At 54.7% G+C, this 57,671-nt stretch carries 53 protein-coding genes and 2 pseudogenes (1 of these 55 running past the window's edge); 17 read left to right on the plus strand and 38 right to left on the minus strand.

Features of this window, described 5'->3' with window-relative positions:
- A pseudogene (locus C3708_RS18360) lies at positions 1-220 on the plus strand (IS481 family transposase); the annotation flags it as partial.
- An 81-nt stretch (positions 221-301) separates the two neighbouring features.
- Here C3708_RS18360 and proY read toward each other — a convergent pair.
- From proY to phoB, 4 genes are all read right to left on the minus strand, one after another.
- Complete coding sequence (gene proY / locus C3708_RS18365; protein WP_103949933.1) at positions 302-1,675, minus strand: proline-specific permease ProY; 1,374 nt, start codon at positions 1,673-1,675, stop codon at positions 302-304.
- Between the two features lie 78 nt (positions 1,676-1,753).
- Positions 1,754-3,073, minus strand: a complete 1,320-nt coding sequence (gene brnQ / locus C3708_RS18370) for a branched-chain amino acid transporter carrier protein BrnQ (RefSeq protein ID WP_095280964.1) — start codon at positions 3,071-3,073, stop codon at positions 1,754-1,756.
- Positions 3,074-3,482: 409 nt separating this feature from the next.
- Positions 3,483-4,778: a phosphate regulon sensor histidine kinase PhoR gene (gene phoR, locus C3708_RS18375; protein ID WP_095280963.1), complete on the minus strand. Its 1,296-nt coding sequence runs from the start codon at positions 4,776-4,778 to the stop codon at positions 3,483-3,485.
- Between the two features lie 21 nt (positions 4,779-4,799).
- Positions 4,800-5,489: a phosphate response regulator transcription factor PhoB gene (gene phoB, locus C3708_RS18380; protein ID WP_095280962.1), complete on the minus strand. Its 690-nt coding sequence runs from the start codon at positions 5,487-5,489 to the stop codon at positions 4,800-4,802.
- 258 nt (positions 5,490-5,747) lie between these two features.
- Here phoB and sbcD point away from each other — a divergent pair, with 258 nt between their 5' ends.
- The 3 genes from sbcD (at position 5,748) to C3708_RS18400 (ending at position 10,703) form a co-directional block, all read left to right on the plus strand.
- The gene (sbcD, locus tag C3708_RS18390) at positions 5,748-6,953 is read left to right on the plus strand and encodes an exonuclease subunit SbcD (protein ID WP_103949934.1); all 1,206 of its coding nucleotides are present in this window, start codon (positions 5,748-5,750) and stop codon (positions 6,951-6,953) included.
- Positions 6,950-10,081, plus strand: coding sequence for an exonuclease subunit SbcC (sbcC, locus tag C3708_RS18395; protein WP_103949935.1), 3,132 nt, complete (start codon positions 6,950-6,952; stop codon positions 10,079-10,081). Before sbcD ends, sbcC begins: the two co-directional genes overlap by 4 nt.
- A 256-nt stretch (positions 10,082-10,337) precedes the next feature.
- Positions 10,338-10,703 carry a hypothetical protein gene (locus C3708_RS18400; RefSeq protein ID WP_103949936.1) on the plus strand — a complete coding sequence of 122 codons (366 nt, stop codon included), beginning with the start codon at positions 10,338-10,340 and terminating at the stop codon, positions 10,701-10,703.
- Positions 10,704-10,975: 272 nt separating this feature from the next.
- On the opposite strand, the gene mak is transcribed toward C3708_RS18400, so the two are convergent.
- Positions 10,976-11,881 carry a fructokinase gene (mak, locus tag C3708_RS18405; RefSeq protein WP_103949937.1) on the minus strand — a complete coding sequence of 302 codons (906 nt, stop codon included), beginning with the start codon at positions 11,879-11,881 and terminating at the stop codon, positions 10,976-10,978.
- Positions 11,882-12,004: 123 nt separating this feature from the next.
- Here mak and rdgC point away from each other — a divergent pair, with 123 nt between their 5' ends.
- Positions 12,005-12,919: a recombination-associated protein RdgC gene (gene rdgC / locus C3708_RS18410; RefSeq protein WP_095280956.1), complete on the plus strand. Its 915-nt coding sequence runs from the start codon at positions 12,005-12,007 to the stop codon at positions 12,917-12,919.
- Positions 12,920-12,968: 49 nt separating this feature from the next.
- Here rdgC and ppnP read toward each other — a convergent pair whose 3' ends face one another.
- From ppnP to C3708_RS18435, 5 genes are all read right to left on the minus strand, one after another.
- Positions 12,969-13,253, minus strand: coding sequence for a pyrimidine/purine nucleoside phosphorylase (gene ppnP / locus C3708_RS18415; protein WP_095280955.1), 285 nt, complete (start codon positions 13,251-13,253; stop codon positions 12,969-12,971).
- Between the two features lie 70 nt (positions 13,254-13,323).
- Complete coding sequence (locus C3708_RS18420) at positions 13,324-14,001, minus strand: AroM family protein (RefSeq protein WP_095280954.1); 678 nt, start codon at positions 13,999-14,001, stop codon at positions 13,324-13,326.
- A gap of 238 nt (positions 14,002-14,239) precedes the next feature.
- The gene (locus C3708_RS18425) at positions 14,240-14,431 is read right to left on the minus strand and encodes a YaiA family protein (protein WP_103949938.1); all 192 of its coding nucleotides are present in this window, start codon (positions 14,429-14,431) and stop codon (positions 14,240-14,242) included.
- A 45-nt stretch (positions 14,432-14,476) separates the two neighbouring features.
- Positions 14,477-15,001 (minus strand): shikimate kinase AroL, encoded by a 525-nt coding sequence (aroL, locus tag C3708_RS18430; RefSeq protein WP_095280952.1) that lies wholly within the window; start codon positions 14,999-15,001, stop codon positions 14,477-14,479.
- A 131-nt stretch (positions 15,002-15,132) separates the two neighbouring features.
- Positions 15,133-15,591, minus strand: coding sequence for a YaiI/YqxD family protein (locus C3708_RS18435; RefSeq protein ID WP_103947639.1), 459 nt, complete (start codon positions 15,589-15,591; stop codon positions 15,133-15,135).
- 163 nt (positions 15,592-15,754) lie between these two features.
- On the opposite strand from C3708_RS18435, the gene proC reads away from it, so the two are divergent.
- The gene (gene proC, locus C3708_RS18440) at positions 15,755-16,564 is read left to right on the plus strand and encodes a pyrroline-5-carboxylate reductase (protein ID WP_103947640.1); all 810 of its coding nucleotides are present in this window, start codon (positions 15,755-15,757) and stop codon (positions 16,562-16,564) included.
- A gap of 16 nt (positions 16,565-16,580) precedes the next feature.
- Here the strand turns inward: proC and adrA are convergent, their stop codons facing one another.
- The 6 genes from adrA to C3708_RS18470 all read right to left on the minus strand — a co-directional run bounded on the left by adrA (position 16,581) and on the right by C3708_RS18470 (position 22,283).
- Complete coding sequence (gene adrA, locus C3708_RS18445; RefSeq protein ID WP_103949939.1) at positions 16,581-17,696, minus strand: diguanylate cyclase AdrA; 1,116 nt, start codon at positions 17,694-17,696, stop codon at positions 16,581-16,583.
- Between the two features lie 89 nt (positions 17,697-17,785).
- Positions 17,786-18,106, minus strand: a complete 321-nt coding sequence (psiF, locus tag C3708_RS18450) for a phosphate starvation-inducible protein PsiF (RefSeq protein ID WP_095280948.1) — start codon at positions 18,104-18,106, stop codon at positions 17,786-17,788.
- 91 nt (positions 18,107-18,197) lie between these two features.
- Positions 18,198-19,613 (minus strand): alkaline phosphatase, encoded by a 1,416-nt coding sequence (gene phoA / locus C3708_RS18455; protein WP_095280947.1) that lies wholly within the window; start codon positions 19,611-19,613, stop codon positions 18,198-18,200.
- A 98-nt stretch (positions 19,614-19,711) separates the two neighbouring features.
- Entirely contained in the window at positions 19,712-19,972 is a 261-nt protein-coding gene (gene iraP / locus C3708_RS18460; RefSeq protein WP_095280946.1) for an anti-adapter protein IraP, read from the minus strand.
- A 246-nt stretch (positions 19,973-20,218) separates the two neighbouring features.
- A complete protein-coding gene (locus C3708_RS18465; protein ID WP_095280945.1) occupies positions 20,219-21,430 on the minus strand; it encodes a multidrug efflux MFS transporter in 1,212 nt (403 codons plus the stop codon).
- Between the two features lie 169 nt (positions 21,431-21,599).
- A complete protein-coding gene (locus C3708_RS18470) occupies positions 21,600-22,283 on the minus strand; it encodes an extensin family protein (RefSeq protein WP_174348715.1) in 684 nt (227 codons plus the stop codon).
- Between the two features lie 108 nt (positions 22,284-22,391).
- Between C3708_RS18470 and ddlA the strand changes: the two genes are divergently transcribed.
- Complete coding sequence (gene ddlA, locus C3708_RS18475) at positions 22,392-23,492, plus strand: D-alanine--D-alanine ligase (RefSeq protein ID WP_103949980.1); 1,101 nt, start codon at positions 22,392-22,394, stop codon at positions 23,490-23,492.
- On the opposite strand, the gene C3708_RS18480 is transcribed toward ddlA, so the two are convergent.
- Positions 23,489-23,725: a DUF2754 domain-containing protein gene (locus C3708_RS18480; RefSeq protein ID WP_095284187.1), complete on the minus strand. Its 237-nt coding sequence runs from the start codon at positions 23,723-23,725 to the stop codon at positions 23,489-23,491. The two genes, ddlA and C3708_RS18480, sit on opposite strands and share 4 nt — an antisense overlap.
- A gap of 249 nt (positions 23,726-23,974) precedes the next feature.
- Here C3708_RS18480 and C3708_RS18485 point away from each other — a divergent pair, with 249 nt between their 5' ends.
- Positions 23,975-24,277: a DUF2755 family protein gene (locus C3708_RS18485; RefSeq protein ID WP_095280943.1), complete on the plus strand. Its 303-nt coding sequence runs from the start codon at positions 23,975-23,977 to the stop codon at positions 24,275-24,277.
- Positions 24,278-24,280: 3 nt separating this feature from the next.
- Here C3708_RS18485 and C3708_RS18490 read toward each other — a convergent pair whose 3' ends face one another.
- The 3 genes from C3708_RS18490 to C3708_RS18500 form a co-directional block, all read right to left on the minus strand.
- Positions 24,281-25,381 carry a DUF1615 domain-containing protein gene (locus C3708_RS18490; protein WP_103949940.1) on the minus strand — a complete coding sequence of 367 codons (1,101 nt, stop codon included), beginning with the start codon at positions 25,379-25,381 and terminating at the stop codon, positions 24,281-24,283.
- 14 nt (positions 25,382-25,395) lie between these two features.
- On the minus strand, positions 25,396-26,616 hold the full coding sequence (sbmA, locus tag C3708_RS18495) for a peptide antibiotic transporter SbmA (RefSeq protein WP_095280941.1): 1,221 nt from the start codon (positions 26,614-26,616) through the stop codon (positions 25,396-25,398).
- 113 nt (positions 26,617-26,729) lie between these two features.
- The gene (locus C3708_RS18500) at positions 26,730-27,263 is read right to left on the minus strand and encodes an isochorismatase family protein (protein ID WP_103949941.1); all 534 of its coding nucleotides are present in this window, start codon (positions 27,261-27,263) and stop codon (positions 26,730-26,732) included.
- A 200-nt stretch (positions 27,264-27,463) separates the two neighbouring features.
- On the opposite strand from C3708_RS18500, the gene ampH reads away from it, so the two are divergent.
- Positions 27,464-28,621 (plus strand): D-alanyl-D-alanine-carboxypeptidase/endopeptidase AmpH, encoded by a 1,158-nt coding sequence (ampH, locus tag C3708_RS18505; protein ID WP_095280939.1) that lies wholly within the window; start codon positions 27,464-27,466, stop codon positions 28,619-28,621.
- Between the two features lie 5 nt (positions 28,622-28,626).
- Here ampH and C3708_RS18510 read toward each other — a convergent pair whose 3' ends face one another.
- Positions 28,627-29,253, minus strand: a complete 627-nt coding sequence (locus C3708_RS18510) for a helix-turn-helix domain-containing protein (RefSeq protein ID WP_095280938.1) — start codon at positions 29,251-29,253, stop codon at positions 28,627-28,629.
- A gap of 95 nt (positions 29,254-29,348) precedes the next feature.
- Complete coding sequence (locus C3708_RS18515; RefSeq protein ID WP_103949942.1) at positions 29,349-32,123, minus strand: autotransporter outer membrane beta-barrel domain-containing protein; 2,775 nt, start codon at positions 32,121-32,123, stop codon at positions 29,349-29,351.
- Positions 32,124-32,599: 476 nt separating this feature from the next.
- On the opposite strand from C3708_RS18515, the gene hemB reads away from it, so the two are divergent.
- Positions 32,600-33,574, plus strand: coding sequence for a porphobilinogen synthase (gene hemB / locus C3708_RS18520; protein ID WP_103947649.1), 975 nt, complete (start codon positions 32,600-32,602; stop codon positions 33,572-33,574).
- 131 nt (positions 33,575-33,705) lie between these two features.
- Positions 33,706-35,409, plus strand: a complete 1,704-nt coding sequence (locus C3708_RS18525; RefSeq protein WP_103949943.1) for a lysophospholipid acyltransferase family protein — start codon at positions 33,706-33,708, stop codon at positions 35,407-35,409.
- Positions 35,410-35,510: 101 nt separating this feature from the next.
- Here the strand turns inward: C3708_RS18525 and tauD are convergent, their stop codons facing one another.
- The 15 genes and pseudogenes from tauD to C3708_RS18600 form a co-directional block, all read right to left on the minus strand.
- Positions 35,511-36,362 carry a taurine dioxygenase gene (gene tauD / locus C3708_RS18530; protein ID WP_103949944.1) on the minus strand — a complete coding sequence of 284 codons (852 nt, stop codon included), beginning with the start codon at positions 36,360-36,362 and terminating at the stop codon, positions 35,511-35,513.
- Entirely contained in the window at positions 36,359-37,186 is an 828-nt protein-coding gene (gene tauC, locus C3708_RS18535) for a taurine ABC transporter permease TauC (protein WP_095280934.1), read from the minus strand. The genes tauD and tauC overlap by 4 nt, the downstream gene beginning before the upstream one ends.
- Positions 37,183-37,950, minus strand: a complete 768-nt coding sequence (tauB, locus tag C3708_RS18540) for a taurine ABC transporter ATP-binding subunit (RefSeq protein WP_095280933.1) — start codon at positions 37,948-37,950, stop codon at positions 37,183-37,185. The genes tauC and tauB overlap by 4 nt, the downstream gene beginning before the upstream one ends.
- Before the next feature lie 12 nt (positions 37,951-37,962).
- Positions 37,963-38,925 (minus strand): taurine ABC transporter substrate-binding protein, encoded by a 963-nt coding sequence (gene tauA / locus C3708_RS18545; RefSeq protein WP_095280932.1) that lies wholly within the window; start codon positions 38,923-38,925, stop codon positions 37,963-37,965.
- 141 nt (positions 38,926-39,066) lie between these two features.
- On the minus strand, positions 39,067-39,657 hold the full coding sequence (locus tag C3708_RS18550; protein WP_103949945.1) for a hypothetical protein: 591 nt from the start codon (positions 39,655-39,657) through the stop codon (positions 39,067-39,069).
- A gap of 113 nt (positions 39,658-39,770) precedes the next feature.
- On the minus strand, positions 39,771-40,226 hold the full coding sequence (locus C3708_RS18555; protein WP_233210434.1) for a hypothetical protein: 456 nt from the start codon (positions 40,224-40,226) through the stop codon (positions 39,771-39,773).
- Positions 40,219-40,956, minus strand: a complete 738-nt coding sequence (locus C3708_RS18560; RefSeq protein ID WP_103949947.1) for a winged helix-turn-helix domain-containing protein — start codon at positions 40,954-40,956, stop codon at positions 40,219-40,221. Before C3708_RS18560 ends, C3708_RS18555 begins: the two co-directional genes overlap by 8 nt.
- A 145-nt stretch (positions 40,957-41,101) precedes the next feature.
- Positions 41,102-41,875 (minus strand): EAL domain-containing protein, encoded by a 774-nt coding sequence (locus tag C3708_RS18565; protein WP_103949948.1) that lies wholly within the window; start codon positions 41,873-41,875, stop codon positions 41,102-41,104.
- On the minus strand, positions 41,875-42,741 hold the full coding sequence (locus tag C3708_RS18570) for a hypothetical protein (protein ID WP_103949949.1): 867 nt from the start codon (positions 42,739-42,741) through the stop codon (positions 41,875-41,877). The genes C3708_RS18565 and C3708_RS18570 overlap by 1 nt, the downstream gene beginning before the upstream one ends.
- 13 nt (positions 42,742-42,754) lie before the next feature.
- Positions 42,755-43,237 carry a fimbrial protein gene (locus tag C3708_RS18575; protein WP_103949950.1) on the minus strand — a complete coding sequence of 161 codons (483 nt, stop codon included), beginning with the start codon at positions 43,235-43,237 and terminating at the stop codon, positions 42,755-42,757.
- The gene (locus tag C3708_RS18580; protein WP_103947657.1) at positions 43,230-43,814 is read right to left on the minus strand and encodes a fimbrial protein; all 585 of its coding nucleotides are present in this window, start codon (positions 43,812-43,814) and stop codon (positions 43,230-43,232) included. The genes C3708_RS18575 and C3708_RS18580 overlap by 8 nt, the downstream gene beginning before the upstream one ends.
- A gap of 19 nt (positions 43,815-43,833) precedes the next feature.
- Positions 43,834-44,589, minus strand: coding sequence for a fimbria/pilus periplasmic chaperone (locus C3708_RS18585; RefSeq protein ID WP_103949981.1), 756 nt, complete (start codon positions 44,587-44,589; stop codon positions 43,834-43,836).
- 29 nt (positions 44,590-44,618) lie between these two features.
- Positions 44,619-47,105 (minus strand): annotated as a pseudogene (locus tag C3708_RS18590) (outer membrane usher protein).
- Between the two features lies 1 nt (position 47,106).
- The gene (locus C3708_RS18595; protein WP_103949951.1) at positions 47,107-47,661 is read right to left on the minus strand and encodes a fimbrial protein; all 555 of its coding nucleotides are present in this window, start codon (positions 47,659-47,661) and stop codon (positions 47,107-47,109) included.
- 89 nt (positions 47,662-47,750) lie between these two features.
- Entirely contained in the window at positions 47,751-48,266 is a 516-nt protein-coding gene (locus C3708_RS18600) for a fimbrial protein (RefSeq protein ID WP_103949952.1), read from the minus strand.
- Between the two features lie 662 nt (positions 48,267-48,928).
- On the opposite strand from C3708_RS18600, the gene C3708_RS18605 reads away from it, so the two are divergent.
- The 6 genes from C3708_RS18605 to fbpC all read left to right on the plus strand — a co-directional run bounded on the left by C3708_RS18605 (position 48,929) and on the right by fbpC (position 56,737).
- Positions 48,929-49,558, plus strand: a complete 630-nt coding sequence (locus C3708_RS18605; RefSeq protein ID WP_095280921.1) for a response regulator transcription factor — start codon at positions 48,929-48,931, stop codon at positions 49,556-49,558.
- Positions 49,558-51,099, plus strand: a complete 1,542-nt coding sequence (locus tag C3708_RS18610) for an MASE1 domain-containing protein (RefSeq protein ID WP_095280920.1) — start codon at positions 49,558-49,560, stop codon at positions 51,097-51,099. The genes C3708_RS18605 and C3708_RS18610 overlap by 1 nt, the downstream gene beginning before the upstream one ends.
- Positions 51,100-51,142: 43 nt before the next feature.
- Positions 51,143-52,486 carry an MFS transporter family glucose-6-phosphate receptor UhpC gene (gene uhpC, locus C3708_RS18615; RefSeq protein ID WP_255411607.1) on the plus strand — a complete coding sequence of 448 codons (1,344 nt, stop codon included), beginning with the start codon at positions 51,143-51,145 and terminating at the stop codon, positions 52,484-52,486.
- A gap of 12 nt (positions 52,487-52,498) precedes the next feature.
- Positions 52,499-53,530 (plus strand): ABC transporter substrate-binding protein, encoded by a 1,032-nt coding sequence (locus C3708_RS18620; protein WP_103949953.1) that lies wholly within the window; start codon positions 52,499-52,501, stop codon positions 53,528-53,530.
- Positions 53,531-53,607: 77 nt separating this feature from the next.
- The gene (locus C3708_RS18625; protein ID WP_103949954.1) at positions 53,608-55,686 is read left to right on the plus strand and encodes an iron ABC transporter permease; all 2,079 of its coding nucleotides are present in this window, start codon (positions 53,608-53,610) and stop codon (positions 55,684-55,686) included.
- A gap of 4 nt (positions 55,687-55,690) precedes the next feature.
- The gene (fbpC, locus tag C3708_RS18630; RefSeq protein WP_095280917.1) at positions 55,691-56,737 is read left to right on the plus strand and encodes a ferric ABC transporter ATP-binding protein; all 1,047 of its coding nucleotides are present in this window, start codon (positions 55,691-55,693) and stop codon (positions 56,735-56,737) included.
- 187 nt (positions 56,738-56,924) lie between these two features.
- Here the strand turns inward: fbpC and mmuM are convergent, their stop codons facing one another.
- Positions 56,925-57,671, minus strand: the 3' portion of a protein-coding gene (gene mmuM / locus C3708_RS18635) for a homocysteine S-methyltransferase (RefSeq protein ID WP_103949955.1). 186 nt of this gene lie beyond the right edge of the window; the window shows 747 of its 933 coding nt (coding positions 187-933); its start codon lies beyond the right edge, outside the window — the gene reads right to left on this strand; its stop codon occupies positions 56,925-56,927.

Below are 57,671 nucleotides of genomic sequence, written 5' to 3' on the forward strand. Positions count from 1 at the left end.
CCCGGAATACGACGAGGGCGTGATGGTCAGGAAAGTGGATATCAGCGGAAAACTGAGCCTGAGAGGGGTAACGCTGAAGGCAGGAAAAGCGTTCAGGGGCGAATATGTGGGACTGAAGGAAGGGGCTGAAGATGGCTGTTATGAGGTGTGGTGGTACAGCACGAAAGTGGGGGTGATCGACCTGAAGAAAAAGTCGATCACCATGGGTAAAGGATGTTAAATAGTGTTCACCATGTCCCCGAACACCTGTCTACCATGTCCCCGGACCGTACACTCCCACAGGGAGAGGGAAAAGAAGGGATTACTGCGCTTCAGCCAGCTGACGCTCGCGGCGGCGCTTAAACGCCCAGCCGATCAGCAACAGGACGATCCACGCAAAGCCCACGTACAGGGAGATGCGCGTGTCTGGATGATAGCCAATCAGACCGATAATAAAGACCAGGAAGATCAGGCCGACGACCGTGGTCGGGACACCGCCCGGCACTTTAAACTTCAGCGCTTTCACCTCTTCCGGCGGCAAACGACGACGGAACGCAATCTGCGACACCAGAATCATGATCCACACCCAGACGGTCGCAAAAGTCGCCAGTGACGCAATCACCAGGAAGACGTTTTCCGGCATGATGTAGTTCAGATACACCGAGAGCAGCAGCGCGACAGTCATCACCATCACCGTCACCCACGGCGTGCCGCGACGCGAGGTTTTGGCGAACACTTTCGGCGCGTTGCCCTGCTCTACCATGCCGTGCAGCATACGGCCCACGCCGAACACATCGCTGTTAATGGCGGAGAACGAGGCGGTCAACACCACAAAGTTGAGGATACTGGCAGCAAAGGCAATGCCCAGATGCTGGAAAGTCAGCACGAACGGGCTGCCGCTGGTCCCCACCTGGTTCCACGGATAGATGGACATAATCACAAACAGGGTGCCCACATAGAACACCAGAATACGCATCGGTACGGAGTTGATGGCGCGCGGAATGGATCTCTCCGGGTCTTTCGCTTCACCCGCCGTGATGCCGATGATTTCGATTCCGCCGTAGGCAAACATCACCATCTGCAGCGACATTACCATCCCGAGCCAGCCATTACTGAAGAACCCACCGTTGCTCCACAGGTTATGGATCCCGGTCGGTTGCCCGCCGTTGCCAATCCCCCAGATGATGATGCCAAAACCGGCCACAATCATGATGATGATGGTTGCGACTTTGAAGAAGGAGAACCAGAACTCCAGTTCACCGAACACCTTGACGCTCATCAGGTTGACGGCGCAGATGATCAGCACCACGCTCAGCACCCATATCCAGTGCGGCACCAGCGGGAACCAGACGCCCATGTAGATGCCAAACGCCGTCACGTCGGCTATCGCCACGATCAGGATTTCAAAGCAGTAGGTCCAGCCAGTGATGTAGCCCGCCAGCGGGCCGAGGTTTTCCTGAGCATAGCGCGAGAAAGAGCTGGCTGACGGATTGTGTACCGACATTTCGCCCAGCGCGCGCATGATGATATAGGCCGCGACGCCGCCGATGATGTAGGCCAGCAGGACGCTGGGTCCGGCCATTTTAATGGCATCTGCCGAGCCATAAAAAAGGCCTGTCCCGATTGCCGAGCCAAGCGCCATAAAGCGAATGTGGCGGGTGCTTAGCCCACGTTTCAGTTTGTTCGTGCTTTCCATTTAAATCTTGCCATTCAACTCGAAAAAAACAAAAAACCACGGGGCCATAAGCCCCGTGGTTAAACAATTTGTCGTTGATTAATGCGCGCTGGAAGTGACCTGACGCCCTGCTGCACGGTCCCAGATAATCGCCAGAACCATCGCAACAACGGTTGGCATTAACCAGGCCAGGCCTTGCTCTGACAGCGGCAGACGCTGTGTCCAGTCAGGCAGGATCCCACTGAAGGCGGATGCTTTAATCCCGTCAAGGATACCAAAAAGCAGGCTGATAAACATCGTTGGGGCAATAATTCGCGAGGAATTATTCCACCACGGACGGGTAAAGCTCAGCACCACCAGCACAATACACGGCGGATAAATCGCGGTCAGCACCGGGATAGAGACCTGAATCAGGTGGCTCAGACCGAGGTTAGAGACCGCCATCGAGAAGCCGCCGAGGATGAACACCAGCGTGCGGTAGGACAGCGGAACATACTGAGCGAAGAACTCAGCACAGGCGCAGGTCAGGCCAACCGCGGTCACCAGACAGGCCAGGAAAATCAGCACTGCCAGCAGGAAGCTACCCGCACCGCCAAAGGTGTGCTGAACGTAAGCATGCAGAATGGCCGCACCGTTCGCGTTTTGGTCGACCAGCGTCGCGCTATCAGAACCCAGGCGGAACAGCGCCAGATACAGCAGCGTCAGTCCGACACCGGCCATCAGGCCAGCCCAGATGGTGTAGCGGGTCAGCAGGCGCGCTTCGGTCACACCGCGAGAACGCGCGGCGTTAACGATGACGATACCAAAGACCATCGCGCCCATAGTGTCCATAGTCAGATAGCCATTCACGAAACCGTTGGAGAATGCCGCCGTTTTGTAGGCGTCCAGCGATTCGCTGATAGGACCCGCCGGCCACATGATGGCCGCCACGGCCAGCACGATCAGCGCCAGAATTTTCATCGGTGCCAGGAAGTTGCCCACGGTATCCAGCAGTTTGCCCGGATAGAGGGAGACCAGAATCACCAGCGCGAAGTAAACCAGGCTATAAATCAGCAGCGGCAGCGCGCCGTCGCCGGTCAGCGGAGCAATCCCGACTTCAAAAGAGACGGTTGCAGTACGCGGGGTCGCAAACAGCGGGCCGACCGCCAGATAGCAGACCGTCGCCAGCAGAATACCCGCCACTTTACCGATCGGGGTGCTGAGACTATCGACGCCGCCACCGACTTTCGCCAGCGCCACGACGGTCAGAACCGGTAGACCGACCGCAGTAATCAGGAAGCCAATAGCTGCCGTCCAGACGTGTTCACCCGCCTGCAAGCCAACCATAGGAGGAAAAATGATGTTACCTGCGCCGACGAACAGCGCAAAAGTCATAAAGCCCAGCGCGATGATGTCACGCGATTTTAAATGATGGGTCATAGAACCTTACTGCCTGTGGATGTGGTGTTGAAAACGTTGAGATTTTCGCCATCCCAAATGGGATGATACAGCGGAAAATTGACTCAATTTCAGCGGGATATGCTCCCGTCATGCCGTGGCGAAGAATAGTTTTTCGATTTACCACGCAAATACAGTCGGTATGACAGTATATGGGGCGCAATTTAAACGCTTATAACGTTTAAAGGCAAGGAGGGATCTGAAAACCAGAACAATATGCCAGCATGAAAATGCAGACCAGAACAATCCGCTAAGGTTAAGAAAAACTCATGGCTAATCATGCGAACAAAAAAACAACAACCGTATAATATTCATTCGCGTTTCGCTTGACTGCAAAGCAAACAGGCCAGCAAACGCTGGCCTGTGGAAAGGAAGGCTGACACACGCGCAATCAGGCAGTTTTTTTGGCAATCAAACGTTCCGGGATAACAAAACTAAACCGCGTGCCTTTGCCCGGCGTGCTCTGAATATCGAGGCGGCTGTCATGATGATTCACTGCATGTTTCACAATCGCCAGCCCAAGACCGCTGCCCCCCGTTTGCCGCGAGCGTGCTTTATCCACGCGATAAAACCGCTCGGTCAAACGCGGAATATGCTCCGGACCAATCCCCGGCCCATCATCTTCCACGCTGAACTCCGCGCCCGTCGGGACATGCTGCCAGCGCACCACAATATGTGTGCCCTCCGGTGTATGGTTCACCGCGTTATACACCAGGTTTGATATCGCACTGCGCAGCTGGTCTTCACTGCCGAGCACCTTCAGACTGTTATCCAGTTCAAAGGTAAACTGATGTTTTTTATGGCTCAGCGTCTGCGCTTCACGTTCCACCACTCGCAGCATCATCGGCACGTCGATCGTTTCATTCAACGCCAGCGTCGGCGCAGCTTCAATTTTCGACAGCGTTAGCAGCTGTTTCACCAGCCCTTCCATACGATGGGTCTGCTCGCGCATGGTGTGCAGCGCTTTCTCGCGCGGCGCACCTTCGAGCGTCTGCTCCTGCATCATCTCGAGATAGCCTTGCAGCACCGTCAGCGGCGTGCGCAGCTCATGGCTGACGTTGGCGAAGAAGTTCCGCCTCGCGCCTTCAAGCTGGTGCATCTGGGTCACATCGCGCGCCACCATCAACCACTGCTGATCGCTATAGGGCATCACGCGGATCTCAAGATGTCGGCCATTGTTCAGCACCAGATTGTGCGGGCGCGTAAAGTCGCGTTTTTTCAGGTAATGGGTGAATTCGGGGTAACGCAGGAGGTTCAGGATGTTTTGGCCGTTATCGTCCGGCCAGCGCAGTCCAAGCAGCTGTTGCGCCAGGCCGTTACACCAAAAAATGGTCCCTTCTTCGGTGGTCAGAATGACGGCATCTGGCAGCGACTCCGCCCCGCTGCGAAAGCGTTTGATCAGGCTTCCCAGCTCGCGACGGCGCTTTTTATTACGCATTTGCATCTGGTGCAGGCCGTACAACAGCGGTTCCCAGCTGCCGCTTCCCGGCGGTGGCGTCATGCTACGATCGACCCACAGCCACCAGGAAAGACGCAGTAAATTCCAAAAATGCCAGACCAATAGCCCGGTTACTGCCGCCAGTAAAAACCACGGCAGATGACCAAAAATCGCCCCCAAAATGGCGGCGGGGATACAGCATAAGATCAGTTCAAAAACGAGCCTTTTCCATGACAGACGTTCCAGCACGCGTCACACTCCTGTCATTGTTCAGAAACGGGTCGAAAAACGATAACCCGTACCGCGGACCGTCTGCACCATACGATCGTGGCCGCTGTGTTCCAGCGCTTTACGCAAGCGGCGAATATGCACATCTACCGTTCTGTCTTCGACATAGACGTTAGTCCCCCAGACGTTATTCAGCAACTGTTCGCGGCTGTAAACGCGTTCCGGATGAGTCATGAAGAAGTGCAAAAGTTTGAATTCTGTCGGGCCCATGTCCAGCGGGTTTTCGCCAGTCATGACACGATGTGAGGTTGGGTCGAGGCTCAAGCCCTGCATTTCGATCACCTCTTCCACCGCCATCGGTGAAATACGGCGCATCACGGCTTTAATACGTGCCACCAGCTCTTTCGGTGAGAACGGCTTGGTGATGTAATCATCCGCGCCAGTTTCCAGACCGCGCACGCGATCCTCTTCTTCACCACGCGCCGTCAGCATGACCACCGGGATATCGCGGGTCATCGCTTCGCGTTTAATGTGCTTGATAAATTGCAGGCCAGAACCGCCGGGCAACATCCAGTCAAGCAGAATCAAATCGGGCCAGGGTTCGTTCAGTTGATTCACCGCGCTGTCATAATCTTCCGCCTCAACCGGCTGGAAGCCATTTTGTTCGAGCACGAAGCACACCATTTCGCGAATCGGAGCTTCATCTTCTACGACCAGAATACGTCTCGCCATACTTTGCCCTGTCTTATTAATGTATTAGTTTGGAATGCGGCGCCATTATGCGTCAGATTTGTGACAGATTTATGAAAAACATTTCCACTATGAATGGCAAACCGTTGTTTTATTACAGCGGTTATTTTCCAGCCACAGGAACCTTAGATACACAAAATCATTCAAGTTGCATCAAGGTGAGCAGATGTAGCCAACGCAGAGGCAGCCTGAAGGATGAAGTGTATAATCCCGTTCACTCTTTTTTGCCACGGAACTGTTATGCGCATACTTCACACCTCGGACTGGCATCTGGGTCAAAATTTTTACAGTAAAAGTCGTGCCGCCGAACATGAGGCTTTCCTGAACTGGCTGCTGGAGACAGCGCAGTCGCAGGAGGTGGACGCCATCATCGTCGCCGGAGACATTTTTGACACCGGGCAGCCGCCGAGCTATGCGCGAGAACTCTACAACCGCTTCGTGGTGAATTTGCAGCAGACGGGCTGCCATCTGGTGATCGTCGCGGGCAACCACGATTCCGTCGCCACGCTCAACGAATCCCGCGACATTCTCGCGTTTCTGAATACCACTGTAGTGGCAAACGCAGGACATGCCCCACAAATCCTGAAAAAACGCGATGGCACCCCGGGCGCCGTGCTTTGCCCTATTCCTTTTTTGCGCCCGCGCGATATTGTCCAGAGCCAGGCCGGGCTATCCGGCGGCGAAAAGCAGCAGCATCTGTTACAGGCGATCACCGACTATTATCAGCAACAATACATTGATGCCTGCGCGCTGCGCGGCGACGCGGCGCTGCCCGTCATCGCTACCGGGCATCTGACCACCGTCGGCGCCAGCAAAAGTGACGCGGTGCGCGAGATTTACATCGGTACGCTGGACGCCTTCCCGGCGCAAAACTTCCCCCCTGCCGATTACATCGCTCTTGGACACATTCACCGCGCACAGGTCATTGGTGGCTGCGAACACATCCGCTACTGCGGCTCGCCGATCTCCCTCAGCTTTGATGAAACCGGAAAAGGCAAAAGCGTCCATCTGGTGAGCTTTAGCGACGGCAAACTGAGCGCCGTCGAGACTCTGGTCGTTCCAGTCACGCAACCGCTGGCGATGCTTAAGGGCGATTTGAACGCCATCGCCGCGCAGCTTGAGCAGTGGCGCGGCGTAGAGCAGTCCCCGCCCGTGTGGCTGGATATCGAAATCAGCACCGATGAATATCTGCATGACATGCAGCGCAAAATCCAGACACTGACCGAAGACCTGCCCGTAGAAGTGTTGCTGGTGCGCCGCAGCCGCGAACAGCGCGAGAAAATTCTGTTAAGCGCCCAGCGCGAAACACTCAGCGAGTTAAAAGTCGAGGAGGTGTTCGAACGTCGCCTGGCACAGGAAGATATTGATGATGCGCAGCGCAAACGCCTCAATGAACTGTTCACCCATACCCTGCACGCGCTGCATGACGAGGAAAATAACGCATGAAAATTCTCAGCCTGCGTCTTAAAAACCTCAACTCCCTGAAGGGTGAATGGAAAATCGACTTCACCGCCGAGCCGTTCGCCAGCAACGGGCTGTTCGCCATTACCGGTGCGACCGGTGCGGGAAAAACCACCCTGCTCGATGCCATCTGCCTGGCGCTTTATCACGAGACGCCGCGCCTGAACACGGTCTCGCAGTCGCAAAACGATCTAATGACACGCGACACGGCGGAGTGTCTCGCCGAAGTGGAGTTCGAAGTGAAAGGCGTGGCCTATCGCGCATTCTGGAGCCAGAATCGCGCCCGCAACCAGCCGGACGGGAACTTACAGGCACCGCGTGTGGAACTGGCCCAGTGCGAAGACGGCAAAATTCTCGCCGATAAGGTAAAAGATAAACTCGATCTCACGGCCTCGCTGACCGGGCTGGACTATGGGCGGTTTACCCGTTCGATGCTGCTGTCGCAAGGGCAGTTCGCGGCGTTTCTGAACGCGAAACCCAAAGAGCGTGCAGAGCTTTTAGAAGAGCTGACTGGCACGGAGATCTACGGCCAAATCTCCGCAATGGTGTTTGAAAAGCACAAAACGGCGCGAACCGAGCTGGAAATGCGTGAAGCGCAGGCGGCAGGCGTCGTACTTCTAAGCGAAGAGCAGCAACAGCAGCTGCAACAGGGTTTGCAGGTACTTACTGACGAAGAGAAAACCCTGCTCAGCGAACAGCACTACCGTTCGCAGGATTTTCAGTGGCTGACGCGCCATGACGAACTGCTCCGCGAGCAGCAGCGTGCAACCGCAGCCCTGGAGCAGGCACAAACGGCGCTGAACCAGGCCGCGCCAGAGCTGGCAAAGTTACAGCTAGCACAACCTGCCGCGCTACTCCGCCCCCTCTGGGAACGCCAGCAGGAGCAGACCACGCGTCTGGCGCAGACCAGGCAGCAAATTACAGAAGTAAACACTCGCTTACTCACCCGAATCGCGTTGCGCTCACGCATTCGTCATACCGCACTACACACTCGCGAGCAGCTACAGGCTGAACATCACGCCCTGATGCAATGGCTGGCAGAACACGATCGTTTTCGCCAGTGGGGCCAGGAGATCGCCGGCTGGCGTGCGCACTTTGCTCAGTTGAATCGTGATAAAAACCAGCGCGCTGCGCTCGCTGTTCGTATCGCGGAATTACGTCAAAAGCAGGGAAGCTTGCCGGAGAGCACGCTGACGCTGACGGCGGAAGATGTCGGCGCAGCGATGGAGAAACAATCGCAGACTCGTGCCACACGCCAGCGTCTCACTGCGCTGCAAGCCCGCTATCAGCCGCTACAAAAGCGACTTAAACAGAACAGCGAAAGCGTATTAAAAGCGCAGGCCGATCAGGCCGCACTCAATACCATGCTGGAGCAGCGTCGCCAGCAATACAAAGAAAAAAAGCAGCACTACCAGGACATTGAAACGCTCTGCAAGCAGGAAGAGAAAATCAAAAGTCTGGAAGCGGAGCGCGCGCTGCTGCAGGCCGGGCTGCCTTGTCCACTGTGTGGTTCTGTCACCCATCCGGCGGTCACGGATTATCAGGCGCTGGAGCTGAGCGCCAACCAGCAGCGTCGCGATCGGCTGGCAAAAGAGGTCGCCGATCTGAAAGACGAGGGTCTGCTCATTGTGGGCCAGGTCAATGCCCTGACTCAGCAGATCCAGAGAGAAAATGCAGAGAGCCAGTCGCTGTCTCAGGAAGAGCAAGCGCTCACTAAAGAGTGGCAGGAGGTGTGTGCGGCCCTGAATATCACCCTGAATATTCAGGAAGATATTGCCCCGTGGTTGAGCGAACAGGAACATTATGAGCGCCAGCTGTATCAGTTGAGTCAGCGCCTGGCGCTGCAAAGCCAGCTTAACGAACAAGAAGAGCAGGATCGCCAGTATCAGCAACAGCAGGCGGCAGCCCGAACGGCGCTGGAAAAGGCTCTGCTGGCGCTGTCTCTGACGGTTCCTGAGGAAGGCGCAGAAGCGGCATGGCTGGCCGCACGTGAAACCGAATCCGCCCAGTGGCAGGAAAAACAGACACAAAGGCAGGCTATTCAGGAACGAATAAACGCCCTGACCCCGCTGCTCGACACCCTTCCTGCAACTGACACGGCAGAAATGGAACCGGCTATTCCTGATAACTGGCGCGAAATCCACGACCAGTGTGTTTCTCTGCAAAGCCAGCTCGCCACTTTACAGCAGCAGGAAGGGCTGGAAAGCGAACGGTTGCTGGAGTCGCAAAAGCAGTTTTCCGCCGCGCTGTCAGCCAGCATCTTCGTCGACAGAGAGGCTTTCCTCGCCGCCCTGCTGGATAACGACACGCTCCAGCATCTGGAAAAACTGAAACAAACGCTGGAAAGCCAGATCCAGCAGGCGACAGCGCTCTCCGCAGAGGCCAGCCAAAGAGTGCAAACTCACCAGGTACTACGCCCGGAAGGACTGGAAAGCGATGCGCAGACGCTACAGGCACAGCTGCAAAGTCTGGCCCAACAGCTACGCGAAAACACCACCCGACAGGGCGAAATCCGCCAGCAGCTCAAGCAGGACAGCGATAACCGTCTTCATCAGCAAGGATTGATGCAGCAGATTGAAGAAGCCGCGCGTCTGGCGGATGACTGGGGATATCTGAATTCGCTCATCGGCTCCAGTACCGGCGATCGTTTCCGTAAATTTGCCCAGGGGCTGACGCTCGACAATCTGGTGTGGCTGGCAAATCAGCAGCTCAACCGCCTGCACGGACGCTATCTGTTGCAACGCAAGGCCAGCGATGCGCTGGAGCTGGAAGTGGTCGATACCTGGCAGGCCGATGCGGTGCGTGATACACGCACGCTCTCCGGTGGTGAAAGCTTCCTGGTGAGTCTTGCGCTGGCGCTGGCGCTGTCTGACCTGGTAAGCCATAAAACGCGTATCGATTCGCTATTCCTCGATGAAGGGTTTGGCACACTCGACAGCGAAACGCTTGATACGGCGCTGGACGCGCTGGATGCCCTTAACGCGACGGGAAAAACCATTGGCGTCATCAGCCACGTCGAAGCAATGAAAGAGCGCATTCCGGTACAAATTAAAGTGAAGAAAATTAACGGGCTGGGGTATAGCAAGCTAGACCGGGAGTTTGCGGTGGAGTGAGGTTAAAGATTGGGGCTGCATCCCAGCCCCAGATTTATGTCTGATTATTACAAATCGCAAAAAATGTGACGACGATCAAAAAGCCGTTTTTAATATTATTTAACCTATGGCGACTTAATTCGCTCCTGTAAGACATTCCTTGCTCGCATATTACCCACCGTTCCTTCGTGGTTGATTTCTTGTTTCTTATTGTCTGGCTTTCACAGGCCTCTGGATATTATTCCACTTATTGGGAGCAACCATTATTGAGGATCGTATGCGCTATTTACTTCCTGTTCTATTACCGATTGCTCTGGCTGGATGTGCAACGGTATCCACCACTAAAACTATTCAGGTGACGCCACAGCCTGGTGCTGACCATATCGTCGTGGATACAAATGCGACCGCACGCTGCAAAGATATTTTCTTTATCATTACATGCAAAGTGAATCTTGAGATGACGCCGGTTGGCGGGATGGAAAATACGCCTGCAACGGCATCACTGGTCACGCCTGCCCCGACACCCGTTGTTAGCGCAACTGTGACGAGCCGAATGGAAGAACTGGATAAGTTAAAATCTCAAAAACTTATTAACGCCAAAGAATATCAGACAAAACGTACCGAGATTTTGAGAGGCTTATAATGAAAAAAATATGTTATATTTCTTTAGCAATTGCGGCCTTATTATTACAAGGCTGTGTCAATATTGGCACCTCAAAGTCCGTATCTATTCCAGTTAATCCGTCGCAAAAAAGTGTAATGGTGACCAGTACGGCGACGGTTCACTGCAAAGACTATCTCATCGTGTTTAAATGCAATATAGATGTTAACACGCAGTCAATGTAAACATATTACTGTCCGGAGCGATTGCTTTGCCAAATAAAAAGCCTGAAGTTTTCCTTCAGGCTTGTCATATTAATTAGGCCATAACCACGCCGCACCGCGCACACCACTTGAATCACCGTGTACCGCTTTGCGGATCGGGGTTTCGCATTCCCCGCCAAAGACCCACTGTTTCACCAGATTAGGGACCGTGGTGTATATCCGGTCGACGTTGCTCATGCCACCGCCCAGCACGATCACATCCGGGTCAAGAATATTGACGACGTGCGCCAGCGATTTCGCCAGACGCATTTCGTAGCGGCTCAACGCCAGCTCGGCAACAGCGTCGTGCTCTTCCACCAGACGCATAATCTCGCTGCCTTTCAGCGGCTGTCCGCTCAGGCGGCGATAATCGGTAGCAAAGCCGGTCCCGGAGATAAAGGTCTCGATACAGCCCTGTTTGCCGCAGTAGCACGGCACTTCGGCACGGTATTTGAGTTCATCCTCGTCCATCCACGGTAAGGGGTTATGCCCCCACTCGCCCGCCGTGCCGTTGCCGCCGATGTGCGCGCGACCATTAAACGCCACGCCCGCGCCGCAGCCGGTGCCAATAATCACGGCAAAGACGGTCTGGGCCCCGGCCGCCGCGCCGTCAATGGCCTCCGACACTGCCAGACAGTTAGCGTCATTCGCCAGCCGCACTTCGCGGTTCAGGCGTGCACTCAAATCTTTATCAAACGGCTGCCCGTTAAGCCAGGTGGAGTTCGCGTTTTTCACCACGCCCGTGTAAGGCGAGATTGAGCCAGGGATCCCCATTCCCACCGTGCCGGTCTGTCCGGTGGCGGTTTCCGCCATCCCGACCAGAGTCGCGATCGTTTCAATGGTTTGCTGGTAGTCGTCACGCGGCGTTGGCAGTCGATGGCGAAATAATTGCTCGCCGCTATCGCTCAGCGCAATGACTTCTGTTTTAGTGCCGCCCAAATCAATCCCAATACGCACAGAACTCTCCTCATTATTTTGATTATCAACAGAGTAGAAGCCGGCTACCCGATTAGCAATGCAAGCACTGCGACAATTCGTTATCATGCCCGCTGATTTAACGACAAGGCCGTGGAAATTATCATGCTGTGGTTCAAAAATTTGATGGTTTACCGTCTCAGCCGCGACGTTTCGCTGCGTGCGGAAGAGATGGAAAAACAGTTAGCCGCCTACACCTTTACCCCATGCGGTAGCCAGGATATGGCAAAAACCGGCTGGGTTTCCCCGATGGGTTCCCAAAGCGATGCTCTGACTCACTCCTCGACTAATGGGCAAATCATTCTTTGCGCGCGCCAGGAACAAAAAATCCTGCCGTCGCCCGTCGTGAAGCAGGCGCTGGAAGCGAAAATCTTCAAGCTCGAAGCCGAACAAGGCCGCAAGCTGAAAAAAACTGAAAAAGATTCCCTGAAGGATGAAGTGCTGCACTCTCTGCTGCCACGCGCCTTTAGCCGCTTCAGCCAGACCATGATGTGGATCGACACCGTAAACGATTTGATCATGGTGGACTGCGCCAGCGCCAAGAAAGCAGAAGATACGCTGGCTCTGCTGCGTAAAAGCCTGGGGTCGCTCCCGGTGGTTCCACTGGCGATGGAAAATCCAATCGAACTGACGCTGACCGAATGGGTCCGCAGCGGCAGCCCGGCGCAAGGTTTCCAGCTGCTGGATGAAGCCGAATTAAAAGCGATCCTCGAAGATGGCGGCGTGATCCGCGCGAAAAAACAGGATCTGGTTTGCGACGAAATCGCGGTCCATATCGAAGCGGGCAAGCTGGTGACCAAGCTGGCGCTCGACTGGCAGCAGCGCATCCAGTTCGTGATGTGCGACGATGGTTCGATTAAGCGTTTGAAGTTCTGCGATGAGTTGCGCGATCAGAACGAAGATATCGATCGTGAAGATTATGCCCAGCGTTTTGACGCGGACTTTATCCTGATGACGGGTGAGTTAGCCGCGTTGATTAAAGATCTGGTCGAAGGTTTAGGCGGCGAAGCGCAGCGCTAAACCGTGCAAAAACGGGCCGGGTCAGCGTTAGCGCTACCCGGCTTTTTTATTACAGATAACGGCACAGATAAGACGTTGGCTCTGCTACCTGCAGATTAAACTCGCTGTGGCCTGGGACATTGAAAACTTGTCCGGCGGTGTACGCCTTCCATTCTGTCTCACCTGGCAGCAACACGTTCAGCGCGCCACTGATCACCGTCATCTCTTCAGGCTCTGCGGTACCAAAAGTGTATTCCCCTTCAGCCATGACGCCGACACTGGCACGGCCAGTACTGCTGCTGGTAAAACCAATGGATTTCACTTTACCGGAAAAGTATTCGTTACTCGAAAGCATGAACTGGCCCTTATGTCTTTAGATAAAAATCCACTATAGGGGCCATCCTCCGTGCCTGTCACGCAAAATCTCAGGCCAGCAATTCAGAGGCCAGGCGAGTGACCAGCACGTTCGAGAGCAGTACCGGGACATCAAGTGCTTTTTGCAGTAAATCGCGATGATGCTGGTGAAAACCGAGGCAATCCAGCATCAATACGTCCGCACCCTGCTCCAGTAATTCGCGCCCCGCCGAAATCAGTTTGGCCTCGGTATCCCAGATAGGGTTGGCCAGGGCAAAGAGCGGTGATTTTTGCAGGACTTTCCATTTATGGATCTGATTCTCAAGAAGCTCCTCAATCGGCACAATGACCCCCACCTGATGGCCATCAACAATCGAGGCCACCAGCGGCGGAATGATGCGCATTGGTTCAAGGAGGATAGAATTTCTCGCCGTGAGACCCGATATCGGTGCGGTGCTCATCAGCAGGATTACGTCATATCCCTGATTATCGAGGACTTCAATTACGCCCTGTAATGCCCGCTCAATTTTCTGATGCGATACGTGTGCTAGTTTACCGTCGCTTAACAATGTCGGCAGTGAATCTTCGTTGATCCCAATCGCGTAGTCATCCATGACCTCTTCCCGACTCATCTTGCCCAGCAGGCTAAGATGCGTGATTTGTTGTTCAGAGACGTGCTCGGTTAAGAGCGGTAACACTTCGCTTACAGGGACCACTCCAATGGTGAGGATCGCCAATGTTGCCTTCATCGTTTTCGCCTTTCTTCACTACCACTGCGATAATACAGGCACAAGCTCAATACGCTGCGCGGTTCTTGTTTTAGCTTAAACAGGTCAAAAGCGTAGCAGCATATCTGTACATCGAAATGTAAAGATAGAACGCCCGTTCTGAATCTCACTGTAATAACTAAATATTAACCCCCACTTAACATTCGCGTTGAGTTAAAAGTGTGATTCAGACACGGTTATGGCGGATTTCAGATTTGTATCAGGACTTTTCGGGGTCTTCGTAGCGGCGTTTGGCATCCAGCGCTTCCTGTTCGCTCTCATGTTCGCTAATCAGGGAATTTGGCTTGGGATGATCTGCACGCAATTGATACCAGGTCACGGTATGGGCACCGGTGCCTTTTTCAACAGTCACAATGCGTGCTTCGCGTGGGTATGGCGGTTTAGTTGGCATAGTTCATCCTTTTTATGAGGGCTAAACTATGAGTATAGACGTCTGCTAGCTGGCGCAAGCCAGACGCAGGGCGGTAACAATCTGATTTACGACCTCTTCCGGCGACAGCGAGGCGTCAATCACATGATGTGCCGCTTCACGATACAGCGCGTCGCGCTCGGCGAGGATTTCGCTGACTTCTTCACTGATAGGCTTGCCGGTCAGCGTCGGACGTTGCCCCTCTTCCGGGAAAGCTTCCAGACGCTCAACCAGTGTAGAAACCGGGGCGCAGAGATAAATCACGATACCTTTCTCACGCATAAACTGGCGATTACGTTCCGCCAGGATAATCCCTCCGCCGGTCGCAACAATCGTCGAAGGAGCGGTCACCGCTTCCAGGGTTTCGCTTTCACGCGTACGGAAACTCTCCCAGCCTTCTTTTTCGACGATCTCGGCGATGCTCTGACCCGCATGTGTTTGCAGCCAGTGATCGGTATCGACAAACTGGCTTTCACAGACGCGAGCCAGTTCGAGGCCGACGGTCGTTTTGCCGCAGCCACGGGGGCCAACTAAAAAGATGGGTTGGGTCATAGCCAGGTGTTCCCCTTGGTATCGCGAGGTTGCAGTGTGAGAAGTCGAAAAACGAACAATAATACCATTAAACTAGTACATAAGGTAAAGGCAAGTTGGCCCACTGTATCACAATTTAGCAATGCTTATCATTACGCTGTACGACGCTTCACTTCCAGCAGCCATTTATCCAGCTCGGCGGCGAACTGCTGACGGTCGCGCTGTGATAGCGAATCTGGCCCGCCGGTTTGTACACCGCTGGCGCGGAGCGTATCCATAAAATCACGCATGGTGAGTTTTTGTCGGATCGTTGAAGGTGAATAGCGTTCACCGCGCGGATTCAGCGCCGCAGCACCTTTCTCCAGCACTTCTGCCGCCAGGGGAATATCGGCGGTGATCACCAAATCTTCCGGGCTACACAGACGCACAATTTCGTTATCGGCCACATCGAAACCTGCCGGAACACGCATGGAACGGATAAATTTCGACGGTGGAATACGCAAATTCTGGTTTGCCACCAGCGTTAACGGCATCTGCACACGCTCTGCCGCACGGAATAAAATCTCTTTAATGACATTCGGACACGCATCCGCATCCACCCAAATCGCCATAGTTTCTCCCCGGCTTCATATTGATTGCTATTGTCGCCTGCTTTTCGTTGTTAAGCTATAAAACCGTCATACTTCAAGTTGCAGGTGTGTTGGCCGCGTTCCTGTAACTCGAATTATTTAGGTTTAAAACAGAACTCACAACGCATAATAACGGAGAGACGTGATGGACAAAAAAATCGGTTTTATCGGCTGCGGCAATATGGGAAAAGCCATTCTCGGTGGTTTGATCGCCAGTGGCCAGGTCTTGCCGGGGCAGATTTGGGTCTACACCCCGTCACCGGACAAAGTTGCCGCGCTGCGTGATGAATACGGTATTAACGCCGCCGAAAGCGCGCAGGAAGTCGCTCAGATTGCTGACATCGTCTTTGGCGCCGTCAAACCCAACATCATGATTAAAGTCCTCAGCGACATTACCTCCAGCCTGAATAAAGAGACGCTGGTCGTCTCGATTGCAGCAGGTGTTACGCTCGATCAGCTCGCCCGCGCACTCGGCCATGACCGTAAGATTGTCCGCGCAATGCCAAACACGCCGTCGCTGGTGAATGCGGGGATGACTTCCGTAACACCGAACGCGCTGGTAACGCCAGAAGACGTGGCGGACGTGCTGAATATTTTCCGCTGCTTTGGCGAAGCCGAAGTGATTGCCGAAGCGATGATCCATCCGGTTGTCGGCGTCAGCGGTTCCGCTCCAGCGTATGTTTTCATGTTTATCGAAGCGATGGCCGACGCTGCCGTGCTCGGCGGCATGCCGCGCGCGCAGGCCTATAAATTTGCTGCTCAGGCGGTGATGGGTTCCGCCAAAATGGTGCTGGAAACGGGCAAACATCCGGGCGAACTGAAAGATATGGTCTGTTCACCGGGTGGCACTACCATCGAAGCCGTGCGCGTTCTGGAAGAGCGCGGATTCCGTTCGGCGGTGATTGAAGCGATGAATAAGTGCATGGAAAAATCAGAGAAACTGAGTAAATCCTAAGCCTTATTGCCGGACGTCAGGCGGCCACTTCGGTGCGGTTACGTCCGGCATTTTTCGCTTTGTACAGCGCCACATCCGCCGCTTTTAGCCATTCCCGATAATGGCAAAACTCTGCCGTCAGAGGGGCGACCCCGACACTGATCCGCAGCCGCACCTGCGGCGCACAGGGTAGCGTTAAGACCGCCAGCCGCTCATGCACACGAGACATCGCCGCGATGGCACTTTCCGCTGGCGTGCCGCTCATGATCACCGCAAATTCATCGCCACCGAAGCGCCCAATCATATCCCCGGCCCGCAGCGTTAATTGTAACTGCCGCGTAACGGCGATAATTGCCTCATCGCCCACATCGTGGCCCCAGGTGTCGTTAATACTCTTGAAATGGTCGATATCGATAATCAGGATCGCCGCTTCGCGATGAGCGCGCCGACAGGTGTCGTACTCATTGCGTAACAGGATCTCCCAGTGGCGGCGGTTGAACACACCGGTCATGCCATCGCGGGTGCTCATCAATTCCAGACGGCGCTTGTGCTCCGCCAGCCGAATGGCGGTCTGATAGCTTACCCAGGCAAAAAACAGCGGATAGAGAACTATCACCGGCAGCGCCAGCCAGAGTTCCAGCGGGGTAAGCGTAAAGGTGGGAGAGACCCCAGTGAGCTGCAACGTGACCAGGGCCGCGATGGTGGTCATGATTGCACCAGCACTGAACAATCTGATCCCGCCCGCCCCCATCATATTCATGCCGATCAGAATGATAAGTGCGGCGGTAGGGAGCACATTCACCCCTGTCAGCCCAATCCAGACGCCTGCCACGATGGCGTCGGCCTTCAGATTGTTCATTTCACTGACACGCGGATCGGAAGCGCGATAAGCCAGCTGCCAGGCCAGGTGCGGCCAGACGAACACCCATCCGACCAGCAGTAACCACCAGCCTCCAGGCGGAGCTTGTGCCACCAGCGCCCCGGCAATCGGGAAAAACATTGCCGCCAGCCCGAAGATACGCGGCAATCGAACACGCCGTGCGAAACGGATACCGGAACGGTGATGGTCATCCTGAGAAAGGTTTGGCTGCCACTCTTCTCGCGTGACGTCTTTATTGTAAAAGTTTTCGTCATTCATAATTTTTGGGAACATTCTGAAACATTTCCCAAATTATAGAGAGGGGTGTTGCGGGGAAAGTATGAAATTTCGGGTGAGTCGTTGTCACCGCTCACCCGTTAGGACTACGCCGCTTTTTTCAGGCAAGCGCTCATAAACTTGCTTCGGTCGTCGCCTTTGAGTGATTGTTGCGTGGCCAGGCCGTTACATTCGCGCATTTTTTGCTGCTGAGGCGTCAGGCTCTTTTCCCCCGGTTTTGAGGCGCTGTTTTTCAGGCAATCGCTCATGTAGGTTTTACGCGCATCGCCTTTCAGCGTCTGGGCTGTGGCCTGTTGATTACAGCTGGTCATTCGTTGCTGCTGAGGGGTGAGTGTTTTCTCCGCAGCAGAAGCCGTGGACACCAGGAACAAGGTAGAAAGCAGAGTTACAACGAGGGTTAGTTTCATAGCACCATCCTTTTGTGAAGGTTCACACTAAGTCTGGTTCGTGGCGGGAAAAATACCACCCGGCGGAATTGGTTTCTGCCGGGTGGTGGTGTTATTTCAGTCCAAGAGCGTCTTTCATGGTGTAGAACAGATCCGTTTGATCCGTCAGGCCGACCACGTTTGCGGCATGCGGGCCATACGCAGCAATGCGCAGCTGTGTTCCGGTATGTTCCATAGAATCGCCTTCCGAGTTGCCGTAGCTCATCACCATCACCGCACCGTCTTTGGTATTGAGAGCCTGAGTCAGGCCAGGCGCTTTGGTATCCGGAGCCACAATCTGGCTGGCGTGGGCGTGGTCAGCGGTCACCACCACGAGAGTGTTACCGTCTTTCTTCGCGAACTCCAGCGCCTTCTGCACCGCTTCGTCAAGATCGACGGTTTCGCCAATCTGTCCACACGGATTGGCCGCGTGATCTTGTTTATCGATCGACGCCCCTTCCACCTGCAGGAAGAAACCTTTCTCGCCTTTGCTTAATAAAGAAATGGCTTTATCGGTCATCTGCGCCAGCGTTGGGACGCTGTCGTCACGTTTCGGATTTGGGGTACAGGTTACGGCAGGTTTGTCGATATTGCCGTGGTAAGAGGCTTTTGGCCCTTCCCAGCGCACCGGCATGTTGCCATCGGAGAACAGACCGAGCAGAGGTTTATCCTGACCTGCGTCAGTAATAGCCGCCAGAGAAGCAGCATCGCTCACCAGTTGATAGCCGCGTGCCTGCGCTTGTTCACGCAGGGTTTTGCCCTGCCATTCGCCTGCCGTTGCGGTTTCAGCGAAGGTTTTTGCACCGCCGCCTAACGTGACATCTGCACGCGCATTTAGCAGCTGTTCGGTAATCGATCCTTTACCGCCCTTTTCCAGTGCATTAGTTGGACATTTTTCGCTGGTGACGGACGGACCGTAACATTTACGCGAGGTAACATGTGAAACCAGTGCGGCTGGCGTGGCATCTTGCAGTTCAGCTGTGGACACGTTACCCGTTGCCAGCCCGGCGGCTTTTGCCATCTCCAGAATGGTCTGGTGATCTTTTTCGTGAATATCGACGCCCAGTGCGCCGTTATAGGTTTTGACACCGGTGGTCCAGGCCGTGGCGGAGGCTGCCGAATCGGTCACGTAATCGGGTTTTCCGGTTTTTTTATCCAGCGCGTAATGGGTATATTGCCCGGTCAATGGCAGCGCATCGATGCCTTTAAAAAAGCCACCTGCACCTTCGGCATAATTTCGCGCGGCGGTGATTTCGGAATCACCCATACCGTCGCCAATCAGCAGAATAATATTTTTAGCGGGTTTCTCATTCAGCGATGCACGCAGCGCTTCGGTTTGATCTCCAGTCAGACGGCGTGCGCCACCCGGCTGCGTGATATCGCCCTGTGCAACACGATTATCCAGCACGCTGGTATTCGCGGTGTCCGCATGAATGACAGGGGTAAATAATAAGGGCATTAATGCGATGAAAAGTGCGCTCTGTTTCACTTTATTCTCTCCATGTAAAAATACATAAAAAATAAACAGAGCGACTATAAGAACTTCAGATGACAAATCTATGACAGGTTTTTAGATAGTGCGGCGGATTAACTGCGAGGATGCCGCAGCAACTTTTTTACGTATTGCTGTAGCATTTCGCTATCCTGAACCGGCACTTGAGAGTCGGGCCTGGCATCTTCCAGTGCGCCCTCGATACTTCGGATCAGCGCCTGCTGATCGGTCTGCGCCATCTGCCGTAGCAGCGCGGTGACCACTATTTCTAATGCTTCAACCTGGGCGACCAGTTCTTTTGACTCTTCTTCCTTTTGGGCAAGCTTAACCAGCAACTCTGCAATGAGATTTTTCATCGAGCTATTTCCTTATCAGGTTTTTGCTGACGGTATCATTACGGTCGATTAATGCAAAGAGGCGAAAAGTATTATCTTTATGAAAAAACACGCTATGTCGCAAATAACGATGATTTAGCCTCAGCGAAACGTTTTGCTATTATAAAAACTGATTTTTGGCAGCTAAATATTAGAAAGCAAGCGTCATTATTTTTGATAACAACTTAACGCTTGCTTAAAACATAATATATCTTCGCTAAATAATGCTCAGATGCTGATATTGTCTTCTTTTTGACGACGGCGGCGCAATGCAATTGCGAGCTGGATAACGTTGATTAGCACCACGACAGCCGTTGCCGCAAACACCCAGCGGAATCCCGCCATCGCAGAGACGGTTGCGCCCATCAGCGGACCGGCGACATTGCCAAGATACATAAACGACTGGTTATAGCCAAAGATGCGCCCGGTGACCTGATCGCTCGAGTATTTTACCAGCAGAGTTTGCACCGCAGGCAGCATCGCGCCATCGGCAAACCCCAGCATAAAGCGCAGCACGCCAAGCTGGAAAGGCGAGGTGACAAAAGACATCGCAAAAAACAGCACCACCGCGAAGATAAGCGTCGCCATTAATATTCGCGCTGTACCAATCCTGTCCCCGAGCTTGCCTAAACGGGGGGCCGAGATCAATGCTGACACGCCGGGCACGGCGGCAATCATGCCGCTGAGAAACGCGATATTATTGCTGTCCGGTGCCATCGATTTAATAAACAGTGCCAGAATCGGTCCAATTGATCCGTTGCACAGCTGAATCACCATCGTCGTCACAAACAGGCTGATCATCAGGCCGGGATACGGCAACGTGGCAAACACCGCTTTGCCGCTCAGACGATCGGCTTTGCTGACGGTCGGGCGCACGCCCTCTTTTATCAGGAAAAAGGTCACCAGAAAACTCACCACCAACAGCATCGCGGTGATGAAAAATACCGCCCGCAGCCCGACGTGGTCAGCCAGGAAACCGCCCATCAGCGGGCCGCCAATCACACCGCTGATTTGCGCCGTGGAAAGCGTGCTTATCGCCCACCCGCTGCGCTCGCGCGGAACCTGGGAAGCCACCAACGCCATCGCGTTAGGAATATAGCCAGAGGTCAGGCCCATCAGGCCACGCAGTAAAAAGAGCTGCCAGACATTCGTTGCGTACGCCTGGAGCAATATCGCAATCGCCATCCCGAGCGACGCGCGCAGCAACATCAGTTTGCGCCCTTTTCGGTCTGCAAGGCTGCCCCACATGGGCGACACAATCGCGGAAACCAGGAAAGTAATACTAAACGTGAGGCCGGACCACATCGACAGCGCTTCGTGCGACGTCACGCCGAGCTGGGAAACATATAGCGGCAGGAAGGGCAAAATCTGGCTGATGGCGAGGCCGGTGAAAAAACAGCCAAACCAGACCGAGATGAGATTTACTTTCCAGGATTCCATAAGCGACACAATCTTCATTTTTAGGCGAATTCGCCGACAGATTAGCAAGTTACGTCAGATGACGTGGAACCAGAGATGCGGAGGCGAACATTTTGGTATTTTATCTCCCCAGTCATCCTATTTGTGAAACAAGTCACAAACTATCCTCTTTCAGCTGGTGAAAAATGCTTTAACGACAGAGGCCAAAACCGCGCATGCCAAGATGAAAATGGTTGGCGTGCGCGGCGTTATATTCCGGACCTAACCCGTTGCCATAATAGTCGCAGCTCGCACTGAGCAGCGCCCGCAACCACGGCTGCGTTTTCTCGTTACGCCAGCCTGGCAGAACCGTTACCTTCTGGCCGTCCGCCAGATGAAACCCGCTGATATCCAGCGCATCGGCGGTGGCATGTTCGCTACGCCGCGCATCGGGTCGGTGATAGATATTACGGCAGGCAAAACTCCCGAGATGTTCAACGCGCGCCAGTTCGCTGCCCATCATCGTCTTAGTGAGAGGCCTCGCCTGCTGCTGGATAAACAGCGCGGAACTCAAGGCCAGCGGACAGCTGGCGATAAAACTGCTGCTGAGCGTCACGGGGCCAAAGTTGCGCACCCGCACCACATCGCTCAGAGGACAATCCCCTGCGCTGTTAGCCATCGCCTGCGTCTGGATCAGCCGTTTCTGGTTCGCCTCTGACAGCAAACGGGTGCATGCCTCCGGCGTCAGGCGACGCAGTTTAAACTGGGTAATTTTACCCGGCGGATCGTCGAGATTTAGCGGCACAAAAGGATTGTAATACGACGGCAGCCAGCGATATCCCATCACCGCCGCTCCCGCAATTATCGCCCAGATAAGCAGACTTTTCCCTCGCACACGCCCTCCTCTTTTCTACCTCAAAACATTATGGCAGAAGGCGGGGAAACCCACCGGGCATCGTGGTATGTTATGGGCTTTGATGAGTCAGACTGGAAGAAAGTGAAGATGGCGAAGCTGCGGGTAGGAATTGTTTTTGGGGGAAAATCGGCAGAACACGAAGTGTCACTGCAATCGGCCAAAAATATCGTTGATGCGATTGATAAGAGCCGTTTTGATGTCGTTTTGCTGGGCATTGATAAGCAGGGACAATGGCACGTGAACGATGCCAGTCAATACCTGTTGAACGCAGACGATCCGGCGCATATCGCGCTCAATCCATCGGACATCAGTGTCGCCACCGTACCGGGCGTGGAGCAGGGCCAGCTGATTAACGCGGGCAATGCGCAAGCACTGACCCAGATTGACGTCGTGTTCCCGATTGTTCATGGCACACTGGGCGAAGATGGTTCCCTGCAAGGGATGCTGCGCATGGCGAATCTGCCGTTTGTCGGCTCTGACGTTCTCGGCTCCGCCGCCTGCATGGACAAAGACGTGACCAAACGCCTGCTGCGCGACGCCGGGCTGAATATCGCTCCGTTTGTCACCCTCACGCGCGCCAATCGTCAGCAACACAGCTTTGCCCAAATCACTTCCCAGCTTGGGCTGCCGTTATTCGTCAAACCGGCGAACCAGGGCTCTTCCGTTGGCGTCAGCAAAGTCACCAGCGAAGCGCAGTTCACCGAAGCCGTGCGTCTGGCATTTGAATTTGATCACAAAGTGGTGGTTGAACAAGGGATTAAAGGTCGCGAAATCGAATGCGCCGTACTGGGCAACGAATTCCCACAGGCCAGTACCTGTGGCGAAGTGGTGCTGAACAGTGATTTCTACTCGTATGACACCAAATACATTGATGATAAAGGCGCGCAGGTTGTCGTTCCGGCGGTTCTCGATCCTGAAATCAATGACAAGATCCGCGCGATCGCCATTGAAGCCTATCAGGCGCTCGGCTGCGGTGGAATGGCGCGTGTCGACGTGTTCCTGACAGCCGAAAATGATGTGATCATTAACGAAATCAACACACTGCCCGGCTTCACCAATATCAGCATGTACCCAAAACTGTGGCAGGCCAGCGGTATCAGCTACCCGGATTTAATCACCCGTCTGATCGAACTGGCGCTGGAGCGTCACGCTGCTGACAGCGCCCTGAAAAGCTCGGTAAACGGTTAATCCGCTTTATCAGCGCTCTCCACATTTTCCGTCGTTGGCTCTTGCGGCCGACGGCGGATGATGAACCCCGCCAGCCAGAAACTGATTACCCACGTCACCAGCCCTACCGCATAGGTTTGCCAGCCTTTCGCTTCAAATCCGAGCAGCCCAACAACACCGTTAAGAATAAAAATCAGGCCAATCGCAAAGGCGTAATAATGCCAGTCACGGCGTAGTTTGGCAGACAGGTTCATGGCAACTCCGACAGAATAAAAAGCCATCCTCTCACAGTTTTCTTATTCGGTCTGTGGCGAATACGGAAATTCTTAAATGCGAATCAATTTAACTTAAGTCGGCAAACTGTGACGCAGGACAGAAATCGTTAAACCAGGAGAATTCCCTGGGCCAAATTACCACGATTCTGATATTGACAAATGCTATGACCTGTCAGACTCAGCTTGTACGACTGGCATATGGCCAGAGTGAAATAGCGGGAGGTCTTTATGGCAGACTTTACACTGACGAAGCCGATTTTTGGCGGCAAACATCCCAGATCTTCAACGTCGGGTAATATCGCCTACGCGCTGTTTGTGCTGTTCTGTTTCTGGGCAGGTTCACAATTACTGAACATTCTGGTGCATGCACCAGGCGTTTATGAACACCTGATGCAGGTTCAGGACACAGGCCGACCGCGCGTTGACATCGGATTTGGTGTGAGCACTATCTTCGGGCTCATTCCCTTCCTGGCAGGATGCGCTATCCTCGGCGCCATCGCCCTTGTGCTGCGCTGGCGTCGTTATCACTGACTTTTAGTTCAGTGACATGCAGCGCGCCCGGCGATCGTCCACACGTTTTGCGAACCACGCCGTGGTGAGATTACGCGTGATCTTCAGGCTTTCGAGCTGAATGCCCGGCAGAACCTCCCTTGGTAAAGCTTTGCCACTTTTCTGTTCCGCCAGCGTGTACACCTGCTGATAAAGTTCCGTTTTCTCGAACGCCAGACTATCCCCTTTTTCAAGCTGATGGCGGATTTCGCTGTTACTCATATCCAGCTTAATCGCCAGCTTGCGCACGGCTTGCTCGGTTGTGCCCGCTTCACTGCTCCCATACGCAATGAGATCGCCATCTAAGGCGAGCTTCGAGCCCGTCGCGCGGTTCACGGCATTCTGGAAGGCGGCATTACGACTGGCGTACCACCCGGCGTTGAAATCGGCGAAGCGATACAGCGGGGCGCTGTAGTTGGCTGGATAATTCAGCAAATGATACGTTCCAAACCACAACCCGCCGCGAAGCGAGAACACTTCCTGACGTACGGTTCCGTCGATTTTCCACGGATACCCGCTTTTATGCTTCTCGGCAAAATCGATGCTGACCTGCATCGGCCCGCCGGTATGTACCGGGTTCAGCGAACCAAACAGCTTCTGCCCCATCGGCACCATATCGATAAAATCATCGAAAATGGCGCTCAGTTGTTTCTCGGTTTTGACTGTATCCAACCGTTCGCTGTAGCTTTTACCGTTAGGCGATGTGATTTTGAGGGCCGTATGCACAAGGAAGATCGGTATGTGCATTTTTTCCGCACGTCGGTCGATCTCTTTCCAGGCAATTTTGTTGAGTCCTGGCACCGCCGGATCGGATTGGTACATAGATTCTTGCTGTGCCACCGCCAGCACCGAGCAGATGTTCTCCTCAGTCGGGGCGATTTTCTGGCTCTCGAACGTCTTCGCCAGCACAATCGCCCAGTCATCGCGATCCTTCACGCTGGCGGGCATTTTCTGGCGAACCACGCTTGCCACATCGACGGGCTTTTCGCCCTTTTTCAGCGGCGCAGCCCCTTTGTCGGCGCATCCGGCCAGCACAAAGGTGGCCAGCAGTGATAACGGTAACCCGCGTGGTACGGCAAATGGCATAGCAACTCCCTGTTTTACCCTAATGTATTGGTCACTTCCTGAAGGTTCTGATCGTCCAGCTCGCGCTCAAAACTGCGCAGACGTTTGTAGATCGACATCAGCTCAACCAGCGTCGTCCATGAGGCAATCAGATACTGGAACGAACCGCGAACTTGACCAAAAACGTTGGTTATCTGCGTCATCAGACCGAGTGTAATCGTACCTGCAACAATCGACGGGAACAGCAGGAACAAACCGAAAACGTTATCGACCTGCAAATATAATATGCGGGCGATATTGAAATACATGTAGTGGAAATAAAGTCGGAAATAGTTACGACGCACCGCGCCAAACAACTCACGTACCGTCGGAGGCGAGGCGCGATTCGCGTCATCTTCACCGTAGACCAGTTCTTTACGATAAGCCGCTTCCACGCGCTGATTTTTAAACTCCAGCCCCGGTAGTTTGATCCCGACAGCCGCCAGCAGCCCTGTACCCATCAGCGACCAGACGATGGCCGCAATCACCAGACCGTACGGCAGGTGGCCAACAATAGGCAGCTCAGGGACATGCGCCGAGAGGGTGACCAGCACAGGAAGGAAGGCAATCAACGTCATGATGGCGTTGATGAAACTCACACCCATATCTTCAAGCGTCGAGGCAAAACGCATTGTATCTTCCTGCACACGCTGCGCGGCACCTTCGATATGACGCAGCTGCTGCCAGTGCGCCATATAGTGTTCGTTCATTGCGGTACGCCAGCGGAAAACATAGTGGCTGACGAAGAAATTATTCATTACACCGATAATCACAGCAATCAGCGCGATGCCGAGGAAGATGCCCACTTCATGATAAAACTGATTGATGGTGACCTTATGCGGCGAACTGAGTGCAGTCTGAATCAGATCGTAGAAAGGTGCATACCATGCGTTGACCGCGACACCCACTTCGACCAAAAACCAGGTGACGAAGATGATGAGTGATGTCCCGAGAATCGACCAGTATTGCCAGCGGTGCGGCGAATATGTAAACCAGAACAAGGCAAATATCCCTACGCATACTGCATAGTAGGCGTAAAACAGCAAATAGCTGAGCGACCAGAAACGCGCGGCACTGATAGGAACATCACCCGTTGCACCGGTCAGGCGCTCAATCCACGCTCCACCACCCGCCTGCCAGAAAATGACGGCGATTAATGCCCAAATAAACGCCGAGAGGAAAAATGGCCCCGGCTTTGGGAAAAAAGACTTAAACATTGTGCTTCCTTCTTGTTGTTATGGCGTTGCTGTGTTCAACAAAATACCACACGGAAAACCTGCTACGCGCCGCTCACCGGCGCGTGCGAAAAAATAGACCAGTGGTTTATAGGTTAGTTCGCCTGCCACTCTGCGAGAATTGTTTCGGTGAGTTTCACACGCGGAGGGTTGTCCGGCGCGGTGAGGGTTCGCCAGACCTCGTTATAGTGGTTAATCAGCACCTGAGCCTCTGCCGCCGGGCGATCCGCGGTGGTGTGCGCATCTTCTGCGACGGTGATGTGATATCCCCGACTGACGCCATTTTTAAGAGTGGTATCGACGCAGTAATCGGTCGCACAGCCACAGATAACAAAATGTTGAGTATTCAATTGCGTTAATAATGCGTTGAGCGAGGTGTGATAGAACGCATCGCAGGCGGTTTTTGTGACATAAAACGCCCCCGCAGGCTGATGCAGTTCGGGCAGTAATGTAAAGCCATCACTCCCCTCTTCCAGTCCACCCGCCTCGGTATGCTGAATGAAAATGACTGTGTCAGCGCCGCGCGTGAGCTGATTGATTCGTGAAACGCATTTCTCGCGCTGAATACGCGGCGTGGCGAATACCCCCTGCTGCATATCGACCACCATAACCACTCTTTTACCCGACATCACCGCCTCCGAAAAATTGATTCGCAAGTCCTATCATAAGCCCGATGTCACAAAACAGGAGACAGATTGCAACGAAATTGTTCTTATTTACCCGTGGTTACGTTTTTCCCGCTATCGTTATGCAATTCGGCCCATTGCACCGCGTCGTTTAGTAGTATAAATACGCATTACTTCCTCATTCACTTCATGGATGCTTTTCGTTGAAACGTTGTCTGCTTTCTTTCGCCGCGCTGTGTGCGGTGAGCATATCCACTGTTCAGGCTGCCCAGCCGCTGACAGCACCCGCTTTCGCTTCCGATATTGCCGATCGCTACGCCAATCTTATTTACTACGGCAGCGGCGCTACGGGGATGGCGCTGGTTGTTATTGATGGTAATCAGCGCGTATTTCGCAGTTTTGGTGAAACGCGTCCAGGCAGCAATGTCCACCCACAGCTAGATTCGGTTATCCGTATTGCGTCTTTGACCAAACTGATGACCAGCGAAATGCTGGTGAAGCTGCTCGATCAAGGTGTGGTGAAACTCAACGATCCATTAAGCAAATACGCACCACCGGGTTCACGGGTTCCGTCTTATCAGGGGACACCCATTAGTCTGGTGAATCTGGCAACACATACCAGTGCCCTGCCGCGTGAGCAGCCGGGAGGAGCGGCGCATCGTCCTGTTTTCGTCTGGCCGACGCGTGAGCAGCGCTGGAATTACCTAACAACTGCGACGCTGAAAACGGCGCCAGGTGCTCAGGCTGCCTATTCCAACCTTGCGTTTGATCTGCTGGCCGATGCGCTGGCGACAGCCTCAGGAAAACCATACACCCAGCTGTTTGAAGAGCAAATTACGCGGCCGCTGGGAATGAAAGACACCACCTTTACGCCATCACCCGATCAGTGCAAACGATTGATGGTCGCGGAGAAAGGGGCCAGTCCGTGTAATAACACGCTCGCGGCTATTGGCAGCGGAGGCGTCTACTCCACGCCAGGCGACATGATGCGCTGGATGCAGCAGTTCCTCTCGTCAGATTTCTATGCGCGTAGCAATCAGGCTGATCGTATGCAGACCCTGATTTATAAACGCAATCAACTTCATCGCGTCATTGGAATGGATGTTCCTGGGAAAGCTGATGCACTCGGCATGGGCTGGGTCTATATGGCTCCCAAAGATGGACGACCGGGTATCATTCAGAAAACAGGCGGTGGTGGGGGATTCATCACCTATATGGCGATGATCCCGCAATCGAATGTGGGGGCCTTTGTGGTCGTGACCCGTTCGCCAAACACCCGTTTTATCAATATGAGTGATGGGATCAATAATTTGGTCACCGAACTGAGCGGAAATAAAGCTCAGGTTGTTCCCGCGTCCTGACCGATTTAGTATTCAGCGGGCAAACGGTTGATACTGACCAGTTTGCCCCTGTTCATATTAATATAATTTCCCTGACGTAATGCAGACAGAACTTCCGCGACAACAGAACGTGAAATACGTGTACTTCGCTGAATATGATTCATGACGCCAATTTTTGAGCGCAGTGTTTCATCCCATTCAGCCATATCCATTAGCATTGCGCGAATCTGGCTGTATGAATTATTGCCTACTAATTGCATATCGCGTCGGGCTAATATTCTGTTGATCCAGGAAAGCCAACAAAATGCGTCCTGCCAAAGATAAGAGTTTTGAATAAGCTGACGCGCAGTGGCAGCCGGAAGATAAAAACCGGTGCTGTTTGCTTGCGCTACCATCGTATATTTCTGCTGATTTTCCATCATCCCTGCCGTCAGACCTAAGATGAAAGGCGTTGTGACGATGCCAATAAGCAGGTCATCTGACTGACGGTGAATTTCAACTATTCCTGTTTGTATTACAAAGGTGTGATGCTCTTTCTCAAAACATTCGTGGTAAATAATTTGCTGTGCAGAGGCTTTAAAAGGTGTACTTTCGGCTTTCAGGCATTGTTCGAGCCGTTTAAATTCACAAAGGGGTTTCGCATCCGGATTCATTCAGACCTCAAGCTATCCGTACTTATCGGTTCTGTTTCATTTTTATCGTTATAGTTTTAAAAAGCGGGGAGAACACTCTCCCCGCAATTCAGGCATTACCAGGTATATTTCACGCCCAGATTTGCTCCCCAGTTTTGGTCAACATCACCGCCACCGAGATAGTTAGCTTCCGTATAAGTGCTGAAGTTTTTGGTGAAGCTGAACTGAGTGCCAAGGCCTACGCGAACAGCAGAACCTTTCACACCATTGTCGATGCTGTCACCGTTGACATCTGCATCGTTGCTGGAGTCGTCATAAACATATGCCAGCGTGAAGTGCGGAGTCAGGGCCTGATCGCCACCGTAGTTGAAGGTGTAACCTGCATCAATACCCGTTTCATAACGCATGCTGTCGTATGACTGACCGTCCATGCGCATGTCGTTGCTGAGCTGGTAATCGTCGCCAGACTGGAACAGACCTGATACAGCAGCGTACGGTGTGACGTAGGCAGAGGTATTTGGTTTCCAGTCATAACCCAGTTTCAGACCAAAGCCCCAGGCGTCAGACGTGGTGTTACCGTCTACATACTGGCCATTGCTCATGGTGGCGGACAGATCGTTGTTAAAGCGGGTGTAGCTCAGGGAACCATCGACAAAGACATCGTTAGCAAAGTACGCGGATGAGTAGATCATCGCTGTCTGGCTATCCTGATCAACCTGACCAGAGTGATCGCTCACGTCGCCTTTTGCGAAACCTGCCGCACCACCGAGGATCCATTTAGCGTTGTTACCGTCAATCTGCGTATCCAGACCGACCATCACGCCGTTAACATCCTGATCGTAATTGATTTCGCCGTTATCACCGTCGAAGTTGCCACCGAAGTAGCTCACCCAGGCGCCACCTTTATCTGCCAGGCCATGACGACCGTTGGTCAGACGGGTGCCAACGGCATCCTGCTCCAGGTTCCAGATATTGGTGTTGGCAGACGGAATGCTCAACGCCATATTGGCGTAGTCAGTCAGCTCTTCCTGATGCAGAACCACGGTGTCGCCCTGCTGCTGCGCTTTATAGGTATAAGCGCCCAGATCGGCTTTGTTGGCTGCGGTGAAGGTGGCCTGTGTACCGGCATCGTTGTCATAAACGCGAATGACTTCATTGCCTTTATAATCAGCAACCGAACCTGCGCCTGTTGCGTTGTCGATACGCACTTTGTAGTTACCTGCGACTTCGCCGTTCACCGCCAGGTGACCGTCGGAGTTCAGCGCAACCACGCCATAGTCATAATCGGCCAGGTTCTTATCGTTGGTGACATAGCGAGCGTTGTTCAGGTCAGAGTTCAGCACGTAATCACGGCTGGCGACATTCAGCACACCGCCATCGGTCAGCACCATGTTGTGAGTATCCACCTGGCCCAGACCCAATGCCAGCTCAGCACCGTTATCCACGGTAATGGTGTTGGCATAGAGTTCAGCGGTCTCTTCGGTCAGCGCAGCGCCGCTGTAGCTGTCGAGATAGAGGCTGTCGGTTGCTACGCCACCACTGTCACCGATGTTCAGCGAAGAACCATTAGTCAGCGTGATGCTATCAGCAAGGAGACCTGAGTTTTCAACGTTAACCTGCGACTGGTTATTTACCGCCAGCTTATCGATGTTGGAGACTTTACGCGTGTCCCACTCAGAGCCATTGTCCAGCGTGACGTTGAACAGGCCGCTCTGATAAACAGCTTCGCCAGCGACATGGGCATTGGCATCGAAGGTCGAATCCGGCCAGATACTGTTCGGGGAGAGTGTGGTCCAGTCTACGTCGGTATAACCCTGGCCGTACATTTGTGCGGTGCCGATAGCCTCAACGCTTGACTGTGCTGCACCCACCCACTTGCTGCCGTTGGTTAAGGTGACATCCAGTTTATCGGTACCATCCCAGCCATTGGTGGTTGGGTTATAGATGCCGTCGTCAGTGGTATCGGTTTGCGGATCGCCGTTTTCGTAGAAGTTATTATCGAAAGTACTGGAGAACAGAATATCGCCGGTGATCGTAGAGTGGTCAAACGTGGCGGTAGTCTGCATAGCATTGTCTGAAGCACCCGATGCAACGATTAACGCCGCGTCATCCGCAGCAGTAGCATTCGTTTCACCGTAGTCACTCGGCTTCGCACTTTGACCGTAGAAACCGTTGGTTCCCAGATCGCTGTATGCACCAGAAGTCAGCACTGAATCTTTCACCACCAGCGTGTCAGTAAAGACGTGGCTGTTATTGGCAACACCTTCGGTGCCATCATACGGCGTATTATCAACCTGCTGATAACCCTGCGTCAGCGTAATACCGGCGACGTGGGAGTTATTCTGGATAACGATGTCGGATTCTTCATCCAGTGTGATCGCGTTACCCAGTCCATAGGTGTCCAGGTAATGCGTTTCTGTTTTATCGCCATCAACCACGTCATAAGCATAATGCTCATAAGTATCATTGATAGTAGAATTATCTACCGTCAGGCTGAATCGGTCGTATTGCGAATGCACCGTACCATCTTCATCCGTGCCATCGGCGCATTCCGTGGTCATGCACTTCGAGGTAATCATTCCATTGATGGTGCTATTAGAAATGCTTAAAGCATTCGCACGACCATTGATACCATCATCAAGATAGTAAGTAGAAATAACACCATTAACTGTTGATTTATTGATGACGGGATAAATGTCGCCATCATGCGTGGCATCCGAAGTGCCCCAGTCTGCATAGCCATAATACCAGGGTGTGGTGGCCGTATTATCATAACCAAAAGTATTATATGTCGTACCGGATACATCTTTAGCATTAGCCTGAGAAGCGATAGCCAGTGTGCACGCTAATGCAATTTGAGATACAGCGAGTTTCTTTTTCCATGTTTGCATTGAGTCATCCCTCCTCAGGGACGTAAACAAGTTTGTCCGTAAAACGCAAGTGCAAAAAAAATTATTGCGGAGCGAATTATGCAGTGTCACTTCCAAAAGGTTCAATGAATGATTCGATTAAGTCCGTATCCAGACAATTAACAAAAAAACGCCATGCAAAAACAAACCTAAAATGGCAACGCATTATAAATACAGCGAATTAATTAAGGTAAATAATATCTTAAATGACAAATTAATGACTAATGCAATACGTCAGAAAAATGCCATCAAAGGAAATAAGAAGCACCATGAATAAATTAACCACAAAGAAACAATTCGCCAGAAAATAAACATCCCGCCTTTTATATGACTTAACTGGCAACACTCTACGGCACATTAATCACAACGTCCGGTAACAAAACGACCACTTTCGTAAAACAGCCAGCGGTCATTTCAGGTACACTACTCAGCATTGTTCTCCAGACATCAGGCATCCCATGACCGATTTAATTGCACGTCCCCGTCGCCTGCGCAAATCCCCTGCGCTACGCGCTATGTTTGAAGAGACAACACTCAGCTTAAACGATCTGGTGTTGCCGATTTTCGTTGAAGAAGAGATCGATGACTACAAAGCCATCGACGCCATGCCGGGCGTGATGCGCATTCCAGAAAAGCATCTGGCGCGTGAGATTGAACGCATCGCCAACGCCGGTATCCGCTCAGTGATGACCTTCGGGATCTCGCACCATACGGATGCCACCGGCAGCGACGCTCTGAAAGAAAACGGTCTTGTGGCGCGCATGTCCCGCATCTGCAAAGAGACCGTGCCGGAAATGATCGTCATGTCCGACACCTGTTTCTGCGAATACACTTCTCACGGCCATTGCGGCGTGCTGTGCGACCACGGTGTCGATAACGACGCCACCCTGATCAACCTCGGCAAACAGGCAGTAGTTGCCGCCGCAGCCGGTGCCGATTTCATCGCGCCATCGGCGGCGATGGACGGACAAGTGCAGGCGATACGCCAGGCGCTGGACGCGGCAGGTTTCACCGACACCGCCATCATGTCCTACTCCACCAAATTTGCCTCTTCGTTCTACGGCCCGTTCCGTGAAGCCGCCGGAACCGCACTGAAAGGCGATCGTAAAACCTATCAGATGAATCCGCTTAATCGCCGCGAAGCGATCCGTGAATCTCTGCTGGATGAAGCCCAGGGCGCAGATTGCCTGATGGTGAAACCTGCCGGGGCGTATCTCGATATCCTGCGCGACATCCGCGAACGTACCGAGCTGCCGCTGGGTGCCTACCAGGTGAGCGGTGAATACGCGATGATCAAATTCGCCGCCCAGGCAGGTGCAATTGATGAAGAAAAAGTGATCCTCGAAAGCCTGGGCGCAATCAAACGCGCCGGTGCGGATCTGATCTTCAGCTACTTCGCGCTGGATCTGGCCGAGAAGAAAATCCTGCGTTAATTCGCCGTTGTGCCGGGTGGCGGCTTCGCCTTACCCGGCCTACGTTCCCGCCTCATTAAACTTCACCAAACTGCAATACAAACGACATCTGGCACTTCTACTGTCTGGGCAAGACGACAGGAGAAACCAGCATGTTCAGTCTCGATAGCGTTCTTGACGATCTTTGGCCTCAGGCGAGGCCCGCGCCCTGGCAAAAAAGCCTGTTAAAAAGGCTGTTTTACGAACAAGAGTTCCAGCAGTTCGCAGCAAAACACCGCCACCTGAAAGGAATTGATATGGTGGAGCAGGTTCTGGAACATTTGGATATTCTCTGCACGACCTCCGCGCACGACCTCGAACAAATCCCCGAACACGGCCCGCTGATCATTATCGCTAATCACCCCACCGGCACACTTGATGGCCTGGCGTTGCTGTATGCCATCTCCCGCGTTCGTCGCGATGTGAAAGTGGTCACCAACCGGATGCTGACGCACCTCGAACCACTCAGCTCGCTGTTTATTCCGGTAGATAATATGGGCGGCAAAACGGCGAAATCGTCGTTGGTGATGATGGAAAACCAACTGCAAAATGCGGGTGTGCTGATCTTCTTCCCGGCGGGCGAAGTCTCACGTCCGACGCGCAAAGGGATTCGCGATAAAAAGTGGCACTCAGGTTTTATCAAATTAGCCAGCAAGCTGCGCGTGCCGCTGCTGCCGGTCCATATTCAGGCGCATAACAGCCTGCTGTTTTACGCCAGCACGCTGGTATCACCGACGCTCTCAATGCTGCTGTTAATGCAACAGATGTTCCGTCGTCGCCACAGCACCTTGCCGATCAAAATCGGCCAGCAGATTGCCTGGAGTCAGTGGTTTAGCGCCCCCCTTTCGTCGCGTGACATGGCCGAGCAGTGTCGCCAGCACGTGATACGTCTTGGTAAGGGATTACCTGGCATGTTCAAAACACAGTGCGCGATTGCCCGCCCAGAAGACAGGGCCACGCTGAAACGTGAACTGTCGCAGGCCGAATGTCTCGGCAAGACCGCCGATGGTAAAGGAATTTATCTGTGGCAGCGCAACGGGCAAGAAGACGCACCATTGCTGCGCGAACTCGGACGCTTACGTGAAATCGCCTTTCGCGCGGTGGACGAGGGAAGCGGCAAACGCCGCGACACCGATGGTTATGACGATGACTATCTGCATCTGATTCTTTGGGACGAAGAGGATCTCGAGATCGTCGGCGCATACCGCTTTATGCCGACCGCCCGGCAGATAGAACAGCGCGGGCTGGACGGTCTGTACAGCTATAGCCTGTTCCATTACGACGACAACATGCAGGACGTGCTGGAGCATGGCATCGAACTGGGCCGCAGCTTTATTCAGCCGCGCTACTGGGGCCGTCGGGGTCTGGATTATCTATGGTCCGGGATTGGGGCCTATCTGGCGCGGTATCCGCAATATCGCTATCTGTATGGCCCGGTCTCGATTTCCGGCGGGCTGCCTCCCGACGCGCGGGATCTGCTGGTGGCCTTTTACCGCCTGTGGTTCCCCGCCAGTCATCCTCTGGCCGCCTCGCGTCAGCCGTATCCGGCATCGTTGCCCGATGTCCTGGCACAGTTTGGCGGCGTGGATTACGTCGAAGATCTGACAAAATTGAAATCGCTGCTCGGCAATTTGGGCTGCGGCATTCCTCCGCTCTATAAACAGTATTCCGAACTGTGTGAACCGGGCGGCGTACAATTTATCGATTTCGGCAGCGACCCGGCGTTCAACAACTGCGTGGATGGGCTGGTGCTGGTGGATTTATGCTATCTGAAGGCGAACCGATATCAGCGGTATATAGAGGTGCATTTGCGGTGATTTTTCGCCCGGTGGCGGAGGTAAAAGCAAAACGGGCATCTCTGATGACCATTTTTTGTGTTTTCTCCCTCTCCCTGTGGGAGAGGGCCGGGGTAAGGGCATCAGGCCGCACGATAAAACGGCTTATCCCCCAGTATTGTCGCCCGCTGCATAATCCGGCGCTGCGGCAGATAATCCGCATTGGCGTAATGCTGCGTCACGCGGTTATCCCAGATCGCCAGATCGTTTTGCTGCCAGCGCCAGCGCACCTGGAACTCCGGTTTCGTCACATGAGCAAACAAGAATCCTAACAGCGCCTCGCTCTCTTTCTCCGTCAGATCCACAATGCGCGTGGTAAACCCTTCGTTCACAAACAACGCCTGCTTGCCCGTCACCGGATGGGTGCGCACCACCGGATGCAGCAGCGGCGGGTGTTTCGCCACCGCCTCCTGCCAGCGCCGATGCTCTTCTTCGCTTTTGCGGTACTTATATTCCTGGAACGATTTCTTGAAATCGTGCTCCGCTTGCAAACCGCTCAGCAACTGCTTAAGCGGGGCCGACAGCGCTTCGTACGCGGCAATCCCACTGGTCCACAAGGTATCGCCCCCAGTTTCCGGCAGCAGTTTAGCCGCCAGAATTGCGCCTGCGGGCGGCGTCTCGATAAAGGTCACGTCGGTGTGCCAGTTATCGTTATCCGGCGGATTATCGTTATGGGTATCCAGCACGATAATCTCCTCCACCCCTTCGGCATGCGGATAGACCGGGTGAATATGTAAGTCGCCAAAACGCAGCGCCAGAGCGCGTTGCTGCTGCGGCGTCACCGCCTGCTCGCGTAAAAACACCACCTGATGGCGCAGCACCGCATGATACAGCTGCTCGAACTGGTTATCACTCAGCGGACGCGTCACGTCGAGGCCAGAAATCTGCGCGCCAATGTACGGTCCCAGCGGGGTAATGGTCAGACGTTCACTCATTGTATTTCTCCATGCCAGGGCGTCAGGCGGCGCTGTAACGCACGCAGCCCCAGTTCTAAACTAAAGGCAATCACGGCGATCACCGCGATCCCTGCCAGCACCACATCTGTCGCCAGAAACTCGCCTGCCGACTGCACCATAAAGCCAAGCCCGCGCGTGGCGGCAATCAGCTCTGCCGCCACCAGCGTTGACCAGCCCACGCCTAAACCAATGCGCAAACCGGTTAAAATCTCCGGCAGCGCGCCGGGTAAAATCACAAACCAAAGCACCTGCGCGCGGCTGGCTCCCAGCGACTGCGCCGCGCGGATCCGTACCTGCTGCGCGCTCTTCACGCCTGCCAGAGCCGACATGGCGACAGGGGCAAAAATCGCCAGATAGATCAGCAGGATCTTCGAGGTCTCCCCGATACCAAACCAGATAACCATCAGCGGCAGATAGGCCAGCGGCGGTACTGGTCGATACAGCTCAATCAGCGGATCGAGGATCCCACGCACCGTCGGGCTGAGTCCCATCGCAATCCCTACCGGGATGCCGATAATCACCGCCGCCAGCAGCGCCACCAGAATGCGTCCCAGGCTCGCCGCCAGATGCTGCCATAAAGTCGCATCCATAAAGCCCTGCGGCCCGGCGATGGAGATCAGTTTCGTCAGCACCAGCCCAGGACCTGGCAGAAACAGCGGGCTGACCCACTGCTGCGCCGCGACGACCCACCAGATCGCCAGCAGCACCAACAGCGTGCCTGCGCTCAGGGTGATCTGACGGGAAAATGGCCAGCGGAAGGTGAAGCGTTTTCCGGCCCGTTTTTCGCTAAAGACGATGCTCATGAGAACGCCTCCCGCTGCTCAAACACACGGCTCAGCACGTATTCGCGTTGAGCGATAAACTGCGGATCGGATTTGATGCTGCGCACCGGCTCTCCCGCGACAAAGCGACGGGCAAAGTCCAGCGGCAGACGTTCCAGCACCCGGCCCGGCCCCGGAGAAAGCAGCACCAGTTCGGTCGCCATAAACACCGCTTCTTCGATGTCATGGGTAATCAGCAGCACCTGCTTGCCGGTCTCGTGCCACAGGCGCAGCAACAGGGTTTGCATTTGTTCGCGGGTGAAGGCGTCCAGCGCGCCGAAAGGTTCATCCAGCAGCAACAGCTGCGGATTCGCCGCCAGCGCGCGGGCAATACCCACTCGCTGACGCTGACCGCCGGAAAGCTGCCAGATGAAGCGCTTTTCCGCCCCTTCAAGCCCGACTTTTTTCAACATCTGGCGTGCCGTTTCCAGGCGCTGCGCGCGCTCAATACCCGCCAGTTGCAGACCGAAAGCCACGTTCTCCTGCACGTTGCGCCAGGGCAGTAATCCTTCGCTCTGGAAGACCACGCCGCGCTCAGCGCCGGGGCCTTCCACTCGTTTTCCTTCCAGGTGAATGGTGCCGTGCTGATACGGAACAAACCCGGCGATCAAATTAAGCAGCGTGGTTTTTCCGCAGCCCGATGGCCCAAGCACCACCAGCAGCTCACCGCTATCCAGCGTCAGGTTGATATCATCCAGCGCGGGCTTCCCGCCGTAGCTGGCGGACAGGTTTGTAATTTGCAGCATCACGGCCTCCGGTTACTTCACAAAACGATCGGTCACGAACTGGCTGTAATCCGCCGCCACCGCAGGCACTTTGCCCTGCTCTTTCAGGAACCCGGCGGTATCGACAATCGCTTTATTTACCGGGCCGGACAGCTGCTGCACCTGTTGCGCAGGGGTCAGGTAGGTATTGCCTTTCACCAGCCCCGGAACATCTGATTCAGGGACCCCACTCAGGCGCGAGAGTTTTTCCAGATTCGCCGGCTGTTTCAGCCATTCGTCCGGATTTTCGATATACGGCTGCTGGGCGTCGATGGCGCTTTTGGCGAAGGCTTTCACCACCTCAGGATGCTTCTCGGCGAAGTCCTTGCGAACCACCCACACATCCAGCGTCGGCGCACCCCACTGACCCACTTTTTCCGAGTCGGTCAGCACGGTGCCATCTTTTTCCAGTTCGTTTACTGCCGGGGCCCAGACGTAGGCTCCATCAATATCGCCGCGCTGCCAGGCGGCGATAATCGCCGGTGGCTGCAGGTTCAGAATCTGCACCTGACCGGGTTTGATCCCCCAGTGTTTCAGCGCCGCCAGCAGGCTGTAGTGGGTGGTTGAGATAAACGGTACCGCGATGCGCTTGCCGATCAGATCTTCAGGTTTGGTGATGTTTTTCTTCACCACCAGCGCTTCGGAGTTCCCGAGCTGTGAGGCGAGAAGGAACACTTCGATTGGCACCTGCTGGCTGGCGGCAACGGCCAGAGGGCTTGAGCCGAGATTGCCGATTTGCACGTCGCCAGACGCTAACGCCCGCACGATGCTCGCGCCGCTGTCGAACTTACGCCAGTCAACTTTTGCCCCGCTCTCTTTGGCAAAGGTGTTGTCCGCCTGAGCGACTTTCGCCGGTTCAGCGGAGGTTTGATACGCGACGGTCACATCGACCGCCTGCGCCTGAAATGCCCACAGCGCCAGAGCGCCGAGTAAGGTAATACGCGATGAAATTGCCATAGTGTCTGCTCCCCTCTCATTGTTATGGGAGCAGTATTTCTGGCGCCGGAATTTTGATAAAGGAATAAAAAAGAATCTGTCATTCCAAACAGTTTTTAGATAAAGAAATGCAAAGCAAAGTGAAAAAACAGATAACCCGATTCATCCGCGCAGCCAGGTGACAGGCAGAAGGTATTGCCGGTTAAGCAGATCGTGGCGAAACACATACAGGCAAACCGTATAGAAATTTTTGGCATTTAATCTCTGGCACATTTTGTCGCGTAATTTATAGACCTGTTTATAGGAGCAACACAACCGTTCGGCGATCTCCTCAACGTCTATATCCGCCAGTAAGCTCCTGATTAACGTCGTCTCTCGCTCATTGATTTCAACATAAATTTTCCGCTGCCATTTATCGGCAGAAAACGTTTCAAGCTCGCTCAAAATGTCGCAGGCAATCTGTTCACCGGGGGATTTCATGTCGACAGCGTTATGTCGTCTTTGCATCGGTGATATCTGACAGGTTTCGCTTTCCATTTTCAGGACCAGCGCTTTGGTTTTATCGAACAGAGCGGATAACCATGAATAGACATCTTCGAGATAACGTAGAGAAATCCGGCTATCTATTAACACCAAACATTCGCTGGAATGTTCTTTTGAATAAATAATCTCCTGCAAATGACGAACCGGCAGGAATTGCTTTATTCCATCGTACAAATAGTTATCTTTTGTTATTAAAACCATTGAAGACATTCGATTACACCATCAAGCTTAAATCATTCAGAAAAAGGCACAGGAGAACGCTGACCCTTGATATTCACAGGGCCAGGACAGGCAATTATCAATGAAAACTAAGAGACACTGCGTTATTCAGTTTTAGCGCATACCAATACGGTTCGCCGTAAATCGCTAATACTCCAGATTTCGTTGTGTAATTTCCTTACTTTAAAGAAAAACACTTTTTGTGCCGAGGTGAGTTTTTGCGACAGAAACTCAGGCAAGGTTTCGCCACTGTTTTTATCAATTCCTTCGCGCTGGAATTCGACAAAGGCGTGGTTACTGTCGTCGGAATATCGTAGCCGCACATAGCGATCGACGATATAGCGTTTATCACCGTAATTCACCACTCCATACTCGGTAATATAGCTGCGGGCATCCGGGACAAAATGAACCACGAGATGAATTCGGGCATCCAGTTTTTCCTCGTTACTGTCCATCGTGAGATGGATATCGGCAGTACAATCGAGATCGCTTTTACTCTTCGGTACGTAAAGCAGCGCCCCCACAAACAAGACAATTAACAGCGCAACAAGACTAATCACCTTTAGTCGTGATGTAGTTTTTACATTCACCCAGAGCCCCTTTCACATCCAGCGTGCATTTTGCGACAATGATTTCAAGAAGGTCCGTTTTTTCATGGAGCTTACTGTCATCGTAATAGATATTATGTGGGGTCGCGCATTTCTGTAATAACCTCTCGCCTTTACCTTCCGCGAAATAGCGTTCGACACGATTCACATTGACGTTATTGAAATAGTATATTTTGCAGGCATTCACTTGTTTATAAAAAATGACCTCTTCACGCTTAGAAAAAAAATTGAGATACAGCGCGACCACTACGGCAATAATCATCATCAGGGTTGCGCCAGCGCCTATCAGCCAGCTCTTATTGACACCCGGCTCCTTATCTGGCTGAGAAATGGCTTGCATCACCATATAGTCTCTGGATTTCTCATTAAATTGCAGATCGTCAAGCATCAATACAAATCCCTGCTTGGGGATAGTTTTCAGCACATCGTGGATGTCGAACTCTGAAAAAATCTTACGCAGTATGCTGACATTATTGTTCAGGCTATTGCTCGAGGGCGTCAATCCAAAATCTCCCCACACCTTCTGCAAGAGATCCTCTCGCGTCATGAGCTTATTATTATTCTCCAGAAGGACCAGTAAAAGCCGACACGCCGGATTGGAAAGCAAATGCTGATCTTTATCATCCGAAATCGTCCTCTCCGCCACTTTGAAAGAGACCTTTTTGTTTATTATAAAATGCATAGCACTGTCACCAGCTCCAATATTAATCCACACTTTTTATGGCGATAATGCCAATGACCATTTTAGCGTATATGAATAAGGGTGACAAAACGCCAGGAAATTAACCAAACTAATAAACCACATTCTTCCGATGGTAATATTCAATTCAGGCCGCAAGGTATTGTTGTAATTGCGTTTTACTTAGTGCATTTGAAAATAGATAACCCTGTTGGATCTGAATTCCCATTTCACAAAGTGCCTGAGACTGGCACGCTGTTTCAACGCCTTCAGCGATGACATCCATTTTTTGCGATTGGGCCAGCCCGGCAATCAGAGAAATAATCGACGCGGAACGCGCGCCTGACGATAATCCCTCGACAAATAAACGGTCGATTTTTAATCCATCGACATTGAATTGCTCGATACAATTCAGGTTTGCACAGCCGGTACCAAAATCATCAAAATAGACAGCAACATCCGCCAGCTGTAATTTCAGAATCGTTCCTGCTACTTCCGGTGTATTCGCCAGGGGCTGCGATTCGGTCACTTCCACCACCAGGCGATATTTTTCCAGCGGCAGAGCGGCAAGAAACGAGAGCGTATCGAAAACAAAACCGGGCTTTTCAATTTGTGACGGGCTGGCGTTAAAAGAGAGATGTAATCCGTCCGGCAGCAGCGCATCCAGTTCATTAATATCTTCGGCCACCTGGCGCAGCAGATGCTGGGTCATTTCTGGCATCAGCCCCTGCTCTTCGAACGCGGCAATCAGATCTACGGGGGTTGAATTCACATCAGCCAGCGCCCAGCGCATCAGCACTTCCAGCCCGAAGAGCGATTGCGTTCCGGCGTCAATCACCGGTTGATAATAGGGAACGATCTCCCCCATCATCAGGGCACAGTAGAGATCGACACTGCTTAAAGACGATTCAGGATTTTTCATTATTCCACCGTGATCAGCATAATCGTTGAGCCCGTAAACTCACCCGCTTCCGGCGTGCCATTGGTGCGCAGTACCGACTTCACAACCACGTTATCCTGGGCTTCAACATCCAGGGTAAAGCCCGACGTCCCTAGCACATTGCCGTTCATATAGAGTTCAGAATAGAGACTGCCGTCGTCGCGCAGTTCCACTTTGTCGGCGGAGTAGATGTAGAGTTTCAGCGTTTGCGAAGTCGTGCAGCTGATGCTCACATTTTCGCTGGCTTCATGCCCTTCCAGCTCCTTGCGACTCAGCGTGCCATGATCGAGGGTCAGCACGTCCTGGTCGAAATCACAGGAGCCGCTCGGTGCAGGGGCTGCACCGCAAATACTGCCGGGCATTAACGGGTAGCCTTCAAATGTCGTCGAGTTCACCTCCGAGGAGTTACTGCCGAGGTTTTTTCCGGCGGCATAAAAGAACCCGACGCACTCTTCGGTGGCGACCGTACTTCCGCTGTGGCGCGTGGTGGAGGAATAAGGCATCGGGAAGATGGCTTTCATCTCTTTGCCGAGGTCTCCCAGCGTCTCCGCCGTCAATAAAAATGGATAGACACCCGCCCCCCATGAACGGTGCGTACGGGGGCCAGACGTCCCGGCCGCGTTGTGCCGGTGACCGACAAAAATCGTGCATGCCGTTAAGCCGTAGCAGGGGTTGGGGGTGGAATCTTCCTCATCCCAGTCGGCAAGGGTAAAGCTGTAGTCGTAGCAATAGGTCGCGGTGCTTGAGCAGGTCGCAAGACTGTCAATCCAGGTCCAGATCGACGCGGACGCAGCCTGGCTAAAGGCCAGCCCTCCCAGCAACATGATGGCGTACAGCAATCGTTTCATCAGAATGTGTCCCTTACTGGTACTGAATTTTCAGCGTGGCGGAGGCGGTAAAGACCCCGGTTTCCACCTCGGTCGCGTCATCTTTCATGGGGGCGGCCTGCAATACCGGCACTTCCGGCCAGGTGAACGGCATCCAGGTGTTGAGCGGCATCGACTCCCCGTTCATGTACAGCTTGATGCCCAGCCCTTCCCGGTCGGTAGCGAGATAATCATCGCTGAACGAGGTGGCGGTACCTTCAAACTGCATCTCCAGATCGTTGGAGGTCAGATCCTCGCAGGCCAGCGAATAGTCGATGTTCTGCATAAAATGCTCGCCGTCGATCTGCTTCGACTGCAGGTTATTGCCGAAATCCACGTGAATGGTCTCGCCGTTGTTGATCTCGCAGACCCCTTCCACGATCACCCCCGTCACGTTCACCGTCAGGGCGGCATAACTGACGGATGTCAGCAAGAGCGCAGATGCGCCTGAAAGCAGGCGAAGAAAAAAACTAGTCATAGTTAAGCCTGAAGTGGATCAGCGCATGCCACGCGCCCGCCACCAGCGGGGCAGCGGTACGTTCCGGCGCGATATAGTAGAAAAGTGTGTTGCCGCCCGGCTCGAGCAGCAGCGGCTGCCCTTCGCTTCCCAGACGCACATCACGGTGATAGCGATCGGTCAGGCGCAGCGCCACGCCGCTCGTCCCGGACACTTTTACCAGACCCGGATTCAACACCTCACCCGGTGCCACAAAGCTGACGGTGACGGAGGGCTGATCGCGGCTCCAGAGCAGATCGCCGCTCCAGGCATCGCGAATCGTCGCGGGCGACGGAAGGCAATCTTCCAGGCGGATCGCGACGCGTACCGGCGTGCCTTGGTCGCCCGGTTTTTTCAGCTCACCGGTGGCGGTGGTGCCCATGTCGATCTCCTGCCACGCCGAGTCCATCGCCAGCCGACAGGCGCTCTCAGTCAATGCGCCATAAACCTGCAGCAGGCCGTATTCGCCGTCCACCAGCGCCACGTCATCGGCGGCGGCGGGTCCTGCGGCGAGCAGCAGCGCCAGTGCGCCCCCGTTTTTCCAGTCTCTGAATTTCATTCAGCCCTCCCTAAATCGCTTACTTTTTCTTTTCCTGCGGGACGGCTTTGCACGCGTTGCCCCCGCAGCTAAAGACCAGCTTCGCTCGTCCACCAAAGTCGTTCACATAGGTCAGGACCGGCGAACCGCCCAGTGCCGATGCGGCAGGCGCGAGAACCAGCTGCCCTTTTGGTTCAACCATCACCGGCTTAAATCCGGCCGCGGCTTTGCCGGTCAGCGTCGACGACGCATTCACCAGCGAGATGTAATATGGCGTCGGATTGGTGATGCGGTACGTGTCCCCTTCGCGCGTCAGGGTCAGCTGTTCCTGGAACGGCGTGGCGTAATCCGTGCGCTTCACTTCGAGGGCCGACGGGCGATAAAACAGCTTGATGCGCGTCTGGAGCGCCAGCTGCAGGGTGTTTGGTTTGGTGCTTTTCGGCGGGATCTCGCGCAGGTTGAAGTAGAATAGCGACTCCCGATCCTGAGGCAGACGCTGGATCGCGGCGGTGGATTGCACCTTGATCTGGCTCTGCTCGCCCGGCTCGATGCGCTGAACCGGCGGGAGCAACACCAGCGGATCGGTGATCTTTTTGCCCTGAGGATCTTCCACCCAGCCCTGCGCCAGATAGGGCAGGGTTTTGTTTTCGTTGGTGATCCGCAGACTGACGGATTTCGCCGCGCCGTCGAAAATCACCCGGGTACGGTCCAGCGCCACGGCGGCGTTGGCCTGGTGCGCCACAGCGCTAAACGCCAGCGCGATGCCCGCCAGGGCATGCAATCGTACAATCATCATCTCAAAGCTCATCTCTTATTCGGGCCGGTTCATTCCGGCGCACAGGTTAAAAGCAGGTTATCCAGTACCTGCGGAAGGACAGGTGGCAGGTTCACCACGCAGCGGGCTTTGCCGTCCCATTTCACGGTCATTGTTCCATTGGCCTGGATGCCGCTCAGCCAGACGCTCCCTTCGTCGTTCACGACGCCGGTTTCCTGATTTTTGTCATTCACGACGGAGGCGCCAAACGGCGGGAAACTGCCGTCGGCTTTACGGATAAACGCCATCGCTTTGCCCCCGGCGATCACGTCAAACTGGCGGTAGCCGATGGCCCCTTCGGTAAGCGTGGCCTGGGAAACGGAGCGGGTGACGTCGGCGTTTTCGTCCAGTTTGTCGACGTCGATGCGGATCGGGTTGCGGTAGTAGCTGTTCACATCGGCAATCACCGCCTTGCCGAAGCGGTTGGTTTTGACCGATGCGCCAAAGCCTTTCACCGGCACGCCGCTGACGCCTGCGGTATCGACCAGCACCCGGCTCCCGCCGCGCGCGTTAGAGCGATGCGCCGCCCCACCCTCCGTGGTCATGGTCAGACCGCCGTTGAGGGTCATCCCCAGGGCGCTGTAGCTCCCCGCCTGATAGCTGGCGTTGGCCTGCACCTGGGTGCTGTCGCCCTGCCAGGTGTAGTAGCCGTAGCCCGTTGGCCCGCTGCGCGACAGTCCGCTGCTCACCTGGAAGCTGTTGTGCTCATCCAGACGACCGTAATAGCTGACGCGATGGGTGTTATCCGTGCGGTTGATGGTCGCGCCGTAGCTCAGGGAGGTGCCGTTGCCAATCGGCAGTGAAATCGACACATACGCCCCGTCGTCCTTCAGGGAGTAGTACTCGCTGCGATACACCGACAGGGAGAGGCTCATGTTTTTGAACGGCCCGACATCGAGGTAACGCGACATCGAAAGCGTCAGGCGATCGTTGTCGGCGCTGTTCCAGTAGGTCTGATGGCTGTAGTTCAGATAGGTGCTCAGCCCCAGTTCGCGAAATCGTTTGTTGAAGGAGAGCGTGTATTTCTCTTTCGGGCTATGGGACGCCCCGCTGCCGTAGCGTGCGTCGAGATATTCCGACATGCTCATAAAGTCGCGCTCGGAGAAGCGGTACCCCGCGAAGGTCACCTGGCTGTCGTATTCGTCGAAAGTTTTGGAGTAGCTGACCCGATAAGAGGTGCCGGAGAGCGTGCCGTCAGACGGGAGCGAGGCGCGCGACTGGGTGATATCCGCCGCCACGGCGCCCAGCAGATAGAGGTCACGCCCAATCCCCATCGACAGGGCGTTGTAGTCCCCGCCGATGACCGTACCGCCGTACAGCGTCCAGCCGTTGGCGATCCCCCAGGAGGCTTCTCCGGAGGTAAACAGCGGCCCGGTCATGCTGTGCTCCCACTCGGAGGGTTTACCCGCCGCAAGCTTGTAGCGCACCGCACCGGGACGCGTCAGATAAGGCACCGACGCCGTCGTCACCTGAAAGGTCTGCACGCTGCCATCCAGCTCATCCACGCGCACGTCCAGGGTGCCGGAGACCGCGTCATTCAGCTCCTGAATGCGAAACGGCCCCGCCGCCACCTGGGTTTCGTACAGCACGCGCCCCTGCTGGCTGATGGTCACTTTCCCGCCGGAGCGGGCGATGCCCGTCACTTCCGGGGCGTAGCCGCGCAGGCTCGGCGGGAGCATGCTGAGATCCGAGTTCAGGCTGACGCCGCTAAAGCGGAAGGTGTCGAATATGTCCGAGCTCAGGTAATCCTCGCCCACGGTCAGCTTGGCTTTCAGCGACGGGATGGCGCGATAGAGGTAGTAGCGGCTGAAGCTGAAATCTTTGTCGGTATTGCCGTTGCGTTTGTCCCAGTTGGTCTGCCAGTCGGCGCGTGCGCGCCACGGCCCCAGATTCGCTCCGAGCACGCCGGTTCCGCTCAGGCTCTGGCTGTCGGACGAATTGACCGCGTGCTGGGTCTGCACGTTGAGGTTGTAGTCGGCAATCACCCCAGGAATCCCCTCATCCCAGCGCGACGGCGGGTCCCAGTTCGGGGCGGTGAATTCGAGGTAGGCCTGCGGGATCGCCAGATAGAGGGTATCTTTTGCCAGATCGACGCGCATCTCCAGCCCCTCGAGACTGGCTTTATCCAGACACTGACCGTCACGAAGCCAACGTTAATCCCGCATAGTGCTGGCTTTCAGCGTCAGGCGTGAAACCAGTTCAGGAGAGAGGCAGATCAGGCTGTCCTGGCCATTTTCACCGACCGGATAAACGACGATTTGCTCTTCTTTCAGGCTTTCCTTGTTCACCATAATGGTGAAGGTGTAGTCGCCTGGCATCACGTAGCCGCGACGCGAAAAATGGCTGAGGTCGATGTTGTCCTTATCCTGAGTATCCAGCACATCGGTGTTGAACTGGATCTCGTCATCGGCCCAGGACGCTGAAACCGGCAGTAGCATCCCTAAAATCAGCAAACTGAGGGTCGATCGTCTGAATCGTGGCGAAGTCTGTTTATTCATCTCAGTAATAATCCATTCTGAAGCGAATCAGCGACTGATACGTCCCTGATTTCAGCGGCTGGCCGTCGCTTACCATCTGCAGCGCATAGTGAAGATCGATATTTCCCCGGGTGACCTCTTTCGCCGGAAGCGCCACGCCAGGCACCGCGAGATTGCCGTCGGTATCGCGAATGGTGAGTTCAATGCCCTCGGCTTCACCGCGAATGGCAAAACGTTCCGTTCCGGTTATAGGATCAAAAGTGATTTGGTAATATTCAGAGTCGAACTGGCTGTTCCCTGGTGAGGGCAGCATCAGGCAATTGATTAAACGAACGGTAAAATGACGCGTTGGGCCATAGCCTTTGGTGGCTATTTCGGCGACGGGGGTTTCTCCCATATCAATCGTCTGGTCTCGGCTATCAAGATCAATGGCGCAGGGGGTATAAAGCACCTCCCCTTTAATGAATATTGCGCCGTCCCCCTGGTTTGCCGCCAGTAATGGCAGGCAATAACCAGACAGGAGAAAAAGGAAGATTTTCACGATCGGCGGTGTCGATGTAGATAATAAAAAATGCATCGCAATCCCTTTTCTCTTATTCGGTCAGAGTGGAATATCAGACGGCCCAAACAGGCCGCCTGAATAACATCGTGGAATAAGGTGAAACCTTATTCGTATGCCAGAGTCCAGTTCGTCACACCGGTGAAATCACCTTCAGTTGGCGCTTCGCCACCGATGATGTAGGCGGAGTACGCCAGGGTGTTGTCGCCGTTCTGGATGGTCTGACCTACGGTTGCTTCACCCAGGGTGATGGCGTTGCTGTCGCCGTCGGTCATCACGATGCCCACGTCAGTTGCAGAACCGGTTACACCCAGAACCGCGCCGTCAACGCTGGAATCCGCGCCGGTAAAGGTGGTGGAGACGGTGTTGGCCGTATCAACAGAGCAGTTTTCCAGGTGGATGTAGAAAGGAACCGGCGTAGAGGTGCCGCCGTTTGCCACTGCGGAGCTAGAAACCTGGCCCAGGTCAATAGTCTGATCGTCATCGCCTGCCGCTACGGAGCATGGCGCGTCAATCACGGAACCGGTGAAGGTCACCACGCCGCTGCCTTGATCGGCCTGAGCGCCAAATGCAGTTAAACCTGAAGCCAATACCAGAGCAGAAAAAACGTTATTCAGTTTCATAAAAGTGATCCTGTAATTTAAGGAAATGACACACAAATAAGATTTTTGATTAATGAATCTTGAGCAAAACGCTCCCGAGCCAGATAAATGCTCTGGCTTAATTTCCTCATCAATAAAAAAACCTCTAAACATATTCACCAGCAAGTTCAAACCTGATTGTGTATTTCGGCTTGCGCCTTGCTGATGCAATAAATAGTAACCCGTAATGACCGAAAAAAAAGGCGAAATAGCCCTTCCAGTCAATAACAAACAACTCCAACAAATAAGAGATTAAATTAGAATAATAAATACAGCAGAACCGGTAATTAGATTTTAATACTAACAAAACAGAAAATAATAGATTATCGAACCATAAGATAATGAATCAAGCGCAACAGGCAGAGGTAAAATCACTATTCGCAGCAGCAATGCTTCACAACTTCTTCACCTGTTTTCACACGACATCAATAAACAGACAATTTGATTCATATATTAATGCGCCTCTATTTCCAGTCCCTGAAAAAGACAATACCCATTCCTTGCCCTGATACCGGCAGAGATATTGGCAAAGGTTTTTAATTTATTGCATTTTTGTTACACAGGTTACATAACCGCGCTCAGCTTATTGCCACTCCCGGCGCAACAGGCATCATGGATATCAACTTCGGTAAGAGAAATAAGCAATGATCAAAGTGGTGCTGGTGGATGACCATGTGGTGGTGCGGTCTGGTTTTGCGCAGCTATTAAATCTGGAGGACGACCTGGTGGTCGAAGGCCAGTACAGCAGCGCGGCCGATGCCTGGCCTGCATTAACGCACAGCGATATTGACGTCGCGGTGCTGGATGTCGCCATGCCGGATGAAAACGGGCTGAGCCTGCTCAAGCGTCTGCGCCAGCAGCGCCCGACGTTTCGCGCCATCATTCTGAGCATTTATGACACGCCCGCCTTTGTGCAAAGCGCCCTCGACGCCGGGGCCAGCGGGTATCTCACCAAACGCTGCGGCCCGGAAGAGCTGGTGCAGGCGGTGCGTTCCGTCGGCATGGGCGGCCATTATCTGTGCGCCGATGCGGTCAAAGCTCTGCGCGGCGGCCAGCCGGTATCGAAAGTGCTCAATGTCCTCACCCCGCGCGAACGGGAAGTGTTCGACCTCTTAGTCAAAGGCGAAAGCGTCAAAGCCATCGCCTTTACCCTTGAGCTGAGCCATAAAACCGTTCACGTCCATCGCGCCAACGTGCTGGGGAAATTGCAGTGCAGCAGCACCATTGAGCTGGTGCATTTCGCGCTCGACAACCAGCTGCTGACGGGCCACTGATGCGGCGTTCCCTGCGGCACATTGTCCTGTCCTTGTTCATTATGCTGGCCTGGGGAACCGGCTGGCTGATGCTGTGGACGCTCAGTTTTTACCTCACCCACAACGGCCAGCAGGCGGTGCTTTTTCTGCCGCAGGGCGTTTATCTGGCGTTACTCATTCTTCTGTCACGCCGCTTCTGGCCCGCCGTGGTGTTACCCACGTTGGCCGCGATTTTGTGGCTGCACAGCGAACAACTGCTGACCAGCTATCTGATGCTGGCCGCGCCACCGCTCGGGCTGATCTCCGCTTACGCCGTACAACGTTACTGGCACCGTTTCCCGCTTTACTGGCAGCGCCTGTCCCTGCTGATTGCGGCGGTGAGCGTCAACGCCCTGCTGCAAACGCTGGTCCTCGCGCCATTTCTGCAAAGCCCGGCCACGCTGCTCGGGCTGGCTTCGTTTACCGGCGGGGTCCTGCTGACGCCGTTTGTCTATCTGGTGTTTGAATTTTTACGCCAGCAGCACCGGTATCATCTGCTCGGGCTGGACACCACCAACCCGCCCCTGCGCACCTCGCTGATTATCTGGTGCAGCCTGTTTTTCATCATCGGTATCGGCACGCAAATGGTGCTCTCCCCCGCGCTGGAGCGGCTGCTGCTGATAGTGGTGTTCCTGCCAAACGTGGTGATGGCGTGGAAATTTGGCTGGCAGGGCGGCGTGCTCTCCGGGCTACTCGGCAGCATGATGATCACTATTGCCCGTCAGGTGGGCGTCGGGTTTTCCGATCTGCTGGAGCTGGAGATTTTCCTCGCCACCCAGTCGCTGCTGGGCATCGGGCTGGGGATTGCCATCAGCCGCCAGCAGCAATTAGCCCTGAATCTCGACCACTATCGCCGCAGGCTCGAAACAGAGCTACAGGCGCGGCGGGAGCTCACTGAAAAGCTGATCCATACCGAAGAGGACACCCGCAAACACCTGGCCCGCGAGCTGCACGACGAAATCGGCCAGAACATTACGGCGATTCAAATCCAGTCTCAGCTGGTGAAACGCGCGGGAGACACGGCGCTGGCAGTCGAAGCCGCCGGGCAGATCAACGAGCTGGCGCGGCGCATTCACCACTCCACTCGCCAGCTCTTGCGCCAGCTCCGCCCGCCGGTGCTGGATGAACTGTCGCTGAAAGAAGCATTGCACCATCTGGTGAATGAATTTGCCTTCCCCGAACGCGGCATTACCTGCCGTTTTGACTGGCAGCTGGACGCGCCGCCGCAAAACGAAACCCTGGTCTTTACCCTCTATCGCCTGGTGCAGGAGCTGCTGAATAACGTCAGTAAACACGCGGATGCCAGCGAAGTACGGATCGTGCTGCGCCAGCAGAATCATCGTCTGATCCTCGACGTGTCGGACAACGGCAGCGGGATTCAGCCCGATAACACGCCCGGCTATGGCATTCAGGGAATGCGCGAGCGCGTCCACGCGCTTGGCGGCGAATTCACGCTGGAATCGCAGAGCGGCACCCGCGTAATTGTTAACCTGCCCACAATTTTGCAACAAACACCGCACTAACCAGGAAAAAGTCTTAGCCACTCCAGACTTTCTCTCATCCCTTTTGCCTTGCACTTTCTTACAGTCAGCTCAAACGGAGAACGCCATGCACGCACTGTCTGCTGAACAGATTTCTCAACGCTATCAGGCTTTGCGCCCACGCCTGTTGCTGTGCATGGCCGTCGGCTACGCGGCGTTTTACCTGACGCGAAAAAGCGTCAATTACATTCTGCCCGCGCTGCAAATGGATTTAGGGCTGAGCAAAAGCGACATCGGGCTTATCGGGTCGCTGTTTTATCTGAGCTACGGACTGTCGAAATTTGCCGCCGGACTGTGGCACGACCGCCACGGACAGCGGGCGTTTATGGGGATCGGCCTGCTGGCCACCGGCGTGCTGAACGTACTGTTCACCTTCAGCGATTCGTTTGGCCTGCTGCTGTTCATCTGGACGCTGAACGGATTCTTTCAGGGATGGGGCTGGCCGCCGTGCGCGCGCCTGCTCACCCACTGGTATTCGCGCAACGAGCGCGGCTTCTGGTGGGGATGCTGGAATACCTCCATCAACATCGGTGGGGCGATTATTCCGCTGATATGTGCGCTTGCCGCCCATCTTTGGGGCTGGCAGGCCGCGATGCTGACACCGGGGATTATCAGCATTGTGCTCGGCATTTGGCTGACCACACAACTGCGGGGGACACCGCAGGAAGAGGGTCTGCCAACGGTCGGGGAGTGGCGCAACGATCCGCTGGAGTTGCGCCAGGAGCAGCAAAGTCCGCCGATGGGTTTGTGGCAGATGTTACGCACCACCATGCTGCAAAACCCGATGATCTGGCTGCTCGGCGCGTCGTACGTGCTGGTGTATCTGATCCGCATCGCGCTGAACGACTGGGGCAACATCTGGCTGTCGGAAAGCCACGGCGTCAATCTGCTCAGCGCCAACGCCACGGTGATGCTGTTTGAGGTCGGCGGTTTGCTTGGCGCGCTGTTCGCTGGATGGGGGTCGGATTTGCTGTTCAGCGGGCAGCGTGCGCCGATGATTTTGCTGTTCACGCTGGGCCTGATGGTCTCTGTCGCTGCCCTGTGGCTGGCGCCGGTTCACCACTACGCCCTGCTGGCGATGTGCTTTTTTGCGGTCGGATTTTTTGTCTTCGGCCCGCAAATGCTGATCGGTCTCGCCGCCGTCGAATGCGGACACAAGCAGGCGGCAGGTTCGATTACCGGTTTTCTCGGCGTCTTTGCCTATCTCGGGGCGTCGCTGGCCGGATGGCCGCTGTCACTGGTTATTGAACGTTACGGCTGGTCGGGGATGTTCAGTTTGCTCTCCATCGCCGCCGTACTGATGGGTTTATTACTGATGCCGCTGCTGATGTCGGGCATCACCGCTTCTCGCAGTCACATAACGTCTTAAAAGGGCTGAATAATGAAAACAACGCTTCTCTCTACCCTCATTGCTTCCGGGATCGCGCTGGCTACGTTAACCGGGGCCGCGCAGGCGAAAGGCCGTCTGGTGGTCTATTGCAGCGCCACCAACGAAATGTGCGAAGCCGAAACCAAAGCGTTCGGCGATAAGTACGACGTCAAAACCTCGTTTATCCGCAACGGCTCCGGCAGCACGCTGGCGAAAGTCGATGCCGAGAAGAAAAACCCGCAGGCGGATATCTGGTACGGCGGCACGCTCGATCCGCAGTCGCAGGCCGGTGAAATGGGGCTGTTGCAGCCGTACAAATCGAAAAACCTTGAGCAGATCATGGAGAAATTCCGCGATCCGGCCAAGGTGAAAGGCAATCTCTCCTCCGCCGTGTACGTCGGCATTCTCGGTTTTGGCGTCAACACCCAGCGCCTGAAAGAGAAAAACCTGCCGGTGCCGAAGTGCTGGAAAGATCTGACCAAACCGGAATACAAAGGCGAGATCCAGATTGCCGATCCGCAAAGCTCCGGCACCGCCTATACCGCACTGGCGACTTTCGTGCAGTTATGGGGGGAAGATCAGGCGTTCGACTACCTGAAACAGCTTAACGGTAACGTCTCTCAGTACACCAAATCCGGCATCGCCCCGGCACGTAACGCCGCGCGCGGTGAAACCGCCATTGGCATTGGCTTCCTGCACGACTACTCGCTGGAAAAAGAACAGGGCGCCCCGCTGGAGTTGATCTCGCCGTGCGAAGGCACCGGGTATGAAATCGGCGGCGTCAGCATCCTGAAAGGCGCGCGAAACGAAGAGAACGCGAAGCTGTTCGTGGACTGGGTGCTGTCAAAAGAGGCTCAGGAACTGGCATGGAAGAAAGGCAAATCCTACCAAATCCTGACCAACACCACCGCCGAGACTTCGCCGAACTCCCTCAAACTCGACGATCTGAAGCTGATCAGCTACGACATGGACAAGTACGGCTCAACGGATGTGCGCAAGGCGCTTATCAACAAATGGGTCAGCGACGTGAAGATGGGTAAATAAGCCTGCGATAAGTGGTCAATGCCGGGTGGCGGCTGCGCCTTACCCGGCCTACATTTTCCTCAACACCCGGAAAACTTATGTCACACACACTCGCTCTTCATCCCGTCAAAAAACGGGATGCGGTATTCCTTTGGGTTTTACTTGGCTGGGTGGCGTTTGCGCTGCTGCCGAGCTGGAGCCTGGATTACGGCCTGCTGGAGTCAACGCGCGAAGAAATTCTCGACGCCTACAGCTGGTCCCATTTCAATATCAGTTGGCTGTGGTATCTGTTACCGAGCCTGCTGCTGGTGCGGCCGTTCAACGAAGCGAAGCGCGAACAGCGCAGCCGTCACTACCTCGACGCGGGCTGGGCGCTGCTGTGCATGGCCTTTATCGTCATCAGCGCGACGGTGGAAGGACGCGGTTTAGGTTTTGCCACTATCGTGCTGTTCGTTGCCCTCGGCGCGATCATGACTCTGGCGCTGACGCGTCTGGAGTGGCTGGGCGGCGACCGCTTTGTGATTGGCTCGCTGATTACCATCGTGGTGCTGATCGGCATCTTTATCGTCTGGCCGAGTATCGCCATTTTCATTCCGATGTTCACCAACGACGCCGGCGAGTTCGCCCCGCTGGCCTTTATGACCGTGCTGTCACAGGCGCATATCGTGCAGGTGATCATCAACTCGGTCCTGCTGTCGATTGCCGTCGGCATCGGCTGTACTTTCTTCGGGCTGGTGCTGGCGATCTACACCACCCGCATCGCGAAACGCAGCGCCATCATCGGGCGCATCTTCTCGATCCTGCCAATCGTCACCCCGCCGTTTGTGGTGGGGTTGGGCGTGACGCTGATGATGGGCCGCTCCGGGTATGTGACCGAGCTGATGGTCGACTGGTTCGGCCTGACCAACACCAACTGGCTGTACGGTTTTACCGGCATCTGGCTGGCGCAGGTGCTGGCGTTCACGCCGATGGCGTTTATGATCCTCGACGGGGCGATCAAAACCATTCACCCCTCGCTGGAAGAGGCGTCATACACCCTGCGCGCCAGCCGCTGGCAGACCTTTAACGGCGTCTTCGTCCCGCTGCTGAAACCGGCGCTGGCGAACGCGTTCCTGATCGTGATCGTCCAGTCGCTGGCCGACTTCAGTAACCCGCTGGTGCTTGGCGGTAACTTCGACGTTTTAGCGACGCAAATCTACTTCTACATCACCGGCTCTCAGCTCGATTATCAGGCCGCCAGTACCCTCGGCGCGTTCCTGCTGGTCTTCTCGCTGCTGGTGTTCTGCATCCAGTACATGTGGATCGGTAAGCGATCGTACGTCACCGTCTCCGGTAAATCCTACCGCGGCGACGTGCAGCCGCTGCCGGTAACGCTGGTGTGGAGTGTGGTCGCTCTGCTGGCGGTGTGGGTAGCCTTTAACGCCCTGCTCTACGGCAGCATTTTCTACGGCAGCTTTACGGTCAACTGGGGCGTGGATTACACCCTGACGCTGGATAACTTTATCAAGCTGTTCGGCCAGGGCATGAGCGACGGCGCATGGCCTTCTCTGCTCGACACCCTGCTTTACGCCGGGATCGCTGCGCCAATCACCGCCGGTTTTGGCCTGCTAATCGCCTGGGTGGTGGTGCGCCAGCAGTTCAAAGGCAAAAAGACCATCGAGTTCACCACCATGCTGTGCTTCGCCGTACCGGGCACGGTAGCGGGTGTCTCTTATATCCTGGCCTTTAACAGCGCGCCGGTTTACCTCACCGGCACCGCGGCGATTGTGATTATCTCGATGGTGATGCGTAACGTGCCGGTCGGCATTCGCGCCGGGATTGCGGGCTTAGGGCAGATCGATAAGTCGCTGGACGAGGCGTCCCTCAGCCTGCGTGCCGGGAGCTTGCGCACCATTACCCACATTCTGCTGCCGCTGCTGCGCCCGGCGATCCTGTCGGCGCTGATCTACAGCTTCGTGCGCGCCATTACCACCGTCAGCGCCATTGTGTTCCTCGTCACGCCGGATACCCGCGTGGCGACAGCCTACATCCTGAACCGCGTGGAAGACGGCGAATACGGCGTGGCGATTGCCTACGGCTCGATCCTGATTGTGGTCATGCTGGCGATCATTTTCCTCTTTGACTGGCTGATCGGTGAGTCTCGAACCTCCCGCTCTAAAGCCAAAAACCAGGCGTAACACTATGACTCAGAAACATTTCGTTGAACTGCGCAATGTCACCAAGCGCTTCGGGACTAATACCGTTATCGAGAACATTAACCTGGCGATCCCGCAGGGACAGATGGTGACACTGCTCGGCCCGTCCGGCTGCGGCAAAACTACCGTGCTGCGCCTGGTCGCTGGGCTGGAAAAACCGACTGAAGGACAGATTCTGATTGATGGCGAGGATGTGACGCACCGTTCCATCCAGCAGCGTGATATCTGCATGGTGTTCCAGTCTTACGCTCTGTTCCCGCACATGTCGCTGGGCGAGAACGTCGGCTACGGGCTGAAAATGCTCGGCGTGTCGCGCGCGGAAACCAAAGCGCGGGTGAAAGAGGCGCTGGCGATGGTCGATCTGGAGGGGTTTGAAGATCGTTATGTCGATCAGATCTCCGGCGGCCAGCAGCAGCGAGTGGCTCTGGCGCGCGCCCTGATCCTAAAACCAAAAGTGCTGCTGTTTGATGAGCCGCTGAGTAACCTCGACGCCAACCTGCGCCGCAGCATGCGCGACAAGATCCGTGAGCTGCAAAAGCAGTTCAACATCACCTCGCTGTACGTGACCCACGATCAGAGCGAGGCGTTTGCGGTGTCGGATACGGTGCTGGTGATGAACAAAGGCAACATTATGCAGATTGGTTCGCCGCAGGATCTGTATCGTCAGCCCGCGTCGCGTTTTATGGCGAGTTTTATGGGCGACGCCAACCTGTTTCCGGCACGCTTTAGCGAGGATTTCGTCGAGATCTACGGCTATCGTCTGCCGCGTCCAATACACTTTGCGCATGACGGTGAAGGCTCGGTCGGCGTACGCCCGGAGGCGATCACTCTGAGCGAGCGCGGGGAAGAGAGCCAGCGCTGCACTATTCGGCACGTCGCCTATATGGGACCGCAGTACGAGGTGATTGTGGAGTGGCACGGGCAGGAGATTTTGCTGCAGGTCAACGCCACGCGTTTGCAGCCGAACGAAGGGGAAAATTATTACCTGGAGATCCACCCGTACGGGATGTTTGTTTTAGCGGATGCAGCGTAATAAAAGCAAAAGGCAACCGCAAGGTTGCCTTTTTAGTGTTTGCTCCCTCTCCCTGTGGGAGAGGGCCGGGGTGAGGGCACCAGCGCGCACTTTTCCCCCTAACCCTCTCCCTCAAGGGAGAGGGGACTGTTTGGTGCGGCCTTCTTACTTGTAGGCCGGGTAAGGCGCAGCCGCCACCCGGCGATGTTCAGCGCAGAGCTTTAAGCTCGGCTATATCCTTCGGCGTCGTACGACAGCACCCGCCAATCAGCTTCGCCCCTGCTACAACCCACTGCGGCAAATACCCCGCCAGCGTCTCGCAGGCTTCACCGTGATGGTGCCAGGTTTTGCTCACCGCGTCGTAATGTTCACCGGAATTCGGATACACCACCAACGGCTGCGCGGTCAGCGTGTGCAGATGCTCCAGCGCTGCCGTGGTGTTTTCTAGCGCGATGCAGTTGATCCCCAGCGCCACAATCTGCGGATTATTCGCAAGCGTTGCCACCACTTCACGCAGCGGCGTGCCATCGCTCAGATGTTCGCTGTCGCGCAGGGTGAACGAGAACCACGCGTTCGCGCGAGGATAGTTTGTCAGCAACTCCGCCAAAGCTTTGATCTCCGTAAACGACGGCAGCGTTTCGCAGGCCAGCAGATCGGCTCCCGCGTCCAGCAGGGCTTCCACCCGCGAACGATGAAACTCGCTAAACTCCGCCGCACTGCGCACGTAATCCCCGCGATACTCCGAACCGTCCGCCAGATACGCGCCGTACGGCCCAACCGATCCGGCCACCAGCAGCGTGCCCGCCTGCGGATTTTCCGCCAGATATGCTTCCCGCGCCTTGCGCGCCAACTCCACGCTTTTGCCGATCAGCGCACGTGATTGCGCCTCGTCATAGCCACGTGCGGCAAAACCCGCCGCCGTCGCCTGATAGCTGGCGGTGATCGCCACCTGCGC

The sequence above is a fragment of the Lelliottia sp. 7254-16 genome, from assembly GCF_002922995.1.
GTDB lineage: Bacteria > Pseudomonadota > Gammaproteobacteria > Enterobacterales > Enterobacteriaceae > Enterobacter > Enterobacter jeotgali.

Excerpts from the sequence above, each read along its gene's own strand:
- C3708_RS18500 (WP_103949941.1), bottom strand. The coding sequence starts at position 27,263 with ATGTCGGGTAAAAGAGTGGTTATGGTGGTCGATATGCAGCAGGGGGTA.
- sbcD (WP_103949934.1), top strand. The coding sequence starts at position 5,748 with ATGCGCATACTTCACACCTCGGACTGGCATCTGGGTCAAAATTTTTAC.
- C3708_RS18400 (WP_103949936.1), top strand. The coding sequence starts at position 10,338 with ATGCGCTATTTACTTCCTGTTCTATTACCGATTGCTCTGGCTGGATGT.
- adrA (WP_103949939.1), bottom strand. The coding sequence starts at position 17,696 with ATGTTCCCAAAAATTATGAATGACGAAAACTTTTACAATAAAGACGTC.
- C3708_RS18560 (WP_103949947.1), bottom strand. The coding sequence starts at position 40,956 with ATGCATTTTATAATAAACAAAAAGGTCTCTTTCAAAGTGGCGGAGAGG.
- C3708_RS18465 (WP_095280945.1), bottom strand. The coding sequence starts at position 21,430 with ATGGAATCCTGGAAAGTAAATCTCATCTCGGTCTGGTTTGGCTGTTTT.
- C3708_RS18485 (WP_095280943.1), top strand. The coding sequence starts at position 23,975 with ATGGCAGACTTTACACTGACGAAGCCGATTTTTGGCGGCAAACATCCC.
- psiF (WP_095280948.1), bottom strand. The coding sequence starts at position 18,106 with ATGAAACTAACCCTCGTTGTAACTCTGCTTTCTACCTTGTTCCTGGTG.
- C3708_RS18585 (WP_103949981.1), bottom strand. The coding sequence starts at position 44,589 with ATGATGATTGTACGATTGCATGCCCTGGCGGGCATCGCGCTGGCGTTT.
- C3708_RS18490 (WP_103949940.1), bottom strand. The coding sequence starts at position 25,381 with ATGCCATTTGCCGTACCACGCGGGTTACCGTTATCACTGCTGGCCACC.
- sbcC (WP_103949935.1), top strand. The coding sequence starts at position 6,950 with ATGAAAATTCTCAGCCTGCGTCTTAAAAACCTCAACTCCCTGAAGGGT.
- C3708_RS18605 (WP_095280921.1), top strand. The coding sequence starts at position 48,929 with ATGATCAAAGTGGTGCTGGTGGATGACCATGTGGTGGTGCGGTCTGGT.
- fbpC (WP_095280917.1), top strand. The coding sequence starts at position 55,691 with ATGACTCAGAAACATTTCGTTGAACTGCGCAATGTCACCAAGCGCTTC.
- C3708_RS18620 (WP_103949953.1), top strand. The coding sequence starts at position 52,499 with ATGAAAACAACGCTTCTCTCTACCCTCATTGCTTCCGGGATCGCGCTG.
- C3708_RS18525 (WP_103949943.1), top strand. The coding sequence starts at position 33,706 with ATGTTCAGTCTCGATAGCGTTCTTGACGATCTTTGGCCTCAGGCGAGG.
- phoB (WP_095280962.1), bottom strand. The coding sequence starts at position 5,489 with ATGGCGAGACGTATTCTGGTCGTAGAAGATGAAGCTCCGATTCGCGAA.
- C3708_RS18480 (WP_095284187.1), bottom strand. The coding sequence starts at position 23,725 with ATGAACCTGTCTGCCAAACTACGCCGTGACTGGCATTATTACGCCTTT.
- C3708_RS18600 (WP_103949952.1), bottom strand. The coding sequence starts at position 48,266 with ATGAAACTGAATAACGTTTTTTCTGCTCTGGTATTGGCTTCAGGTTTA.
- ddlA (WP_103949980.1), top strand. The coding sequence starts at position 22,392 with ATGGCGAAGCTGCGGGTAGGAATTGTTTTTGGGGGAAAATCGGCAGAA.
- C3708_RS18625 (WP_103949954.1), top strand. The coding sequence starts at position 53,608 with ATGTCACACACACTCGCTCTTCATCCCGTCAAAAAACGGGATGCGGTA.
- sbmA (WP_095280941.1), bottom strand. The coding sequence starts at position 26,616 with ATGTTTAAGTCTTTTTTCCCAAAGCCGGGGCCATTTTTCCTCTCGGCG.
- C3708_RS18565 (WP_103949948.1), bottom strand. The coding sequence starts at position 41,875 with ATGAAAAATCCTGAATCGTCTTTAAGCAGTGTCGATCTCTACTGTGCC.
- hemB (WP_103947649.1), top strand. The coding sequence starts at position 32,600 with ATGACCGATTTAATTGCACGTCCCCGTCGCCTGCGCAAATCCCCTGCG.
- C3708_RS18420 (WP_095280954.1), bottom strand. The coding sequence starts at position 14,001 with ATGAAGGCAACATTGGCGATCCTCACCATTGGAGTGGTCCCTGTAAGC.
- C3708_RS18510 (WP_095280938.1), bottom strand. The coding sequence starts at position 29,253 with ATGAATCCGGATGCGAAACCCCTTTGTGAATTTAAACGGCTCGAACAA.
- iraP (WP_095280946.1), bottom strand. The coding sequence starts at position 19,972 with ATGAAAAATCTCATTGCAGAGTTGCTGGTTAAGCTTGCCCAAAAGGAA.
- tauB (WP_095280933.1), bottom strand. The coding sequence starts at position 37,950 with ATGCTGCAAATTACAAACCTGTCCGCCAGCTACGGCGGGAAGCCCGCG.
- C3708_RS18550 (WP_103949945.1), bottom strand. The coding sequence starts at position 39,657 with ATGTCTTCAATGGTTTTAATAACAAAAGATAACTATTTGTACGATGGA.
- rdgC (WP_095280956.1), top strand. The coding sequence starts at position 12,005 with ATGCTGTGGTTCAAAAATTTGATGGTTTACCGTCTCAGCCGCGACGTT.
- tauA (WP_095280932.1), bottom strand. The coding sequence starts at position 38,925 with ATGGCAATTTCATCGCGTATTACCTTACTCGGCGCTCTGGCGCTGTGG.
- C3708_RS18575 (WP_103949950.1), bottom strand. The coding sequence starts at position 43,237 with ATGACTAGTTTTTTTCTTCGCCTGCTTTCAGGCGCATCTGCGCTCTTG.
- brnQ (WP_095280964.1), bottom strand. The coding sequence starts at position 3,073 with ATGACCCATCATTTAAAATCGCGTGACATCATCGCGCTGGGCTTTATG.
- proC (WP_103947640.1), top strand. The coding sequence starts at position 15,755 with ATGGACAAAAAAATCGGTTTTATCGGCTGCGGCAATATGGGAAAAGCC.
- C3708_RS18580 (WP_103947657.1), bottom strand. The coding sequence starts at position 43,814 with ATGAAATTCAGAGACTGGAAAAACGGGGGCGCACTGGCGCTGCTGCTC.
- tauD (WP_103949944.1), bottom strand. The coding sequence starts at position 36,362 with ATGAGTGAACGTCTGACCATTACCCCGCTGGGACCGTACATTGGCGCG.
- aroL (WP_095280952.1), bottom strand. The coding sequence starts at position 15,001 with ATGACCCAACCCATCTTTTTAGTTGGCCCCCGTGGCTGCGGCAAAACG.
- ppnP (WP_095280955.1), bottom strand. The coding sequence starts at position 13,253 with ATGCTTTCGAGTAACGAATACTTTTCCGGTAAAGTGAAATCCATTGGT.
- C3708_RS18515 (WP_103949942.1), bottom strand. The coding sequence starts at position 32,123 with ATGCAAACATGGAAAAAGAAACTCGCTGTATCTCAAATTGCATTAGCG.
- C3708_RS18595 (WP_103949951.1), bottom strand. The coding sequence starts at position 47,661 with ATGCATTTTTTATTATCTACATCGACACCGCCGATCGTGAAAATCTTC.
- tauC (WP_095280934.1), bottom strand. The coding sequence starts at position 37,186 with ATGAGCATCGTCTTTAGCGAAAAACGGGCCGGAAAACGCTTCACCTTC.
- C3708_RS18435 (WP_103947639.1), bottom strand. The coding sequence starts at position 15,591 with ATGGCGATTTGGGTGGATGCGGATGCGTGTCCGAATGTCATTAAAGAG.
- proY (WP_103949933.1), bottom strand. The coding sequence starts at position 1,675 with ATGGAAAGCACGAACAAACTGAAACGTGGGCTAAGCACCCGCCACATT.
- C3708_RS18610 (WP_095280920.1), top strand. The coding sequence starts at position 49,558 with ATGCGGCGTTCCCTGCGGCACATTGTCCTGTCCTTGTTCATTATGCTG.
- C3708_RS18425 (WP_103949938.1), bottom strand. The coding sequence starts at position 14,431 with ATGCCAACTAAACCGCCATACCCACGCGAAGCACGCATTGTGACTGTT.
- C3708_RS18570 (WP_103949949.1), bottom strand. The coding sequence starts at position 42,741 with ATGAAACGATTGCTGTACGCCATCATGTTGCTGGGAGGGCTGGCCTTT.